Source organism: Pseudomonas sp. CFBP13509, assembly GCF_005233485.1.
Lineage (GTDB): Bacteria > Pseudomonadota > Gammaproteobacteria > Pseudomonadales > Pseudomonadaceae > Aquipseudomonas > Aquipseudomonas marginalis.
Genome location: NZ_QGAA01000002.1, coordinates 1 through 56338 on the forward strand (window position 1 = coordinate 1; position 56338 = coordinate 56338).

The 56338-nt window shown below is 62.4% G+C and carries 51 protein-coding genes and 1 pseudogene (1 of these 52 cut by a window edge); 29 read left to right on the forward strand and 23 right to left on the reverse strand.

The features are described from left to right. Positions 1-317: 317 nt before the first annotated feature. Positions 318-1811: a CoA-acylating methylmalonate-semialdehyde dehydrogenase gene (locus PspCFBP13509_RS03435; RefSeq protein ID WP_137211567.1), complete on the reverse strand. Its 1494-nt coding sequence runs from the start codon at positions 1809-1811 to the stop codon at positions 318-320. A gap of 40 nt (positions 1812-1851) precedes the next feature. Further along, positions 1852-3201: an aspartate aminotransferase family protein gene (locus tag PspCFBP13509_RS03440; RefSeq protein WP_065925520.1), complete on the reverse strand. Its 1350-nt coding sequence runs from the start codon at positions 3199-3201 to the stop codon at positions 1852-1854. Positions 3202-3327: 126 nt separating this feature from the next. Between PspCFBP13509_RS03440 and PspCFBP13509_RS03445 the strand changes: the two genes are divergently transcribed. The 6 genes from PspCFBP13509_RS03445 to PspCFBP13509_RS03470 all read left to right on the forward strand — a co-directional run bounded on the left by PspCFBP13509_RS03445 (position 3328) and on the right by PspCFBP13509_RS03470 (position 9320). Next, on the forward strand, positions 3328-4248 hold the full coding sequence (locus PspCFBP13509_RS03445) for a LysR family transcriptional regulator (protein WP_027607943.1): 921 nt from the start codon (positions 3328-3330) through the stop codon (positions 4246-4248). An 88-nt stretch (positions 4249-4336) separates the two neighbouring features. Next, entirely contained in the window at positions 4337-5731 is a 1395-nt protein-coding gene (locus PspCFBP13509_RS03450; RefSeq protein ID WP_065925521.1) for a uracil-xanthine permease family protein, read from the forward strand. 87 nt (positions 5732-5818) lie between these two features. Continuing rightward, positions 5819-6478 carry a TetR/AcrR family transcriptional regulator gene (locus PspCFBP13509_RS03455; RefSeq protein ID WP_027607945.1) on the forward strand — a complete coding sequence of 220 codons (660 nt, stop codon included), beginning with the start codon at positions 5819-5821 and terminating at the stop codon, positions 6476-6478. Between the two features lie 12 nt (positions 6479-6490). Next, positions 6491-7072, forward strand: a complete 582-nt coding sequence (locus PspCFBP13509_RS03460; RefSeq protein WP_065940975.1) for an IMPACT family protein — start codon at positions 6491-6493, stop codon at positions 7070-7072. Positions 7073-7128: 56 nt separating this feature from the next. Then, complete coding sequence (locus tag PspCFBP13509_RS03465) at positions 7129-7815, forward strand: SDR family oxidoreductase (protein WP_065947188.1); 687 nt, start codon at positions 7129-7131, stop codon at positions 7813-7815. Positions 7816-7961: 146 nt separating this feature from the next. Continuing rightward, entirely contained in the window at positions 7962-9320 is a 1359-nt protein-coding gene (locus PspCFBP13509_RS03470) for an 8-oxoguanine deaminase (protein WP_065925524.1), read from the forward strand. Between the two features lie 104 nt (positions 9321-9424). Here PspCFBP13509_RS03470 and PspCFBP13509_RS03475 read toward each other — a convergent pair whose 3' ends face one another. Next, positions 9425-10516, reverse strand: coding sequence for a calcium:proton antiporter (locus PspCFBP13509_RS03475; protein ID WP_065925525.1), 1092 nt, complete (start codon positions 10514-10516; stop codon positions 9425-9427). 194 nt (positions 10517-10710) lie between these two features. On the opposite strand from PspCFBP13509_RS03475, the gene PspCFBP13509_RS03480 reads away from it, so the two are divergent. Next, complete coding sequence (locus PspCFBP13509_RS03480) at positions 10711-11664, forward strand: adenosine deaminase (RefSeq protein WP_043051475.1); 954 nt, start codon at positions 10711-10713, stop codon at positions 11662-11664. Between the two features lie 72 nt (positions 11665-11736). On the opposite strand, the gene PspCFBP13509_RS03485 is transcribed toward PspCFBP13509_RS03480, so the two are convergent. Further along, the gene (locus PspCFBP13509_RS03485; RefSeq protein WP_065925527.1) at positions 11737-12432 is read right to left on the reverse strand and encodes an ArsR/SmtB family transcription factor; all 696 of its coding nucleotides are present in this window, start codon (positions 12430-12432) and stop codon (positions 11737-11739) included. 134 nt (positions 12433-12566) lie between these two features. Further along, on the reverse strand, positions 12567-13496 hold the full coding sequence (locus tag PspCFBP13509_RS03490; RefSeq protein WP_065925528.1) for a LysR family transcriptional regulator: 930 nt from the start codon (positions 13494-13496) through the stop codon (positions 12567-12569). Between the two features lie 115 nt (positions 13497-13611). On the opposite strand from PspCFBP13509_RS03490, the gene PspCFBP13509_RS03495 reads away from it, so the two are divergent. The 3 genes from PspCFBP13509_RS03495 to PspCFBP13509_RS03505 all read left to right on the forward strand — a co-directional run bounded on the left by PspCFBP13509_RS03495 (position 13612) and on the right by PspCFBP13509_RS03505 (position 15273). Further along, on the forward strand, positions 13612-13905 hold the full coding sequence (locus tag PspCFBP13509_RS03495) for a putative quinol monooxygenase (protein ID WP_065925529.1): 294 nt from the start codon (positions 13612-13614) through the stop codon (positions 13903-13905). A 24-nt stretch (positions 13906-13929) separates the two neighbouring features. Continuing rightward, positions 13930-14943 (forward strand): zinc-binding alcohol dehydrogenase family protein, encoded by a 1014-nt coding sequence (locus PspCFBP13509_RS03500; RefSeq protein WP_065947186.1) that lies wholly within the window; start codon positions 13930-13932, stop codon positions 14941-14943. Between the two features lie 147 nt (positions 14944-15090). Continuing rightward, positions 15091-15273 carry a hypothetical protein gene (locus PspCFBP13509_RS03505; RefSeq protein WP_027607955.1) on the forward strand — a complete coding sequence of 61 codons (183 nt, stop codon included), beginning with the start codon at positions 15091-15093 and terminating at the stop codon, positions 15271-15273. Positions 15274-15281: 8 nt separating this feature from the next. On the opposite strand, the gene PspCFBP13509_RS03510 is transcribed toward PspCFBP13509_RS03505, so the two are convergent. Together PspCFBP13509_RS03510 and PspCFBP13509_RS03515 are read right to left on the reverse strand one after the other, a co-directional pair. Further along, the gene (locus tag PspCFBP13509_RS03510) at positions 15282-16475 is read right to left on the reverse strand and encodes a multidrug effflux MFS transporter (RefSeq protein WP_137211568.1); all 1194 of its coding nucleotides are present in this window, start codon (positions 16473-16475) and stop codon (positions 15282-15284) included. An 85-nt stretch (positions 16476-16560) separates the two neighbouring features. Beyond that, positions 16561-16758, reverse strand: a complete 198-nt coding sequence (locus PspCFBP13509_RS03515; protein ID WP_027607957.1) for a heavy-metal-associated domain-containing protein — start codon at positions 16756-16758, stop codon at positions 16561-16563. Between the two features lie 147 nt (positions 16759-16905). On the opposite strand from PspCFBP13509_RS03515, the gene PspCFBP13509_RS03520 reads away from it, so the two are divergent. From PspCFBP13509_RS03520 to cueR, 3 genes are all read left to right on the forward strand, one after another. Beyond that, positions 16906-17286 carry a hypothetical protein gene (locus PspCFBP13509_RS03520; protein WP_027607958.1) on the forward strand — a complete coding sequence of 127 codons (381 nt, stop codon included), beginning with the start codon at positions 16906-16908 and terminating at the stop codon, positions 17284-17286. Between the two features lie 65 nt (positions 17287-17351). After that, entirely contained in the window at positions 17352-19568 is a 2217-nt protein-coding gene (locus tag PspCFBP13509_RS03525) for a heavy metal translocating P-type ATPase (protein WP_137211569.1), read from the forward strand. After that, complete coding sequence (cueR, locus tag PspCFBP13509_RS03530) at positions 19565-19966, forward strand: Cu(I)-responsive transcriptional regulator (protein ID WP_065925533.1); 402 nt, start codon at positions 19565-19567, stop codon at positions 19964-19966. Before PspCFBP13509_RS03525 ends, cueR begins: the two co-directional genes overlap by 4 nt. A 97-nt stretch (positions 19967-20063) precedes the next feature. Here cueR and PspCFBP13509_RS03535 read toward each other — a convergent pair whose 3' ends face one another. Together PspCFBP13509_RS03535 and PspCFBP13509_RS03540 are read right to left on the reverse strand one after the other, a co-directional pair. Then, positions 20064-20963: a PA4780 family RIO1-like protein kinase gene (locus PspCFBP13509_RS03535; RefSeq protein WP_027607961.1), complete on the reverse strand. Its 900-nt coding sequence runs from the start codon at positions 20961-20963 to the stop codon at positions 20064-20066. A gap of 133 nt (positions 20964-21096) precedes the next feature. Continuing rightward, positions 21097-22374 carry an acetyl-CoA C-acetyltransferase gene (locus PspCFBP13509_RS03540; protein WP_074848679.1) on the reverse strand — a complete coding sequence of 426 codons (1278 nt, stop codon included), beginning with the start codon at positions 22372-22374 and terminating at the stop codon, positions 21097-21099. Between the two features lie 103 nt (positions 22375-22477). Between PspCFBP13509_RS03540 and PspCFBP13509_RS03545 the strand changes: the two genes are divergently transcribed. After that, positions 22478-23821: a 3-oxoacyl-ACP reductase gene (locus PspCFBP13509_RS03545; RefSeq protein ID WP_137211570.1), complete on the forward strand. Its 1344-nt coding sequence runs from the start codon at positions 22478-22480 to the stop codon at positions 23819-23821. 2 nt (positions 23822-23823) lie between these two features. Further along, positions 23824-24672 carry a MaoC family dehydratase gene (locus tag PspCFBP13509_RS03550; RefSeq protein ID WP_065925536.1) on the forward strand — a complete coding sequence of 283 codons (849 nt, stop codon included), beginning with the start codon at positions 23824-23826 and terminating at the stop codon, positions 24670-24672. Between the two features lie 123 nt (positions 24673-24795). Here the strand turns inward: PspCFBP13509_RS03550 and PspCFBP13509_RS31340 are convergent, their stop codons facing one another. Beyond that, complete coding sequence (locus PspCFBP13509_RS31340; RefSeq protein ID WP_155954386.1) at positions 24796-24969, reverse strand: hypothetical protein; 174 nt, start codon at positions 24967-24969, stop codon at positions 24796-24798. Between PspCFBP13509_RS31340 and PspCFBP13509_RS03555 the strand changes: the two genes are divergently transcribed. Both PspCFBP13509_RS03555 and PspCFBP13509_RS03560 read left to right on the forward strand, forming a co-directional pair. Continuing rightward, the gene (locus PspCFBP13509_RS03555; RefSeq protein ID WP_137211571.1) at positions 24968-26437 is read left to right on the forward strand and encodes a collagen-like triple helix repeat-containing protein; all 1470 of its coding nucleotides are present in this window, start codon (positions 24968-24970) and stop codon (positions 26435-26437) included. The two genes, PspCFBP13509_RS31340 and PspCFBP13509_RS03555, sit on opposite strands and share 2 nt — an antisense overlap. A 185-nt stretch (positions 26438-26622) precedes the next feature. After that, the gene (locus PspCFBP13509_RS03560; protein WP_137211572.1) at positions 26623-28305 is read left to right on the forward strand and encodes a ShlB/FhaC/HecB family hemolysin secretion/activation protein; all 1683 of its coding nucleotides are present in this window, start codon (positions 26623-26625) and stop codon (positions 28303-28305) included. Positions 28306-28313: 8 nt separating this feature from the next. Here the strand turns inward: PspCFBP13509_RS03560 and PspCFBP13509_RS03565 are convergent, their stop codons facing one another. Continuing rightward, positions 28314-28718, reverse strand: coding sequence for a response regulator (locus PspCFBP13509_RS03565; protein ID WP_065947180.1), 405 nt, complete (start codon positions 28716-28718; stop codon positions 28314-28316). Positions 28719-28771: 53 nt separating this feature from the next. Continuing rightward, positions 28772-28969, reverse strand: a complete 198-nt coding sequence (locus PspCFBP13509_RS03570; RefSeq protein WP_065947179.1) for a Flp family type IVb pilin — start codon at positions 28967-28969, stop codon at positions 28772-28774. A gap of 319 nt (positions 28970-29288) precedes the next feature. Here PspCFBP13509_RS03570 and cpaB point away from each other — a divergent pair, with 319 nt between their 5' ends. The 8 genes from cpaB to PspCFBP13509_RS03610 are packed head-to-tail and all read left to right on the forward strand — an operon-like array spanning position 29289 to position 36687. After that, the gene (cpaB, locus tag PspCFBP13509_RS03575; RefSeq protein ID WP_065947178.1) at positions 29289-30221 is read left to right on the forward strand and encodes a Flp pilus assembly protein CpaB; all 933 of its coding nucleotides are present in this window, start codon (positions 29289-29291) and stop codon (positions 30219-30221) included. Positions 30222-30240: 19 nt separating this feature from the next. Further along, positions 30241-31458 (forward strand): type II and III secretion system protein family protein, encoded by a 1218-nt coding sequence (locus PspCFBP13509_RS03580; protein ID WP_065947177.1) that lies wholly within the window; start codon positions 30241-30243, stop codon positions 31456-31458. Then, a complete protein-coding gene (locus tag PspCFBP13509_RS03585) occupies positions 31455-32648 on the forward strand; it encodes a pilus assembly protein (RefSeq protein ID WP_065947176.1) in 1194 nt (397 codons plus the stop codon). Before PspCFBP13509_RS03580 ends, PspCFBP13509_RS03585 begins: the two co-directional genes overlap by 4 nt. Continuing rightward, positions 32645-33913 carry a CpaF family protein gene (locus PspCFBP13509_RS03590; RefSeq protein ID WP_065925542.1) on the forward strand — a complete coding sequence of 423 codons (1269 nt, stop codon included), beginning with the start codon at positions 32645-32647 and terminating at the stop codon, positions 33911-33913. Before PspCFBP13509_RS03585 ends, PspCFBP13509_RS03590 begins: the two co-directional genes overlap by 4 nt. 10 nt (positions 33914-33923) lie before the next feature. Continuing rightward, entirely contained in the window at positions 33924-34805 is an 882-nt protein-coding gene (locus tag PspCFBP13509_RS03595) for a type II secretion system F family protein (RefSeq protein WP_092489526.1), read from the forward strand. 1 nt (position 34806) lies between these two features. Further along, positions 34807-35694: a type II secretion system F family protein gene (locus tag PspCFBP13509_RS03600; protein ID WP_027607974.1), complete on the forward strand. Its 888-nt coding sequence runs from the start codon at positions 34807-34809 to the stop codon at positions 35692-35694. Positions 35695-35705: 11 nt separating this feature from the next. Further along, on the forward strand, positions 35706-36416 hold the full coding sequence (locus PspCFBP13509_RS03605; RefSeq protein ID WP_074848671.1) for a tetratricopeptide repeat protein: 711 nt from the start codon (positions 35706-35708) through the stop codon (positions 36414-36416). 10 nt (positions 36417-36426) lie between these two features. Beyond that, positions 36427-36687, forward strand: coding sequence for a DUF3613 domain-containing protein (locus PspCFBP13509_RS03610; RefSeq protein WP_027607976.1), 261 nt, complete (start codon positions 36427-36429; stop codon positions 36685-36687). Positions 36688-36697: 10 nt separating this feature from the next. On the opposite strand, the gene PspCFBP13509_RS03615 is transcribed toward PspCFBP13509_RS03610, so the two are convergent. Then, positions 36698-37477, reverse strand: coding sequence for a response regulator transcription factor (locus tag PspCFBP13509_RS03615; protein ID WP_065947172.1), 780 nt, complete (start codon positions 37475-37477; stop codon positions 36698-36700). A gap of 126 nt (positions 37478-37603) precedes the next feature. Next, positions 37604-38053 carry a prepilin peptidase gene (locus PspCFBP13509_RS03620; protein ID WP_027607978.1) on the reverse strand — a complete coding sequence of 150 codons (450 nt, stop codon included), beginning with the start codon at positions 38051-38053 and terminating at the stop codon, positions 37604-37606. Between the two features lie 72 nt (positions 38054-38125). Here PspCFBP13509_RS03620 and PspCFBP13509_RS03625 point away from each other — a divergent pair, with 72 nt between their 5' ends. Together PspCFBP13509_RS03625 and PspCFBP13509_RS03630 are read left to right on the forward strand one after the other, a co-directional pair. After that, positions 38126-38569 (forward strand): TadE/TadG family type IV pilus assembly protein, encoded by a 444-nt coding sequence (locus PspCFBP13509_RS03625; protein WP_065925547.1) that lies wholly within the window; start codon positions 38126-38128, stop codon positions 38567-38569. Further along, positions 38566-41304 (forward strand): PAS domain-containing sensor histidine kinase, encoded by a 2739-nt coding sequence (locus PspCFBP13509_RS03630; RefSeq protein WP_137211573.1) that lies wholly within the window; start codon positions 38566-38568, stop codon positions 41302-41304. The genes PspCFBP13509_RS03625 and PspCFBP13509_RS03630 overlap by 4 nt, the downstream gene beginning before the upstream one ends. Here the strand turns inward: PspCFBP13509_RS03630 and PspCFBP13509_RS03635 are convergent. The 6 genes from PspCFBP13509_RS03635 to pbpC form a co-directional block, all read right to left on the reverse strand. Next, positions 41289-43238: a pilus assembly protein TadG-related protein gene (locus tag PspCFBP13509_RS03635; RefSeq protein WP_137211574.1), complete on the reverse strand. Its 1950-nt coding sequence runs from the start codon at positions 43236-43238 to the stop codon at positions 41289-41291. The genes PspCFBP13509_RS03630 and PspCFBP13509_RS03635 overlap by 16 nt on opposite strands. Positions 43239-43323: 85 nt before the next feature. Further along, positions 43324-43881, reverse strand: coding sequence for a DUF4136 domain-containing protein (locus tag PspCFBP13509_RS03640; protein ID WP_065925550.1), 558 nt, complete (start codon positions 43879-43881; stop codon positions 43324-43326). Between the two features lie 44 nt (positions 43882-43925). Next, complete coding sequence (locus PspCFBP13509_RS03645) at positions 43926-44528, reverse strand: DUF4136 domain-containing protein (protein WP_027607983.1); 603 nt, start codon at positions 44526-44528, stop codon at positions 43926-43928. Between the two features lie 24 nt (positions 44529-44552). Further along, positions 44553-45302 (reverse strand): methyltransferase domain-containing protein, encoded by a 750-nt coding sequence (locus tag PspCFBP13509_RS03650; protein ID WP_137211575.1) that lies wholly within the window; start codon positions 45300-45302, stop codon positions 44553-44555. Further along, a complete protein-coding gene (locus tag PspCFBP13509_RS03655; protein ID WP_058423592.1) occupies positions 45295-45603 on the reverse strand; it encodes a MazG-like family protein in 309 nt (102 codons plus the stop codon). Before PspCFBP13509_RS03655 ends, PspCFBP13509_RS03650 begins: the two co-directional genes overlap by 8 nt. A 95-nt stretch (positions 45604-45698) precedes the next feature. Continuing rightward, positions 45699-48029 (reverse strand): peptidoglycan glycosyltransferase PbpC, encoded by a 2331-nt coding sequence (gene pbpC, locus PspCFBP13509_RS03660; protein WP_137211576.1) that lies wholly within the window; start codon positions 48027-48029, stop codon positions 45699-45701. A gap of 90 nt (positions 48030-48119) precedes the next feature. Here pbpC and PspCFBP13509_RS03665 point away from each other — a divergent pair, with 90 nt between their 5' ends. Then, positions 48120-48413: a hypothetical protein gene (locus PspCFBP13509_RS03665; RefSeq protein ID WP_027607987.1), complete on the forward strand. Its 294-nt coding sequence runs from the start codon at positions 48120-48122 to the stop codon at positions 48411-48413. Positions 48414-48551: 138 nt separating this feature from the next. Here PspCFBP13509_RS03665 and PspCFBP13509_RS03670 read toward each other — a convergent pair whose 3' ends face one another. Beyond that, positions 48552-53447, reverse strand: coding sequence for an alpha-2-macroglobulin (locus PspCFBP13509_RS03670; protein WP_137211577.1), 4896 nt, complete (start codon positions 53445-53447; stop codon positions 48552-48554). A 213-nt stretch (positions 53448-53660) separates the two neighbouring features. Between PspCFBP13509_RS03670 and PspCFBP13509_RS03675 the strand changes: the two genes are divergently transcribed. Beyond that, entirely contained in the window at positions 53661-54998 is a 1338-nt protein-coding gene (locus tag PspCFBP13509_RS03675; RefSeq protein ID WP_137211578.1) for an MATE family efflux transporter, read from the forward strand. Positions 54999-55430: 432 nt separating this feature from the next. On the opposite strand, the pseudogene PspCFBP13509_RS03680 reads toward PspCFBP13509_RS03675, so the two are convergent. Both PspCFBP13509_RS03680 and speA read right to left on the reverse strand, forming a co-directional pair. Next, positions 55431-55547 (reverse strand): annotated as a pseudogene (locus PspCFBP13509_RS03680) (alpha/beta hydrolase); the annotation flags it as partial. A gap of 416 nt (positions 55548-55963) precedes the next feature. Continuing rightward, a protein-coding gene (gene speA, locus PspCFBP13509_RS03685; RefSeq protein WP_065925556.1) for an arginine decarboxylase crosses the window boundary here: on the reverse strand, positions 55964-56338 show its end. Its footprint extends 1539 nt past the window's final position; the window shows 375 of its 1914 coding nt (coding positions 1540-1914); its start codon lies beyond the right edge, outside the window; it ends in the stop codon at positions 55964-55966.

Genomic DNA, 56338 nt, shown 5'->3' on the forward strand with positions numbered 1-56338 from the left:
TACAGCGTTACACGCTGCTGTCAACACCTCTTTTTCTCCGCTTTCGACCGAGAAGATCGAATCGTTAATAGCGTCAAACAACATGACTCTATCAACTCCTTCTGGGCTTCGATGAACTGAAGCAATCCGCTGCCTTATTCTGCATAACTCTTTGTTTACCAAGGAGTTTTACGTTTCGACTGCGCCGGAAGTGGGGCGAATTATAGACTTCCAGGATCTGCCGTCAACCTTCTTTTTCATCTTTCTGTCATATAAGTCAAAAACGCCCAAAAACGCAAAAGCCGGCCCCAAGGGGCCGGCTTTCTGCTTGCTGAGCCTTATAGGCTAGGGAACGCGAATTGCGACGCTTCATGGCTGGCCCGCTGCGGCCAACGCTGGGTGATCGCCTTGCGGCGGGTGTAGAAACGCACCCCATCCGGCCCATAGGCGTGCAAGTCGCCAAACAACGAACGCTTCCAGCCACCAAAGCTGTGATACGCCACCGGTACTGGCAATGGAACATTCACACCGACCATACCCACTTCAATTTCGTCACAGAACAGACGCGCCGCTTCCCCGTCACGGGTGAAGATACACGTACCGTTGCCATACTCGTGATCGTTGATCAGTTGCATCGCCGCTTCCAGGCTGCTCACCCGGACCACGCACAATACCGGCCCGAAGATCTCTTCCTTATAGATGCGCATCTCAGGCGTCACACGGTCAAACAGACTGCCCCCCAGGAAGAAGCCGTCTTCATTCCCGGCAATACTCAGTCCACGACCATCAACCACCAACTCCGCACCAGACGCAACACCGTCCTCTATATAGCCGCTGACCTTATCCCGCGCCTGGCCCGTCACCAGTGGCCCCATATCCAGCCCACAGGTAGTGCCCGCACCGATCTTCAGCGCCTTGATCTGCGGCACCAGCTTGGCGATCAACGCATCCGCCACCTGGTCACCGACACACACCGCCACCGAGATCGCCATGCAGCGTTCGCCGCAGGAACCATAGGCCGCGCCCATCAAAGCACTGACCGCGTTATCCAGGTCAGCATCCGGCATCAGCACCGCATGGTTCTTCGCCCCACCGAGCGCCTGTACGCGCTTACCGCGCTTGGTCGCTTCGGAATAGATGTACTCGGCAATCGGCGTCGACCCCACAAAACTCAACGCCTTGACTTCCGGCGCCTCGATCAACGCATCCACCGCGCCCTTGTCGCCGTGTAAAACACTGAGCACACCTTTGGGAAGACCGGCTTCCTGCAGCAGTTGCGCGATCAACAACGTCGAACTCGGATCACGCTCCGAAGGCTTGAGGATGAAGCAGTTACCGCAAACAATCGCCAGCGGATACATCCACAGCGGCACCATCGCCGGGAAGTTGAACGGGGTAATACCCGCCACCACACCCAACGGCTGGAAATCAGACCAGGCATCGATATTCGGCCCAACATTACGGCTGTACTCGCCCTTGAGAATCTCCGGCGCCGAACACGCGTACTCCACGTTCTCGATCCCGCGCTTGAGTTCGCCAGCGGCATCTTCCAGCGTCTTGCCATGCTCCTCACTGATCAGCTGCGAAATGCGCGCTTCGTTCTGCTCCAGCAATTGCTTGAACCGGAACATGACCTGGGCGCGCTTGGCCGCCGGTGTGTTACGCCAAGCCGGAAAGGCCGCCTTGGCCGAGTCAATAGCACGTTGAATGGTTTCGCGGCTGGCCAGTGGCACCTGGTGAATCACCAGGCCGGTGGACGGGTTATACACATCGGCAGTACGGCCGGATTCACTGACCAACTCACCGTTGATCAAATGCTGGATAAGGCTCATGCAGGGCTCCTGAAAAGTTGTTCTATATAGAAGGAGGAAATCAGTCGATCTTGCTCAGCACTTCGCCGACCGCATCGAACAGACGATCCAGGTCCTGCGGTTTGCTGTTGAAGGTTGGCCCGAACTGCAGAGTGTCACCACCAAAGCGCACATAGAAGCCGGCTTTCCACAGAGCCATGCCGGCCTCGAATGGACGCACGATGGCATCACCGTCACGCGGCGCAATCTGAATCGCACCGGCCAGGCCGTAGTTACGGATGTCGATCACGTTCTTGCTGCCCTTCAGGCCGTGCAGCGCATTCTCAAAGTGCGGGGCGACTTCAGCCACGCTCTGCACCAGGTTTTCCTTCTGCAGCAGGTCCAACGCCGCCAGGCCGGCCGCGCAGGCAACCGGGTGCGCCGAGTAGGTGTAGCCGTGGGGGAATTCCACAGCGTACTCAGGCGTCGCCTGGTTCATGAAGGTCTGATAGATCTCGCTGCTGGCAATCACCGCGCCCATGGGGATCGCGCCGTTGGTGACTTGCTTGGCGATGCACATCAGGTCCGGGGTCACGCCAAAGCTGTCAGCGCCAAACATCGAACCGGTACGACCAAAGCCCGTGATCACTTCGTCGAATACCAACAGAATGTTGTGCTGGTCGCAGATCTCACGCAGGCGCTTGAGGTAACCCTGTGGCGGCACCAGCACGCCAGCGGAGCCGGCCATTGGCTCGACAAACACCGCGGCAATGTTCGACGCGTCGTGCAGTTCGATCAGTTTGAGCAACTCATCGGCCAAGGCGATACCGCCCTGCTCCGGCATGCCCCGGGAGAACGCATTGCTCGCCAGCAGGGTATGCGGAAGATGATCAACATCCATCATCGCCTGACCAAACATCTTGCGGTTGCCGTTGACGCCGCCCAGGCTGGTACCGGCGATGTTCACACCGTGATAACCACGGGCGCGACCGATCATCTTGGTCTTGGTGGCCTGGCCCTTCAGACGCCAGTAGGCACGCACCATCTTCACCGCGGTATCGGCGCACTCGGAACCGGAGTCGGTGAAGAACACGTGATTCAGGTTGCCTGGGGTCAAATCGGTAATTTTTTCCGCCAGCTGGAAGGACAGTGGATGGCCGTACTGGAAGCCTGGGGAGTAGTCCAGCGTGCCCAGTTGCTTGGCGACCGCCTCCTGGATTTCCTTGCGCGTATGCCCGGCGCCACAGGTCCACAGGCCCGACAACGAGTCGTACACCTTGCGCCCCTTGTCATCGGTCAACCAGCTGCCTTCGGCGGCCACGATCAGGCGCGGGTCACGCTGAAAGTTACGGTTGGCGGTGTAAGGCATCCAGTGAGCGTCCAACTTCAATTGGCTGGCCAGGGACGATGGGGCGTTTTCGGGCATGTTCATCAGCAAAACCTCGCAGGGCAAAAGGCAGCGTCGGGATTGAAAAAGCGTTGTTGCAGCTAAATTGCCACGGGGATAAAGTCGGTGAAATCCAACTCTTCTAACCTTCAGTCAGGCCTTCACTAAACTATGAGCAGCCGTCGACCCGATCCCCTGGCCCAAGTCAGCGACTTCGATATTCGTCTGTTGCGCATCTTTCGCAGCGTCGTGGAGTGCGGCGGCTTCTCGGCAGCGGAAACCGTGCTCGGCATCGGCCGTTCCGCCATCAGCCAGCAAATGAGCGACCTTGAGCAGCGGCTCGGATTAAGACTTTGCCAACGCGGCCGTGCCGGTTTCTCGCTGACCGAAGAAGGCCGCGAGGTCTACCAATCGGCCCTGCAACTATTAAGCGCCCTGGAAAGTTTCCGCACCGAGGTCAACGGCCTGCACCAGCATTTGCGCGGCGAGTTGATCATCGGCCTCACCGACAACCTGGTGACCCTGCCCCACATGCGCATCACCCACGCCCTGGCACAGTTGAAGGAACGTGGACCGGACGTACAGATCCAGATCCGCATGATCGCCCCCAACGAAGTCGAACAAGGCGTACTCGACGGCCGCCTGCATGTCGGTGTGGTGCCCCAGGCCAGCGCCCTGTCCGGCCTGGAGTACCAGGCGCTGTACAGCGAACGCTCACTGCTTTACTGCGCGGTTGGCCACCCCCTGTTTTATGCCGACGACAAGCAACTGGGCGACGAGCGCATCGACGCCCAGGACGCCATCGCCCCCACCTTCCGCCTGCCCGCCGAGATCCAGGCCCACTACCAGGCGCTCAACTGCACCGCCAGCGCCTCGGACCGCGAAGGCATGGCATTCCTGATTCTCACCGGTCGCTACATCGGTTACCTGCCCGACCACTACGCCAGCCTATGGGTACAACAAGGCCGACTGCGCGCGCTGAAACCGGCTACGCGCTTTTACGATTTAAGCCTCGCATCGGTCACGCGCAAAGGCCGTCGCCCTCATTTGGTGCTGGAAAGCTTCCTGGAAAGCCTGGCAGCAACGCGCTAACTCGGGCTTCGCGCAAAAAGCTGAGCACCTGGACAGCTTTTTGCAAGGACACAGGGACCTAGAACCGTCCGCCTCGAGTTTGCTTGCCATGCCACCAGAATCCTCCAGCCCCAGCGACCTGATCTACGGTCTCAATGACCGCCCCAAACCCGCCCCTGCATTGCTGGCCGCACTGCAACATGTGCTGGCCGCCTTTGTCGGCATCATCACGCCACCGCTGATCATCGGCTCCACACTGGGCCTGACCGCACACTTGCCCTACCTGATCAGCATGGCGTTGATGGTGTCCGGTGTCGGCACATTTATTCAAGCGCGCAGGCCATTCGGGATCGGCGCCGGAATGATCTGCCTGCAAGGCACCAGCTTTGCGTTTCTCGGCGCGGTGCTGTCGGCCGGGTTTCTGGTCAAGCAACGCGGCGGCAGCCCGGAAGACATCATGGCAATGATCTTCGGCGTGTGCTTTTTCGGCGCTGCCGTGCAGATCATTCTCAGCCGCTTTATTGGTCAACTGCGCCGAGTGATCACCCCGCTGGTGACCGGGATTGTCATTACCCTGATCGGCATCAGCCTGATCAAGGTCGGTATCACCGACCTGGGCGGCGGTTTCAACGCACCGGACTTCGGCGCACCGGCCAATCTTGCGTTGGGCCTGTTCGTGGTGCTGACCATCATCTTGCTCAACCGCTCCAACACACCCTGGGTGCGCCTCTCGGCGATCATCATCGGCCTGGCCCTCGGCAGCCTCGCCGCCTGGTTCAGCGGCAAGCTGGTCCCCCAGGCCCTGGGCGACTTGCCTTTGGTCAGCCTGCCGATCCCGTTTCGATTCGGCTTCAACTTCGACTGGAGCGCCTTCCTGCCGATCGCGCTGATTTATCTGATCAGCAGCATCGAAACCGTCGGCGACCTCACCGCCAACTGCATGATCGCGCGCCAGCCCATCAGCGGCCCTTCCTATATAAGCCGGCTCAAAGGCGGCGTCCTCGGCGATGGCGTCAGTTGCATGATCGCCGCCACGTTCAGCGCCTTCCCCAACACCACCTTTGCCCAGAACAACGGCGTGATCCAACTGACCGGCGTGGCCAGCCGTTACGTCGGCCTGTACATCGGCGTGGTGCTGTTCTGCCTGGGTTTGTTCCCGCTGATCGGTGCCGTGCTGCAACAAATCCCCAAGCCCGTATTGGGCGGCGCAACCCTGGTGATGTTCGGCAGTGTGGCCGCCGCCGGCGTACGCATCCTCGCCCAGGCACCACTGGACCGTCGCAGCATGCTGATCATCGCCACCTCGTTCGGCGTCGGCCTGGGCATCGCCGCCCAACCGAACCTGCTGCACCTGATGCCAACCCTGGTGCAGAACCTGTTCGACTCAGCCATCACCAGCGGCGGCCTGACCGCCATCGTGTTGTGCCTGTTACTGCCGGAATCCAAGGTGCCCGCTCCTGACGCAAACCACGCGCAGGAAAGCGACACCCTGGAACCGCTTTGACGGTTTTATTGCATCGGGACTTGTCTGAGGCTTGAGGGTGGGTTATCTGTGCACACGTCGTCTCTATCGATCAGCACGGAAACCTCCATGAGCCTCGAAGTTCCTGCCCACAGCAACCACGCCGGTAAGCCCGCCAGCCGCATTCGGCAAAAGAACGAACAAGCGATTCTCCAGGCTGCTGAAGATGAGTTCGCGCGCCATGGCTACAAGGGCACCAGCATGAACACCATTGCTGCCAGCGCCGGGCTGCCCAAGGCCAACTTGCACTACTACTTCACTAACAAGCTGGGCCTGTATATCGCAGTGCTCAGCAATATCCTCGAACTGTGGGACAGCACCTTCAACACGCTGACCGCCGAGGACGACCCGGCCGTAGCCCTCTCCCGCTACATCCGCACCAAGATGGAGTTTTCGCGGCGCCAGCCCCAGGCCTCGCGGATCTTCGCCATGGAGATCATCAGCGGCGGCGAATGCCTGACCGAATACTTCAGCCAGGACTATCGCGCCTGGTTCAGTGGTCGGGCGGCGGTGTTCCAGGCCTGGATCGACGCCGGCAAGATGGACCCCATCGACCCCGTGCACCTGATCTTCCTGTTGTGGGGCAGCACTCAGCACTATGCCGACTTCGCCACCCAGATCTGCCGCGTCACCGGTCGCACCAAGCTGACCAAGCAGGATATGGAAGACGCCGGCACCAACCTGATCCACATCATTCTCAAGGGCTGCGGCATCAAGCCGGCCCTCTAGACGAAGCCACTTATGTCTTTCACGCTCACCGGCCTTTGCGAGTTCCGCGAAGAAATTCGCAAAAGCCGCTTCATCACCCTGGCCGCACCGATCACCAGCCCGCAAGAAGCCCAGGCATTTTTCGAGCAGCACAGCGACCTTAACGCCACGCACAACTGCTGGGCCTGGAAGCTGGCCGATCAATACCGCAGCAGTGACGACGGCGAACCCGGCGGCACCGCAGGACGGCCCATCCTGGCGGCCATCGAGGCCCAAGGCTTCGATCAGGTCGCGGTGCTGGTGATTCGCTGGTATGGCGGCATACAACTCGGTACCGGCGGCCTGGCCCGCGCCTATGGCGGCGGTGCGAACAAGTGCCTGCAAAATGCCGAGCGCATCGAACTGATCAGCCGCGTGCCGCTGAGTTGCGCCTGCGGATTCTCCGAGCTGAACCTGGTCAAATTGCGCGTCGCCGAGTTGGGCGGGCTGGTGCTGGAGGAAACCTTCACCGCCAATGGCGTGGAGTTACAACTGGCCCTGGGCGATGCCCACATCGACACCCTGCAAACCCAGCTCGCCGACCTGAGCCGTGGGCGCATCCTGCTGCAACGCTGAAACTGCTAATGTTGTTCGCTGAACACCCTGAACCGCGACTTTTAAAGGAAGCCTTCATGTCTACGCCAAAAACCGCACTGATCATCGGCGCCTCACGCGGGCTGGGCCTCGGCCTGGTCAAGCAATTGCTCCAGGAAGGCTGGGACGTGACCGCCACCGTGCGTGACCCGAACAAGGCCGATGCCCTGAAAGCCGTGGGCCCGGTGCAGATCGAGAAACTCGACATGGACGATCAGCAAGCCGTGATCGCCCTGAACCAACGCCTCAAGGACCGCACCTTCGACCTGTTGTTCGTCAACGCAGGCGTCAAGGGCCCCGCCAATCAAGAACCTGGCCATGCCACCCTGGCGGAAGTCGGCCAGCTGTTCTTCACCAACGCCGTGGCGCCGATCAACCTGGCCCAGCGCTTCGTCGGGCAGATCCGCAAGGACAGCGGCGTGCTGGCGTTCATGAGTTCAGTACTGGGCAGCGTGACCATCCCCGACGGCTCGGACCTGGCGCTGTACAAGGCCAGCAAGGCCGCACTCAACTCCATGACCAACAGCTTCATTACCCAACTGGGCGATCACAAACTTACCGTGCTGTCGCTGCACCCGGGCTGGGTGAAGACCGACATGGGCGGCGAAAATGCGCACATCGATGTCGACACCAGCGTGCGCGGCCTGGTAGACCAAGTGAACGCCTACACCGGCAAGGGCGGCCATCACTTCGTGGACTACAAAGGCGACACCATCGCCTGGTAAGCCGCACAGGGTCGTTATCGAGCGATTGCCGTCGATAACGATCCGCGCGTAGACTGCCCACCTCGCCCTCACCGGCGACCCTGGATCAGCAGACAGGGCATCACTGAGCTGGCAAACCTGAACCCATCATTCAGAGGAGCCGGCCAATGCCTGCGACCCGTATCTGGTTAAAAACCCCCCTCGCGATTTTCACCGCCAACGGCCTCGACGCCCGTGGCGGCCTGGTGCTGCAAGACGGTGTGATCGCCGAAGTGCTGGCACAGGGTCAGGAACCCGCACAGCCCTGCGCCCAAGTGTTCGATGCGCGTGAGCATGTGGTCCTGCCCGGGCTGATCAACACCCACCATCACTTCTATCAAACCCTGACCCGCGCCTGGGCGCCGGTGGTCAATCAGCCCTTGTTTCCCTGGTTGAAAACCCTGTACCCGGTCTGGGCACGACTGACTCCGGAAAAACTCGCCCTGGCATCGAAGGTGGCGCTCGCGGAGTTGCTGCTCTCGGGCTGCACCACGGCGGCAGACCACCACTATCTGTTCCCCGACGGCCTGGAAAACGCCATCGATGTACAAGTCGACAGCGTGCGCGAACTGGGTATGCGCGCCATGCTCACCCGCGGCTCCATGAGCCTGGGCGAAGCCGACGGCGGCCTGCCACCGCAACAGACCGTGCAACAGGGCCAGGTCATCCTTGACGACAGCCAGCGCCTGATCCGCGAATATCATCAGCGCGGCGACGGCGCGTACATCCAGATTGCCCTGGCGCCCTGCTCACCGTTTTCCGTCACCCCGCAAATCATGCAAGCCAGCGCCGAACTGGCCAACAGCCTGGATGTGCGCCTGCACACCCACCTGGCCGAAACCCTCGACGAAGAAGATTTCTGCCTGCAGCGCTTCGGACTGCGCACGGTGGATTACCTGGACAGCGTCGGCTGGCTCGGCCCGCGTACCTGGCTGGCCCATGGCATTCACTTCAACCCGGATGAAATTGCGCGCCTGGGCGCCGCCGGTACGGGCATCTGTCATTGCCCAAGCTCAAATATGCGCCTGGCCTCCGGCATCTGCCCGACCCTGGACCTGATGGCTGCCGGCGCGCCCATCGGCCTGGGTGTTGACGGCTCTGCCTCCAACGATGCGTCGAACATGATCCTCGAAACCCGTCAGGCCCTGTACATCCAGCGCCTGCGTTACGGTGCCGAAAAGATCACCCCTGAAGGCGTGCTGGGTTGGGCGACCAAGGGGTCGGCGCAGCTACTGGGGCGTACGGACATTGGTGAATTGGCCGTAGGCAAACAGGCCGACCTGGCGCTGTTCAAACTGGATGAGCTGCGTTTCTCCGGCAGCCATGATCCGATCTCCGCACTGCTGCTGTGCGGCGCGGATCGGGCGGACCGGGTGATGATCGGCGGCAAATGGCGGGTTATCGACGGACAGGTGGAAGGCCTGGACCTGAAAGGCTTGATCGCCGATCACAGCCAGGCGGCGCGTAACCTGATCCATCCCCTGTAGGAGCGAGGGGGACGCCTAGTTCTTGCTCGTGAAAAACGTCAACGATAACGCGGGTTTTCTGGTTTAACGCGGCGCTCTCAGGTTCTTCGCGAGCAAGCTCGCTCCTACAGGCCCAACAGCGACAACATGATAAAGGTCGCAAACAACACAAAATGGGTCATCCCTTCGATGGCATTGGTTTCGCCATCGTTGAGGTTGATCGCACTGACGATCAGCGTGATCAACACCATCACCGTTTGCACCGGCGTCATCGCCATCTGGAACGGCTGGCCGGTATAGAGCGCCATGGCTTCCATCACCGGCACCGTCAGGATCACCGTCGACAACGACGCACCCAGCGCGATGTTCACCACCGACTGCATGCGGTTGGCCAGCGCAGCGCGCAAGGCCGTCAGAATCTCCGGTGCCGCCGAAATAGCCGCCACCACAATCGCCGTGATCACCGGCGGTGCACCCGTACCTTCCAGGCCCAGGTCGAGGGTCTTGGACATCACCTCGGCCAGCGCGCCAATCACAATTACGCCAAACACCAGGGTACCGATGGAGAACGCCAGGTTCACCGGCGGCGACTCTTGTTCCTCCGGCAGCTTCTTGCGACGCTTTTCCGGGTAGCTGTAGCTGAAGAAATAACTGTGGGGCCCTACCTGCATGCGCAGGAACAAGGTGTAGAGCACCACCATCGCGCCGATGGTGAAGGCCGAGTAAATTTTCCAGTCGGCTTCTGGGATAAATTCCGGCACCACCATCGACACGCCCATGGCGGTCAGGATCATTACGCTGTAGGTCCGCGCCGAATCATCATTGTAGGACTGTTCGCCATGCTTGATGCCGCCCATCAACGCTGCCAAACCGAGGATGCCGTTGATATCGAGCATCACCGCCGAATAGATGGTGTCGCGCACCAGAGTGGGTGACGGCTCATTGCTCATCATGATCGCCAGGATCACCACCTCCACCAGCACTGCGGCAAGGGTCAGGATCATGGTGCCGTAGGGATCGCCGACTTTTTCTGCCAGTTGCTCGGCGTGGTGGGCCACGCGCATCGACGCCACGACGATAAAACCGATCAACACCACGCCGGCCAACAGTGCCACCATTTGCCCGCTGTGCAGCATCCAGTGCTCCAGCGGGTAGGCGGCGATGGCGGCAATCAGCGCCAGCAGCATGAATTTTTCTTGCTTGAGGGATGTGAGCATTCCGGGCCTTTTAGTACGGCAAATCAGTCATTGATGGGGTACAGACTGCGCCAAGCCGCTAACGTTTCGTTACACCTTAGTTCACACAGCCCTTGCGTGAATAAATCGAATACTCTCCTGCTGGTCAGGTTTTGCCGATTATTTAAGCCACGGCCTGTAGAATGCCGCCATTGCACCTGATGAGAATTTAGAAAATGTACGATTGGCTCAACGCCCTGCCCAAGGCTGAATTGCACCTGCACCTGGAGGGCTCGCTGGAGCCTGAGCTGCTGTTCGCCCTGGCCGAGCGCAACAAGATCGCGCTGCCGTGGAACGACGTCGAAACCCTGCGCAAGGCCTATGCCTTCAACAACCTGCAAGAGTTTCTCGACCTGTATTACAAGGGCGCCGATGTGCTGCGCACCTCCCAGGATTTCTACGACCTGACCTGGGCTTACCTGCTGCGCTGCAAAGCCCAGAACGTGATCCACACCGAGCCCTTCTTCGACCCCCAAACCCACACCGACCGTGGCGTACCGTTCGAAGTGGTGCTCAACGGCATCGCCGCTGCGCTCAAAGATGGCGAACAGCAACTGGGCATCACCAGCGGTTTGATCCTCAGTTTCCTGCGCCACCTGAGCGAAGCCGAAGCCGAGAAAACCCTCGACCAGGCACTGCCGTTCCGTGACGCGTTCGTGGCCGTGGGCCTGGACAGTTCAGAAATGGGTCACCCGCCGAGCAAGTTCCAGCGTGTGTTCGACCGTGCCCGTCACGAAGGCTTCCTCACCGTCGCCCACGCCGGCGAAGAAGGCCCGCCCGAGTACATCTGGGAAGCTATCGACCTGCTGAAAATCCAGCGTATCGACCATGGCGTACGTGCCATCGAAGACGAGCGCCTGATGCAGCGCATCATCGATGAGCAGATCCCGTTGACCGTCTGCCCGCTGTCCAACACCAAGCTCTGTGTGTTCGACGACATGGCCCAGCACAACATCCTCGACATGCTCGAGCGTGGCGTGAAGGTCACGGTGAACTCCGATGACCCGGCGTACTTCGGCGGCTATGTCACCGAGAACTTCCACGCGCTGTACACCTCGCTGGGCATGACCCAGGACCAGGCCAAACGCCTGGCGCAGAACAGCCTGGATGCGCGCCTGGTAAAACCCTGACCGGACGCAAAGCCATCATCGCCAGGTCCATGGAATCAAAAAGGCCAGGGCGATGATGGCAAACCCTCAAGGCTAAGATTGTTCGGACATGGCCAATCGGGCGATTTCTGCCAGCCCGTTGTCGTTGAGCTGCACCGCCTGGGACTCATTGACCAGGCTGATCCAGTTCGATTGCAGGAACAACTGCAACAGCCCCGCACCCAGCGCGCCGCCCAGGTGCGGTTGCCGCTGGCTCCAATCGAAGCAGTCGCACACCAGTGGCGACGCCAGCGCCTGGGTGTAAATACCCAGGCCCGCCAGGTGCTGTGCGCCCTTGATCGTCACCTCAATGCGTTGCTCATGACGCTCGATCCACCCCGCCACCAACATCCGCTCACGCAGCTGCGCCGCCACTTCGCCGCCGAGGTGGCCCTGGCACAGCCGTGCATGTCGCAACAATGGCGGCGCCACCAACACCGGCGGTGAAGCATGCGGCGCACTACGTGCGGCGCTGGCCAGGGTCGTACTGGCCAAGGCATCGATGGCGACGCTGACATCGGCCGCCGCCACGCGGAACAGTCGCTTGCCACGCCGGCCCTCGGTACGCAGCAAGCCACTCCCCGTCAGCCGTGCCAGATGCGCATTCGCCGAGGCCGGTGACAGCCCGGCAAGCAGCGCCAATTCCTCCGAGGACTTGGCCGAGCCGTCCATCAGGGACCAGAGCATGGCGGTGCGTTTGGGTTCGGCGAGCAAGCTGGCGATCTGACTGATGCATGGTGCCTGTTCCATCGATTCACTCCCTGTCGAATTATTTTTCTGCTGTGGTGGGCGCCAAAGTATAGGTGCGTAAACCAGCGGTTCCGCGGCGTCTGACAGCATGAATAGGGACATGAGCTGAGTGAAATTTCCTTGTGTGATGGAGGCTAATACGTCGTACCCAATCGCTCCGGCAATTGAGCGGTCAATGTCGCACAGCGCGACACGAGCATTTCCCGCAGCAGGTTGATGGGTTTGCTCAACTGGGCCCGATGGGCGCACAACAAATTGAGCGGTGTGCGCTCGCCACGCAATTCAGGCAAGACCAGGCGCAAGCGCCCGGCCAGTACATCGGTGCTCACATCCAGCCAGGATTTGTAGGCAATGCCCACGCCCGCCACCGCCCAGCGGCGCACCACATCGGCATCGTCGCTGAAGCGATCACCACCGACCGTGAGGCTGACTTCGCGTTTGCCATCGTGGAAGCTCCAGTGGTCATGCACTCGGCTGCCAAGCATGTAAAGCAAGCAATTGTGCTGGGCCAATTGCTCCAGCTGTCGCGGCTCGCCATAACGCGCGAGATAGCTGGGGGCTGCGCACAACACGCGAACGTTGTGCGGCGCGACGGGCAGGGCGACCAGGCTGGAGTCTTCGGGCTCGCCATAGCGCAGGGCAATGTCCACCGGCTGGCGGAACAGGTCGGCAATCCGATCGCCCAGCAGCAGGCGCACGGTGAGTTGCGGGTACTCGTGCTGAAATTCGTCCAGCCAGGGCAGTAGTTGGTTGCGGCCGAAATCCGAGGGGGCCGAGAGTTGCAACACCCCACTGACATGGTCCTGGCCACTGGCCAACAATCGCCGTCCTTCGTCCAGGGCGCTCAACGCAGTCCGGGCATATTCCAGGAAGCCTTCACCTTCGGCGGTCAGGCGCAGGCTGCGGGTGGAGCGCGCCAGCAAACGCGTGCCCAGTTGCTGTTCGATACGCTTGAGCGCCGCGCTGGCCACGGCGGGCGAAAGGTCCATCACCCGCGCCGCCGCCGACAAACTGCCCAGGTCCGCGGCGCGTACAAACAACTGCAAATCATCAAAACGCAGCATTCAACCACCCATTATCAAAATATTATTGAAACAGAGTGCTGTTTTAGCCGCTTTTATCTTGCAGGGAAATGGCCAATCATCTGCCCATCCCGTTATCACGTGTCTGGAGTTGAATATGTCCACAGCCTTTAACGTCATCGCCACGCTGATCGCCAAACCTGGCCAACAGGCCACCCTGGAGCCGCTGCTGCGCGACCTGCTGGAACCCACCCGCCTTGAAGCCGGCTGCGAGCAATACGACCTGCACCAGGACCTGCAACACCCTGAGACCTTCTACATGCTCGAACGCTGGAGCGATGACGCCGCACTGGCCGACCACGACCAGAGTGCGCATATCCAACATTTTCGCGCCAAAGCCGCTGATGTCATCGAACACTTCGAACTCAAGCGCCTGAAGTTTCTCGCCTGATCACCGCCTTTTTCCGGAGCCCCCATGAAAGCCATTGCTTACTACGCATCATTGCCGATCAACGATGAAAAATCCCTGCAAGACATCCAGCTGCCGGAGCCCGTCGCCGGCCCCCGTGACCTGCTGGTAGAAGTCAAAGCCATCTCGGTCAACCCGGTGGACACCAAGGTGCGCCAGAACGTCGCCCCTGAGAACGGCGCGGCCAAAGTGCTGGGCTGGGACGTGGCCGGTGTGGTCAAGGCCGTCGGCAGTGAAGTGAGCCTGTTCAAAGTCGGCGACAAGGTGTTCTACGCCGGTTCCCTGGTCCGCCCGGGCGCTAACAGCGAACTGCACACCGTCGATGAGCGCATCGTCGGCCATATGCCCAAGAGCCTGGGCTTTGCCGAAGCCGCCGCGCTGCCGCTGACCGCCATCACCGCCTGGGAGCTGCTATTCGAACGCCTGCAAGTGCGTGAAGGTAAAGAGGCGCAAGGCCAGAGCCTGCTCATCGTCGGTGCCGCCGGTGGTGTGGGTTCGATCCTGACCCAACTGGCCAGCCAGCTCACCGCCTTGACGGTGATCGGCACCGCGTCGCGCCCGGAAACCCAGGAATGGACCAAGGCACTCGGCGCCGACCTGGTGATCGACCACAGCCAACCGCTGAGCGAAGCGCTGAAACAAGCCGGCCACCCGCAGGTGACCCACGTCGCCAGCCTGACCCAGACCGAGCATCACCTGGACCAACTGGTCGAAGCGCTGCAACCCCAAGGCAAGCTGGCGCTGATCGACGACCCCAAGGCGCTGGACGTGAGCAAACTCAAGCGCAAGAGCCTGTCGCTGCATTGGGAGTTCATGTACACGCGCTCGATGTTCGAGACCCCGGACATGATCGAGCAGCACAACCTGCTTAATCGCGTGGCCGAACTGATCGACGCCGGCACCTTGAAAACGACGGTGGGCGAGCACTTCGGCGTGATCAATGCGGCGAACCTGCGCCGTGCCCATGCCCTGCTGGAAAGCGGCAAAGCCAAGGGCAAGATCGTGCTGGAAGGGTTCTGAAGATAACGTCTATCAGTGTCGTCCGTTATTCGTGTAAGTGAGGGACGACACCGCTAGTCAGAGAGTTGATCTTTGTCATATTTGTGAGCGTATTCGGGTTTATATTGGCCGCCTTTGCCACGATTCTTTTACGTGAGGAAGTCAGCAATGAAAATCCTGATAAAAGCGTTAGCAAAATCCCCAGGCAATAAATGGCAGGTTCGTCTCGACGGCGACGCGTTCACCTTCCGCAGCGAGGCCGAGGCCCGCGCCTTCGCCGATACCCTGCAAGCCCGCATCCAGGCTCCCCACCGCTTCCCGCTCAGCCAGCAACGCTCCGCCGCTGGCTGACCTGCATTTCAGCCCTGCGCCTGCGCGGCCCTTGCCCGTTGCAGGCGCTGGGTCGACATCGCAATCGTCACCGCCAACACACCGCACAAGCTGATGACCATCGCCATCGGCATCGCCGTGCCGTCGTGCAGCACGCCCACCAACGAAGCCGCCCCTGCCGCCACGCCAAACTGAATGCAACCGAGCAAGGCCGACGCGCTGCCGGCCCGGGCGCCCTGCCCGCTCATGGCACAGGCCGAGGTGTTGGGCAAGATGCAGCCCAGGCTGGCGATACAGATGAACAGCGGTACCAGCAACGGCCATAACGCTTCGGTGCGCAAGGCCGCGATGCCCAACAGTGACAGCGCCGCCAGCAGATAGACCCACACCGTGCGCGACAGCAGAAACGCCGGGCCACGCTTGGCCAGCAGCCGCGCGTTAACCTGTGCAACCAGGATGAACCCCGCGGCGTTGGAACCGAACAGCCAGCCGTAATGCTCGGCGGGCACGCCATAGAGTTTGATAAATACGAACGGGGAGCCGGCGATGTAGGCAAACATCCCGGCAATCGAAATGCCCCCGGTCAGGGCGTAACCGAGGTAGACCCGGTCTGACAACAGCGCGCCATAGCGGCGCAGCGATCCGGACAAGGGTTGACGCGGCTGATGGGCCGGAAAGGTTTCCGGCAAACCGACCGCCACGGCGATCGCCGCCATCACGCTGAAGATCGACAGTGCGAGGACAATCGACTGCCAGCCCCACAACCCGACCATCACACCACCCGCCAATGGCGCAAGGATCGGCGCCAGGCCGGTCACCAGCATCAGTTGCGAATACACCTTGGCCGAGCCCACCGCATCACATTTGTCACTGACCACGGCGCGGGAAATCACCATGCCCGCGCAACCGCCGAGGGCCTGCACGAAACGTGCGCCAATCAGCCATTCCAGGGACGGCGCGTACGCGCAGGCAAAGGACGCCAGGGTAAACAGGGTTACGCCGCTGAGCAGCGGGCCGCGTCGACCAAAGCGGTCTGCCAGTGGGCCATAGATCAGTTGGCCGATGGCCAGGCCGGCGAAATACACCGCCAGGGTCAACTGGATATGTTTTTCGTCGGTCCCGAAGGCCGTCGCCATGGCAGGAAAGCCAGGCAGGTAGAAATCGATCGCCAGCGGCGCGAAGGCGCTCAAGGCGCCCAGAATCAGGATTATGCGGAGGTTCATCAGGCACCCAAGTGTGTCGGCAGCCCGACAGTTTAGCCGCGCTTGGGTGCATTGAATACGATAGCTCGCTAACTATTTGAATGGGTCAGGCGAGCTTGGCGCTGTAGCCCTCTTCGCTGATCAGGCTGATCACTTCCTCGGCAGACAGGCGGCTTTCGACGCCCACCTCTTTCGCCGCCAGGTCGACCTTCACGCTGGCCGCCGGATCCTGGCTCTGCACCGCCTGGGTCACGGCCCGAACGCAGTGGCCGCAGGTCATTCCTTCAACGCTGAATATTTGCATGACATGACTCCTTTGATGAGGTTGAACCCAGTCTTGACCTTGCCACGATGGCAAGGTCAAGTTCTGAAACTTTCGGCCGGGCTGGTATTACACCGCGGCGTCGGCCAAGCTTCACCCATCTTCGATTCAAACCACGGAGCATTCGCTATGCGCTGGTCGTTTTTTGGCCTTGTCGGCCTGATGAGCTTGTCTGCCGCTGCGCCCCAGGCCCTCGCCGCAGAAGACTATGCGGTGCTGATCATTTCCCGCGAACGCCTGGAAGTACCGACCAATTGCGAGATCGGCCTGTACATCCAGGACCAGTTGGCCGGGCGCCTGTTCCAGGAACAGTCCACCTCGTTCAACCTGCCCGCCGGCAATGTGTCGCTGCGCCTGAAACTGCTGCCGGGCCAGTCACCGGGTTGCTTGCCGGGCCTGCTCGCGCCGCCGGCGCAGAACATCACGCTCAAGGCCGGTGACGTACGCAAGTTGCGCATTGCCCAGGGCCCGGAAGGCATGTACCTCAAGCCTGCCGCACTGGAATACTGAAGACGCTTGACCTTCCCCACAGGTCAAGGTTGATCCTAGGGGCAACTTCTCTGGAGGACTGCCCCATGAATGGATCCACCACCTTTGACCTGCCCATCGGCGGCATGACCTGCGCCAGTTGCGCCGGGCGTGTCGAGCGCGCGCTGGGCAAAGTCCCGGGGGTGCAAAGCGTCAGCGTCAACCTGGCCAACGAGCGCGCCCACGTCGAAGTGCTGGGCCAGATCGACCCGGCCGTGCTGATCGCCGCCGTCGACAAAGCCGGCTACACCGCCAGCCTGCCGCAAAGCGAAACCAGGACCGAGGCCGATCAGGCCCAACGCCTGCACCGCGAGCGCTGGTCGCTGCTGCTGGCGATTGTGCTGGCATTGCCCCTGGTGCTGCCGATGCTGGTGCAACCCTTCGGCCTGCACTGGATGCTGCCGGCCTGGGTGCAGTTCCTCCTGGCGACCCCGGTGCAATTCATCTTCGGTGCACGCTTCTATATCGCCGCCTGGAAGGCCGTGCGGGCCGGCGCCGGCAATATGGACCTGCTGGTGGCCATCGGCACCAGCGCCGGTTACGGCCTGAGCCTCTATGAATGGCTGACCGCCCCCTCGGGCACCATGCCCCATCTGTACTTCGAAGCGTCGGCCGTGGTGATCGCCCTGGTGCTGCTCGGTAAATACCTGGAGAGCCGCGCCAAACGCCAGACCGCCAGCGCCATCCGCGCCCTGGAAGCCCTGCGCCCTGAACGCGCCATGCGTATACAGGCTGGCCGCGAGGAGGATGTGGCCATCAGCGCGCTCAAGCTTAATGACCTGGTGCTGGTCAAACCCGGCGAGCGCTTCCCGGTGGACGGTGAAGTGGTAAAAGGCCAGAGCCATGCCGATGAGGCACTGATCAGCGGCGAAAGCCTGCCGGTGCCGAAACAGCCCGGCGACGCAGTGACCGGCGGTGCCATCAATGGCGAAGGTCGCCTGCTGGTTCGCACCACCGCGCTCGGTGCCGAAAGCGTACTGGCGCGCATCATCCGCCTGGTGGAAGACGCCCAGGCCGCCAAGGCACCGATCCAGAAGCTGGTGGATAAGGTCAGCCAGGTATTCGTGCCGACCGTGCTGGTGCTGGCGTTGATCACACTGGTGGGGTGGTGGCTGTACGGTGCGCCGCTGGAGACCGCGATCATCAACGCCGTGGCGGTGCTGGTGATCGCCTGCCCGTGCGCACTCGGGCTGGCTACACCGACCGCCATCATGGCCGGCACCGGCGTCGCCGCACGCTATGGCATCCTGATCAAGGACGCCGAAGCGCTGGAGCGCGCCCATGAAGTGAGCACCGTGGTGTTCGACAAAACCGGCACTCTAACTTCCGGCACCCCAAAAATTGCCCATTTGGCGGCAGTGGATGGCGATGAAGCCACATTGCTGCAACAGGCCGGTGCGCTGCAACGCGGCAGCGAACACCCGTTGGCCAAGGCCGTGCTGGATGCGTGCAGCGAGCAAGGCCTGACGGTGGCGGACGTAAGCACCAGCCAATCCCTGACCGGACGTGGCATTGCCGGCACCCTCGGCGGGCGCCAACTGGCCCTGGGAAATCGGCGCCTGCTGGAAGAAAGCGGCCTGGACGCGGGTGGGCTGGCCGACTCTGCCACGGCCTGGGAGGCAGAGGGCCGTACCTTGTCCTGGCTGATCGAGCAAGGCGCACAACCCCGTGTACTCGGGCTGTTTGCCTTTGGTGACACGCTCAAGCCTGGCGCGCTGGAAGCGGTGGCACAACTCAAGGCCCGGCACATCAGCAGCCACTTGCTCACCGGCGACAATCGCGGCAGCGCCCGCGTCGTTGCCCAAGCGCTGGGCATCGATGACGTACACGCCGAAGTCCTGCCCGCCGATAAAGCCGCCACCGTCGCCGAACTGAAAAAAACCGGCGTAGTGGCCATGGTCGGCGACGGCATCAACGACGCCCCGGCCCTGGCCGCCGCCGACATCGGCATCGCCATGGGCGGCGGCACCGACGTGGCCATGCATGCCGCCGGCATCACCTTGATGCGCGGCGACCCACGCCTGGTCCCGGCCGCCCTGGAGATCAGCCGCAAGACCTACGCCAAGATCCGCCAGAACCTGTTCTGGGCCTTTGTGTATAACTTGATCGGCATTCCCCTGGCCGCATTCGGCCTGCTCAACCCGGTGCTCGCGGGCGCGGCCATGGCCTTGTCCAGCGTCAGTGTCGTGAGCAATGCCTTGCTGTTGAAAACTTGGAAACCAAGCACTTGGAAACAGTCGCACTTGGAGGATCAACGCCCATGAACATCGGCCAAGCCGCCCGGCAAAGCGGGCTGAGCGCGAAGATGATTCGCTACTACGAATCCATCGGCCTGCTCAAGGCGGCCCATCGCACCGACAGCGGCTACCGCATCTACGGCACCGACGACCTGCACACCCTGGCGTTTATCAAACGCTCGCGGGACCTGGGGTTTTCATTGGAAGAGGTGGGCAAACTGCTGACCCTTTGGCAGGACCGGCAACGGGCCAGCGCCGATGTGAAAGCCCTGGCGCGCCAACATATCGATGAGTTGAACCAGAAGATCCTGGAGTTGGGGCAATTGCGCGATACGTTGCAGGACCTGGTGGAGCACTGCCAGGGCGATCACCGGCCGGATTGTCCGATTCTCAAGGAACTGGCATCGGGAAGCTGCTGCGCGTGACGGAATCTATCTGAATGCATGCAAAACCAAATGTGGGAGGGGCGGTGCGACGATTCGACTTGCCCCTCCCACATTTTGATCCTCATCCAGCCAGGGATCACTGCATCCAGGGCGGCGGCGGTGGCTCTTCCGACGCTTTGCTCGGCGGCGCATCATCCGCCGCCCGAATGGCCTGGCGCCGTTCTTCGTCCAGCCTTGCCGCTTCGATCTCGCGGATCACACCGCCTACGTCTGCCAGTTCTTCCGGCTCGTCGAACTCGCCGGTCAAGACACTGGCCGGGTGCAAGGTGCCGGCTTCGTAGAGTGCCCACATTTCCTTGGCGTACTTGGTCTTCTTCAACTCCGGGGCAAAACGCCCGAAATAGGAAGCCATGTTGCCCACATCCCGCTCCAGCATGTTGAACGCGTGGTTGTTGCCCGCCGCATCCACCGCCTGGGGCAGGTCGATGATGACCGGACCGGTCGGCGTGAGCAGTACGTTGAACTCGGACAGGTCACCGTGCACCAGGCCGGTACACAGCATCAGCACGATCTGGGAAATCAGGAAGGCGTGGTATTCACGCGCCTGATCCGGCTCCAACGTCACGTCATTCAGACGTGGCGCGGCATCACCGTACTCGTCGGCCACCAGCTCCATCAACAACACGCCTTCGAGGAAGTCGTACGGCTTGGGCACGCGAACGCCCGCACCGGCCAGACGGAACAACGCCGCTACTTCGGCGTTCTGCCAGGCATCTTCGGTTTCTTTCTTGCCGAATTTCGAGCCCTTGGCCATGGCCCGGGCCTGCCGGCTGTTACGGACCTTACGGCCTTCCTGGTATTCAGACGCTTGACGAAAACTTCGTTTATTCGCCTCCTTGTAAACCTTGGCGCAACGCAATTCATTGCCGCAGCGCACCACATAAACAGCTGCTTCTTTACCACTCATGAGTGGGCGCAGCACTTCGTCGACCAGACCGTCTTCGATCAGGGGTTCAATGCGTTTAGGAGTCTTCATCAGCTTTTATTGTGGGTCCTTTATTACCAAATACGCGTATGGCACTCGTTATACGGCAATCGGCTCGCCGGTGGGAGGGGCTACCGACCTCTGACCACTCAAGAATGCATCCAATATGCCAATTTCGACGAATTCAACGTTCGATGATCGCCGTCACGCCCTGGCCGCCGGCGGCGCAGATCGAAATCAGCCCGCGCCCCTTGCCCGCCGCGTCGAGCAACTTCGCCAGGTTGGCGACGATGCGCCCACCGGTGGCGGCAAACGGGTGCCCGGCCGCCAGGGAACTGCCCTTGACGTTCAGGCGGCTGCGATCAATGGCCCCTAACGGTGCGTCCAGCCCGAGGCGCGTCTTGCAGTAATCCGCATCCTCCCAGGCCTTGAGCGTGCACAACACCTGGGCCGCGAAGGCTTCGTGAATCTCGTAGTAATCAAAGTCCTGCAGCGTCAGGCCGTTGCGCGCCAGCAAGCGCGGCACCGCATACACCGGCGCCATCAGCAGGCCTTCGGCGCCGTTGACGAAATCCACCGCCGCCGCTTCGCCATCGCGCAGGTAGGCCAGGATCGGCAAACCACGCGCCTGGGCCCACGCCTCGCTGCCCAACAACACCAGGGATGCGCCATCGGTGAGCGGTGTGGAATTGCCGGCCGTCAGCGTGCCTTTTTCGCTGCGCTCAAACGCAGGCTTGAGCGCGGCAAGTTTCTCCAGGCTCAGGTCGGGGCGCAGGTTGTTGTCGCGAGTCAGACCCAGAAACGGCGTGAGCAGATCGTTATGCCAGCCTTCGGCATAGGCAGCGGCCATTTTCTGATGGCTCTCGAGGGCGAGTTGATCCTGCTCGGCACGGGGAATCTGCCAGGTCTGTGCCATCAATTCGCAATGCTGGCCCATGGACAAACCGGTGCGCGGCTCGCCGTTACGCGGCAGCTCAGGCTTGAGGTGCTGGGGACGAAGTTGTAACAGGACTTTTAATTTATCCGCCATGGACTTGCTGCGATTGGCTTGCAGCAGGATCTTGCGCAGCCCTTCATTCACGCCGATAGGTGCGTCGGAGGTGGTATCCACCCCACCGGCAATCCCGCATTCAATCTGGCCCAGGGCGATCTTGTTGGCCACCAGCAACGCCGCCTCGAGCCCCGTGCCGCACGCCTGCTGAATGTCATAGGCCGGGGTTTGCGGCGACAGGCGTGAACCCAGCACGCATTCACGGGTGAGGTTGAAGTCGCGGGAATGCTTGAGCACCGCGCCGGCGGCCACCTCGCCCATGCGCAGGCCGTGCAGGTTGTAGCGTTCGATCAGGCCCTCCAGGGCCGCGGTCAGCATCGCCTGGTTGCTCGCCGTGGCGTAGGGGCCATTGGAGCGGGCGAAAGGAATGCGGTTACCGCCAATGATCGCTACACGGCGCAATTGAGTCATGGAAAGCTCCCTGTCGGTTGTGGTCTGGATAACTGAGCCTAGTCGAACGACTGCTACCCTGGGATGGTCAACCCTTTGAACCCCAGCCTTCGGAGAGCGTTCCATGTCTGACCGTTATATCGACTTCGCCAACTCAAGCCTCGGCCATCGCCTGGTCGCCGCCCTTGGCCTGCCGTCACCGGTACGCCTGGAACGCTGGCAAGCCGGGCGCCTGCGCCCGGTGGAAGGTGCGCTGTTACTGGGTGGTGGCGCGCTGGCAACGAACGTGAAAGCGTTTGCCAACCGGCTCACCGACGCCATTTACACCTACGGCGCCGACACTTCGACCTGGATTCCCGGCCACGGCCCCAAGCTCAAGGCCGTGGTATTCGATGCCAGCGACCTGCTACACACCGACCAGCTCAAGCAACTGCGTGAGTTTTTCCAACCGTTGCTAAAAAACCTGGATCACAGTGCACACCTGGTGATCCTCGGCCGCGCGCCGGAAAGCCTCAGCGACCCGTTCGCCGCCAGCGCCCAGCGCGCCCTCGAAGGTTTCAGCCGGTCACTGGCCAAGGAACTGCGCAACGGCGGCGTGCTGCAATTGCTCTACGTCGGCGACGGTGCCGAAGACCAACTGGAAGGCGCGCTGCGCTTCTTCCTCTCACCGAAAAGCGCCTATATCTCCGGCCAGGTGATTCGCCTCAAGGCCTGTGCCACGCCCGTCGAAGACTGGACTAGCCCCCTCGCCGGGCGCAAGGCATTGGTCACCGGCGCAGCCCGTGGCATTGGCGCGTCCATCGCTGAAACCCTGGCCCGCGACGGCGCCGAAGTGATCCTGCTCGACGTGCCCCAGGCCAAGGCCGACCTCGAGGCCCTGGCCGCACGCCTGGGTGCGCGCACCGTGGTGCTGGATATCTGCGCCGAAGACGCCGCCGGCCAGTTGATCGAACACCTGCCCGACGGCCTCGACATCCTGGTGCACAACGCCGGGATCACCCGTGACAAGACCCTGGCCAACATGACCCCGGAATACTGGGACGCGGTGCTGGCGGTCAACCTCAATGCCCCGCAAGTGCTGACCAAGGCACTGCTGGACAGCGGCACCCTGCACGACAACGCCCGCGTGGTGGTGCTGGCCTCCATCAGCGGCATCGCCGGCAACCGTGGGCAGACCAACTATGCCGCGAGCAAGGCCGGCTTGATCGGCCTGGTACAGGCATGGGCGCCGTTATTGGAAGAACGCGGGATCAGTATCAACGCCGTAGCCCCAGGCTTTATCGAAACCCAGATGACCGCGCATATTCCCTTTGCCCTGCGTGAAGCCGGGCGGCGCATGAGCTCGCTGGGCCAGGGCGGTTTGCCGCAGGACGTCGCCGAAGCAGTGGCCTGGCTGGGCCAGCCGGGTTCCGGTGCGGTCAGCGGGCAAGCGCTGCGGGTGTGTGGGCAAAGTCTATTGGGAGCGTAAGCATGGATTGGCAAACCTTAGGCAGTACGCCGTTTCTGCCACCGTTGTATTGGCGGGCAGCGCTCAAGCGCAAGATCACCGGCAACACGCTGCCCGAGCAAGGCTTGCGCTGTCGGGTAAGCGTCGACCCCAAGCAGGTGGCGGCGTACCGCCAGGTCTGCGGGTTTACCGAGAGCCCCATGCTGCCGGCGACCTATCCGCACATCCTGGCATTCGGTCTTCAGATGCAGTTGCTCACCGATAAGAAGTTTCCCTTCCCTCTGCTGGGATTGATTCACCTGAGTAACCGTATCCGCATCCATCGCCCACTGGGCGGAGTCAGCGAATTGTCCATCGGCGTGCACACGCAGAACCTCAGGCCCCACCCCAAGGGCGCGACCTTTGAAGTGGTCACCACAGTTGAAGACTCTCTCGGCCTGCTGTGGGAAGCCGAGAGCCGAATGCTGTGCCGGGGTGTAAAGCTCGAAGGCGAAGCGACCGATGATGCCCGTCCCAGCCCTGCCGAGATCAGCGAATTGACTCGCTGGAAGGCCCCAGCCGATATCGGCCGCCGCTACGCACGGGTGTCAGGAGACTACAACCCGATCCACCTCAGTGCGCCGACCGCCAGACTGTTCGGCTTCCCCCAAGCCATCGCCCACGGGCTGTGGAACAAGGCGCACACCCTCGCCGCCCTGGGTGAACACCTGCCTGCGGCCAATATCGAGATAGACGTGGAGTTCAGGAAGCCCGTGCGCCTGCCCAGTGAAGTCAGGTTACTGGCCAGCGCCGCCGGTTCCAGCGGCGAATTCTTATTGAAAGGCGCGGGTGACATCGAGCATATGCTGGGTAAATGGCAGCCCATTGCATAAAAGCGACTGATAAATTGTATATATACACCCTAAGTGATAGCGGGCCTTTTCAGGCTCGCTTTTTATATGCAGGTTTTTGATTTTAAACATAATCCAGAAACATCATGCCCTATACCTTTGGCATTAGTCGCTTAAACGGTACAACCCAGCCGTATATAAATCATTAATACCAAGTTGAGCATTGAGAGAAAGAGCGCCCGGGCCTGTTATAGCCACACGGACAAACGCATCGCTATCCGCAGAAATAGCCAGCGTTTGAGACAACTCAGGTTGTACAGGTGCAAGGAACTCAATCATGAAGACTCAAGTCATGTTCTGGAAAGCAAGTACCACGCTGGCACTGGCAATCGCACTCACACTCGGCGGTTGCAGCAGCGGTGGCGGCGGACATCACAGTGGGGGCTCTACTTCCTCGGATACTGCTGCTGGCGGTGGCGGCAGCGGTGGTGGCGGTACAGACGGTGGCGGTACCGGCACAACCAGCACCCTGGTAACGGCCAGCGTGGCCGACACCCTCGGCGATACCGTGACCGACCTCGGCGGCACCGTCAGCAGCCTGGGCACTACCCTCGGCAGCCTGCCTATCGTGGGTGCAACTACGCGCAGCCTGGTGCGTGCTACCGGCAACGCCGTCAGCAGCATCGGCGAAGGCCTGTCGGATGGCCTCGGTTCACTTGGTACCGACAGCAATGCACTGGGCAACACCGTCGCGGGCGTGGCCGACGGTGTCTCCGACCTCGGTGCAGGCGTGACCGCCACCGGCCAGAACGTCGCCACCTTGCTGGGGCACGTGCCGGTGGTCAGCGGCGCGGCACCGGTGGCAGGCAACGTCGTCGGCAAGCTCGGCAATGCCGTGACCATGCTCGGCGACACCCTCAGCACCGCCAGTACCACCGGCCCGCTGGGCTCGGCCACCCATACGCTTGGCGCAAAGGTATTGGTCCCGGTGGTGTCGCTGGTGGAAAGCACCACCGCTAAAGTCGGCAGCACGACCGGCCTGGACAGCCCCGTGGGCGGCCTGCTGCAAAAGCTCGGCGATACCGTCGATAGCCTGGGCAATCAAGTCGCCGACACCGGTGGCAGCGGCAACCCGGCGACCGGCGCCGTGGGCGGCGTGCTCAATGGCGTGGGTACCGTGGTCGGCAAGGCCAGCGGCTATGTCGACGCCACGGGTAACAGTGGCGGCAGCAACCGCAGACCGGGCCTGGCGGAACTCATCGGCGGCGTGATAGCGGGCGCCGGCAGCGGCCTCAATGCCGGCAGTAGCAACGGTCTGGTCAGCGCCACCGGCGTCACCGGTGTGAAGGCGGGCACTACCGTGGCATCCCTGGGCACCCTTCTGGGCGGCAGTGGCGTCCCCAACACCGCCGCAGGCACCCCCATTGCCACGTTGACCAGCCAGGTCGGCGGCGCGTTGAACCCCGTCACCAGTGGCGTCACCCGCCTCACTCAAACCGTCGGCAATGCCACCGGCCTGGGCACTCCAATCAACGGCCTGGCCACCAACGCCGGCGGCGCCGTCAGCAGGCTGGGCAGCCAAATCACCAGCACCAACGCCAACCCGGTCATCAACGCCTTGGGGGGTACCGTCAACGCAGTGGGTGGCACCGTGGCCTCGGTCGGAGGATTGGTCAGCGGCGGCCCCAACACCGGTGGTGGTTTGCTCGGCGGCGGCCTGGCCGTGACGACCTCCGCGGGTGCCAGCACCAGCACGAATGGCGGTGCCCTGGGCGGGCTGCTGGGTGGCCTGACCGGCAGGAAATGATTGCACCTGGCCGATTAGACGGCCTCACCTACAGCGCCTACGCTTGGTTGAGACGAGAGACCAGCTAAGTCTCTCGTCTTTTTTTCATGGGTCAATGATCGACCCCTGAAAACACCCAGACCGCGCTCCCCGAGCCCGACGGGAACCTGCAAAACGCTGCAGCAGTTTTGACCATGGAGTGTCCTATGCGCGCTTTGACACCGTTGTTACTGCTCACCCTCAGTGCTTCCGTCCACGCCGACCCCCTGCCCAGTTTCCTGAATAGCAACGACACCGTCCGCAACCTGCCCGTGCCTAACCTGCCCGCCGACGCGTATCGACCGGCGCCCCAGCAGACCCGACTGCCCGCCCCTGCTGCCAGCGCGGAGCAGCCGTTGCTGATGGACACCAAGGTGACCATTCGAAAGCTGCAGATCGACGGCGGCACGGTCTACCCGCTCAAGGACGTCGCCCAGGCATTCGAACCGCTGATCGGCCATGAAACCAACCTGGCGCAATTGATCGAAGCCACCCGCAGCATCACCCGCCGCTACCAGGAAGATGGCTACCTGCTGTCCTACGCCTTCCTGCCGGAACAGCGCTTCGACGGCGGCCTGGTGCATGTGGTGCTGGTCGAAGGCTATATCCGCGATTACCAGCTGCAAGGCGACATCGGCCCGGTTTCGTCATACGTCGACAAACTCGCCGAAAAACTCAAGGCCGAACGTCCACTCACCCGTAAGACGTTCGAGCGTTACACGACACTGATGAGCGCCATCCCGGGCGTAACCTTGCAGGCCCAGGTACCGCCGCCCGCCACCACCGACGGCGGCACGCCGATGCACATCACCGCCAGCCGCAAACCCTTCACCACCAGCATGAGCCTCAACGAGGCCAGCCGAGGCGGCACGCAGGCGCTGCTCACCGGCACCGGCAACTCCTGGACCTCCATGGGCGAACAACTGAGCCTCAGCGGCCTGTTCCCGCCCGGCGACGACAAAGAACATTACTACCGCGCAGCCTACAGCCAATTCATCAATGCCGAGGGCACCCAGCTCACGCTGTCGGGTGAACGCTACCGCGCCGATCCACGCACCAGCCTGCAACTGGGCGAAGGCCTGGAGCTCAAGCCACACCAGGAAATCGACCGCTACGCCATCGGCTTCAGCCACCCGCTGATCGCGTCGCCCAACGAGTCATTGAACCTCGGCGCCCGCTACTATGCCGTCGACCAGACTACGCGCTACAAGCTCGAAGGTTTCCCGCAACGCCTGGCGCTGCAAACAGACCTGCGCGCACTGGCGTTCGAAGGCGATTGGCGCAAGGCCGACACGACCCAGTTGCGCATCCTCAGCGCCGGTGTGTACCAAGGCATCAACGGCATGGGCGCCAAGACCCGCACAGACTTCGGCGGGCTCAAGCCGGACCTCGACTTCTTCCGCCTGCGTCTCTCCGGCGTGCAGAGCAACAGGCTCTTCGATAACTGGCAAGGTGTGCTCTCCGGCGCACTCTACTGGAGCCACGACGACCTGCCCGACAGCGAGCGCGCCACCTTCGGCGGGCAGAGTTTCGGCCGTGGCTACCCCGATGACCAGGGCTCCGGCGACAAAGGCTGGGGCGTGGCGTATGAGATCAACTACAGCTACAACCGTACCAGCGAGTGGGTGCGCATCCTGCAGCCCTATATGGTGTTCGACCGCGCCAGGGCCTGGTTCAACGACCTGCCGGTCAAGGGCAGCGATATGTCATCGGCGGCCCTGGGCCTGCGTTTTGGCGACGCCAGGTACTACAACATTTCCGTGGAGGCGGCCAAGCCGATGGCGGATGTGGCGCGGGATAACTTCGACCGGCGGCCGCGGTATACGCTGAGCTTCACTTATCAGCTGTGAATGAGCGCTTAATACCTGGAGTGAGAGAGAGGAAACAGGTTGTTGAGCGTATCGATCAAGCGCACCAGATAGATCGGCTTGCGGAACAGGTCCAGCACCTGCAGGCGCAGCATGTCGCTGACGTCATCCATCTCGGCATGGCCGGACATCACGATCACCGGCAGGTGCGAGCGCGAGGTGTGTTCGCGCAGGCGCTTGATCAAGGAAATACCGCTTTCCTCAGGCATGCGCAGGTCGGTAATGACCAGGGCGATATCCGGATGCAGTGTCAATTCTTGCAAGGCGAAGGTCACGGAGGTGGCGGTAAAACAGACAAAGCCCTCGTGTTCGAGGGATTCGGCCAGCTCAACCAGAGCATCCTCTTCGTCGTCCACCAATAATATTTGTTGGCGAGACAAAGAAGATGCGCTCATGGCCGTACCTGGAAGAATGGGGTAATTGGAGAATAGCCGCTGCAACTTGGCAGTCAGGTCGCCGTTGGCAGCTTGGTAGCGATCGAAGTGAAAATTCCACTTATCTTGGTGCCCAGGCCTGTTCCGGCACCCACAATGACGAGGGCCACCAGCGCCACGATAATGGCGTATTCAATACCTGAAGCAGCCTCTTTGCGTTTGAAGAACAGTTGTATCTGAACATATAACTTCAACATCAGGTCAAGGAACATACGACTTCTCCCTAATACGCCACTAAAAGCCAGTACGGCTCTAGCACGATGTTTGCGACGTGCAATTAGAGCATTGCCAACAAACCTCAGCCTCACAACTGTAAGAACTCATTAATCACAAAGTATTAGTCGTCGGTGCATGCCTGACTACCCGGCTGCAAATAGCGTTCAAATAAAATTTTATCCGTGACAAATGGCGTTTCGTCCTGGCTGAGCTACCTTCAAATAGCCAAATCGTTAGATGTTCATCACAGCCAGGTTGCGAATTAGTTCGTTTGGATTAACGAACAGGTAGTGCAACGGGAAAGGGAGAGCCGTCATGAACAGTCGCATCAGCATGGCCCTGGCCGCTGTGCTGCTAATCGGGGCATTGATTGCAGGGTACTGGGGGCTGGTGTTGAGCCGCCAAACGGAGCCCGTCGCAACACCTGTCATTTCTGCCGAAAAGCCCACTGCTGTCGTCGAAGACCAGACCCGCCAACCAGTGGTCGTACTGGCGCATGACGTCCCTGCCTTCGTTGCACTTACCGCTGCCGACCTGGTCGTGGAAAAACTCCGCACGGTGCCCGCCGGCAGCCTGACGCGGCTGGACCAGGCCATCGGCCGCCAACCACTGCGCGCACTGGGAGCAGGTACCTGGCTCAGCGAAGAAAGCTTCAGCGCCGGCGGCCCGCTTGCCCGCATGATTCATCCCGATGAGCGCGCATTGGCCGTGGCCGTCGACGAGGTGATCGGCGCGGCAGGCCAACTGAGCCCCGGCGACTATGTGGATGTGCTGCTGTTCCTGCGCCAGGATGCTGGCAACGCGGAGCAGTCGGCACAAATCGTCCTTCCAGCCCTGCGCCTGCTCAGCGTCGGTGACCAATTGGGCCTGGCCAACGATGGCTTGCCGGCCGTGCCGCCCGCCGCCACGCCCGAGGAGCGCGCCCAGGCTGCCCAGCGTCGCGCTGCTGCACGCACCGTGGTGTTGGCCGTGCCGGAGCCTCTATTGAGCCGCCTGATGCTGGCGTCGCAAGCCGGTACCTTGCGCCTGGCCGTGCGCAGTGCCGAGGAGCAACTGCTCAGCCAGTACTGGGCCGGGGAAAACGACGCTTCGGACAAACTGGCCAATGCCAATCGTGACCTCTACCAATTCACCCAGCTTGCCCTTGTGGGACCGCCCAAAAGCGTCGCGCAAATCAGCGGCGCACCCGCTGTACGCCGGGGCGTCGAGGTGATTCGCGGCGCGCAGGCCACTGAACAAACCCCGTGATTGAGCAAGGATGCCTTGAATGAGCCATCGCTACGCCCTCATGTTCACGCCAATTGCCTGGGCCTTGATGCTGACAAGCCTGCCAGCCGCCATGACCCTGGCGGCACCCGGCAATTGCAGCGCCCTGGGCCAGTTGCCTGCCGTGGTCGAGGTGGGCGAAGGCTTGCAACAGGAGCTGCAATCGCCGGTGCCAATCACCCGCCTGGCGATTGGCGACCCGAAGATCGCGGATGTGCGCGTCAATGGTGACCGTCATTTCCTGCTGACCGGCGTCGCCAGCGGCGCTACCAGCCTGATGGTGTGGACTGCCTGTACCAAGGCGCCGCGCCAGAGCATGGTGTTCGTCAAGGGCAAGGCCACGTCGGCACTGACCAGTTTGTCGCGGCCACCCTCCGAAGACCCATTGCTGCCCAGCCAGGTGCAGACGGATATACGCTTTGTAGAAGTCAGCCGCACCAAGCTCAAGGAAGCCAGCACCCAGTTCCTGGGGCTGGGCAACAATTTTTTCCTCGGTAGCCCCAACCTTCTCTCCCCGGCAGAAGGTGTGTTCAAACTGCCGGTGAGTGCCGAGTCTTTCAATGTCGGTTTTGGCGGCGGTCGTGTCAAAGCGATGATCAACGCCCTCGAGAGCAGCGGTTTTGCCTACACCCTGGCGCGTCCCAGCCTGGTAGCGCTGAGCGGCCAGAGCGCAACCTTCCTGGCCGGCGGTGAAGTACCTATACCCGTACCCAGCGCCGGCAGTGACACCATCTCCATCGAATACAAGGAATTCGGCATTCGCCTGACCCTCACGCCGACGGTGATTGATCGCAACCGCATCACCCTCAAGGTAGCGCCGGAGGTCAGCGAGCTGGACTACAGCAACGCCGTACAGATCCAGGGCATCCAGGTGCCGGCCCTGACCGTACGCCGCACCGACACCAGCGTGTCCCTGGCCGATGGCGAAAGCTTTGTGATCAGCGGCCTGATCAGCACCAACAACCGCTCCAGCATCAGCAAGTTTCCGGGGTTGGGCGATATCCCGGTCCTGGGTGCGTTTTTCCGCGACACCAATATCCGCCGCGAAGAAAAGGAGCTGCTGATGATCGTCACGCCGCACCTGGTGCAACCGCTGGCGGCCAACGCTCAGTTGCCTTCCTTGCCCGGCGAAAAACTGCGCAACTATGACCCCAACTGGTACCGCCTGTTTTTCCTCGAAAACGGTAATTTCGACCGCCGCAGTGGACTTTCCCAATGAGCGATAGCTTGAGCCAGACGTTCCTCGCCATCACTCGCAACACCATCGACCTGGAGTGGCTGCAGGGTGCCCTGGCGCCCCTTGGCCAAGTCGTGAGCGCTGGCACCGGCAGCCTGGACGAGCTGCTGGCGCTGGTCGACGTGACCTTTGCCAACCTGGTCTTCATCGGCCTGGACCGTGAAAACCTGGTGGCCCAGAGTGCGCTGATCGAAGGCGCCCTGGAGGCCAAGCCGATGCTCGCCGTGGTCGCCCTGGGCGACGGCATGGACAACCAGTTGGTACTCAACGCCATGCGGGCGGGCGCCCGGGATTTCGTCGCCTACGGCTCACGCTCCAGCGAAGTGGCCGGCCTGGTGCGCCGCTTGAGCAAGCGCCTGCCGACCATCACCCCCAGTGCACACTTGGGCGGCCTGACCGTTCTGTTTGGCACCCAAAGCAACGCGGACGGCGCGATGCTGGCGACTCACCTGGCCCTGGTGGTGCAAAAAAGCGGCCAGCAGACCCTGCTGCTGGATCTGGGCCTGCCACGCAGCGACAGCCTGGCGCTGCTGGGGCTGGAGAGCACCTTCAACTTCGGTGACGCGTTGCGGCATTTGCGCCGCCTCGATACCACGCTGATCAACAGCGCCTTTACCACAACCGTGGATGGCCTGCGCATCCTGGCGTATGCCACCGGCGACGAACCGCTGAAACTGACCAGCGCCGCCGAGCTGTACATGCTGCTCAGCGCACTGCGCCAGCACTTCCAGCACATCGTCGTGAACCTTACCGGGCAACCGGACAGCGACGCACTGCGCACCTTTGTCGGCCACTGCGACAAACTGCTGTGGTGCACCGACCAGAACGTACTGGACTGTCGCCGCAACCTCGCGGTGCTCAATCGCTGGCGCGACAAAGGCATGAAACTCGACCACGCCAGGCTGGTGGTCGACCGTTATATCAAGTCCTGCGTACCAGACACCGACACCCTGGAAAAAAGCTACGGCCTTGAGTGCATCGCCGTGCTGCCGCTGAGCGCCGAACTGCGCCTGAACGTAAAGAACCAGGGCCAGACCCTGTTTGCCCTGGCCCCACGTGAAGCGTTGAGCCAGGCCGTGCGCACCTTGGGCGAACGCCTGGCGAAACGCTCCGAAGGCTTGGAAAAACCATCAATGCGTTGGTTCGAACGCATCCTGGGGACAGTGCGATGAACGGCGAGAAACTCTTCGGCGGCCCGGCCCGCAGCGGCGGCAACACGGATCACGATGGCTTGAAGCTGGTGCTGCATCGTTACATCATCGACGCTATCGAGGAGTCGGGTAAGAACCTGCTTGAAGACACGCGCCAATCCCTGGCGCAATTTGTCGTCGACAAGGTGTCCGAGTACATCACGCGCATGCGCCTGGCGATCTCGCGCTATGAGATGGAACGCCTGGCCGAAGAGATCGTCGACGAACTTACCGGTTTCGGCCCGCTGGAGGTGCTGCTGCGCGACCCTTCGGTCACCGAAATCCTGGTCAATGGGCCCCACCGGGTGTTTATCGAACGTGAGGGCCTGCTGCATCAGAGTGACCTGCGTTTTATCGACGACCATCACGTGGAGCGCGTGATGCAGCGCATCCTCGCGCCGTTGGGCCGGCGCCTGGACGAATCCTCGCCGATGGTCGATGCACGCCTGCCTGACGGTAGCCGGGTCAACGCGATCATCCCGCCGATTGCCCTGGATGGGCCATGCCTGTCAATCCGCAAGTTCCGCAAGGACATGCTCAAGAGCAGCGACCTGGTTGCCATGCAGACCATCGACCAGAGCATCTTCGAGTTTTTCCAGGAAGCCGTCGGCAGGCGCTGCAATATCCTCATCAGCGGCGGCACCGGCACCGGCAAGACTACGTTGCTCAATATTCTCAGCCAGTTGATCAATCCCCACGAGCGTCTGGTGACCATCGAAGACGTTGCCGAATTGCAACTGGGGCATCCCCATGTGGTGCGCCTGGAAACCCGCCCGCCCAATGCCGAGGGCCACGGTGAGGTCAGGTCCAGCGACCTGATTCGCAACGCCCTGCGGATGCGCCCGGACCGCATCATCCTGGGGGAAATCCGTGGCGTGGAAGTGCTCGACGTAATGACGGCCATGAACACCGGCCACGACGGTTCCATGAGCACCGTGCACGCCAACAATGCCCAGGATGCGTTGCTGCGCCTGGAAACCCTGGTGGGCCTGACCGGCCGCGTGATCGCGGAAAAAACCCTGCGCCAGATGATCTGCGCCGCGCTGGATGTGGTGATCCAGCTGACGCGCATGCCCGATGGCCGTCGTTGCGTGAGCGAGGTGGTGGAAGTGGTCGGTGTGCGCGATGACGTGTATGTCACCAATACCCTGTTCCGGCTGGACCGGCGCACCGGCGTCGGTTTCCTGCGCGAAGCCATCAACCCGGCCGGCGATAAGTTGCGCCGCGCCACAGCCATGCCGCTGTAGGGAGCGCCTGATGACCGGACCTGTATTGCTGCTGGTTTGCCTATTGCTGATCGGTCTGTCGTTCTGGCTGTTTCAGCATGGCCTGCGCAAGGCCCGGACCAGTCGCGTGCTGGAGCGCCTCGGCGACGGCCAACCCGAGGCACAGGAGCAGCCCGGCACCTGGACCGGCCTTGAGCGCATGTTTCTGCGCGCCGGGCTGGGCAAACCCAAGGAACGCCTCGGCCTGTGGCTGAGCGCGTGGGTGGTCGGCGCCCTGCTGGGCTACTTGGTCGCCGACGGGCTGGGCCTGGTGTTGATGGCCCTGGGCCCGCCCCTGGCATTGCGTGCCTATATCGCCTGGCGTTACCAGCAGCGGGTGCAACGTATGGTCGAGCAACTGCCGCAGTTGTTGGACCATAGCGTACGCAGCCTCAAATCCGGCCGCACCCTGGCCGACGCGGTATTGGGCGGTATCGAGAGCGTGGAAAACCCGCTCAAGCACGCCATGGGCCGCATGCAGCGCAACGTGCGCCTGGGGGTGAGCCTGCCGGATTCGGCCAGCGACTTCGCCGAATTCTACGAACAGGACGAGTTCCGCCTGTTCGCCCTTGGCCTGAAGGTCAACCACCGCTACGGCGGCAACGCCAGCGAACTGCTGGAAAACCTGATCAAGATGATCCGCGAGCGGGACCAGGGCGCCCGGCAACTCAAGGCGATGACGGGCGAGACCCGCATGACGGCCTACGTGCTGGGCGGTTTGCCGATCCTGATCGTGGGCTACTTCATCATGGTCAACCCTGGCTACTTGATGACCATGTGGAACGACGACACGGGGCGCTCCCTGCTGTTCGGCGCACTGGCGATGGACCTGACGGGCACCTTTGCCATGTGGCGCATGCTGAGGAGTGTGTGAGATGGCCCTGATGGTCAGCCTGTTGCTGGCACTCGCCGCCATGGTACTGGTGGGCGGGCAATGGCTCGAACATCGCCGTCGTGATCGCCGGGTCGTTGAGCGCTTGCAAGGGCGCAGCGCCAGCGATGACAAACTTGGCACGTTCATGCGCCAACTGGGCGCAAGCACGCTGGCCCAGCGCTCAGTCAGCCTGGATAACGAGACCCAGGTCCTGCTCAACCGGGTCGGTTGGCGCAAGGCCAGCCAGCGCTCGCTGTTTGCCGCCTTCCAGATCGGCGTGCCTGTCGCGGCGATGGGCCTGACCCTGCTCGGCCAGCAACTACTTTTCCCTCACGCCAGTCCCGCCTGGATTGCCCCGGCGGTCGCCCTGGGCATCGGCTACCTGTTGCCAAAACGCGTGCTCGCCGCTGCCGCCAAATTCCGCCAGCAGCGCATCGCCAAGGAAATCTCAACCTTCATTCCGCTGCTGCGCATCCTGTTCGAGTCGGGCATGGCGATTGAACAATCCCTGCGCGTGATGGCCAACGAAGCCCAGCGCTTGCTTCCAGACCTGACCCACGAATTGCGCCTGATCCTGGCACGCGTCGACTCCGGCCTGGAACTGAGCGAAGAACTGGGCAAGACCGCGCGCATATTGGAGGTGGATGAGTTCACCGACACCTGCATCATCCTCCAGCAATTGATCCAGCAGGGGGGTGGCGCGATGAAATCCCTGCTGACGCTCAAGCAATTGCTCGACGACCGGCGCCTGACCCGCATGCAGGAATACATCTCGAAAATGTCGGCCAAAATGTCGGTGGTGATGATGGTGTTCCTGTTTCCCGCCTTGCTGATCGTGCTCGGCGGCCCCGCCTTTATCGGCATCGCCCGCGCCTTGAGCCAATTCTGAGGACCACCTTGATGAAACCACTGATTGCCGGCCTGACCCTGCTGATGCTCGGCGGATGCGCCACCAACGGCCACACCCCATGGGCCGCGTTGACCGCGCCGGGCAGTTGCGCCAAACCCAGTGCGGAGCAGGAACTGACGCTGAACCTGTCCGATGACCTGGCCAACGAGGGCAAGCTGCACGCCAGCCTGGCCAACCTGCAGAACCTGCCCGACAGCTTGCCCCAGGTGCGCCAGCGCCAGGCCCGTAACTTTCGCTTGCTGGGCCGCAGTGAGGCCGAACCCTTGTATCGCAGCCTGCTGGGTACTTGCATGACCGCCGAAGGCGAACATGGGCTGGGGCAACTGGCAGCGGCCAAGGGCGACCACCCACAGGCGATGGCTCACCTGCAAAGGGCCGCGCGCCTGGCGCCCACCGATGAAAAAATCCGCAATGACCTGGGCGTGGTGTACCTCAACCAATTGCGCCTGGAAGACGCGCGCTTTGAGTTCATGACGGCTATCGAGCTCAAACAGGGCGACACGCTGGCTGCGGTCAACCTGGTGACCTTGCTGATTTATCAGGATGACTGGGGGCAAGCGGCCAGAGTGGTCAGCCAGCTGGGCTTGAACCCCGGCCAGGTCACCGAGGCACAGGCCCGCGCGGCCCGGCTCAAGCACTCAGCCAGGACCGCGCGCAACGTCGCAACGGCCGCCGATGCCCTGCCGGTGAGTATCAAGTAAGGAGTCGATGATGAAAGCCCATTACGTTGTGTGTCTGGCGCTGTTGCCATTGAGCGCCTCGGCTATTCCACCGGGGCCTTCGTCCCCGCAGCAGGCCGAAACGGAAAACTGGATGGCGTTGCAGGTCGATGGACGGGCAGCCTCGCCGACACCGCAGAGCACCACTCCGGCAGAAAAGGAGCAGGCCTTGCAGCGTTGGCTGGACAGTCACAAGCACCCGATTCCGGAGTTCTTTGAAACCAAGTCGGAGGCGGGCGGCAAGAGCCAGTGAACCCCGTGCGTCAGTGCGCACTCACCTGCTGGCGCATCGGCGAGTGGCTTGGCGACAACGCGAGCGCCAGCTGGGTGCGGTTGTGCATATGGGTCAGGCGCAACACCTGGGACACATACAGCTTGACGGTGTTTTCGGTGATGCCCAATTCGCAGGCGATCTGGTAATTGGTCTGGCCCTTGCCTACCAGCCACGCCACCTCCATCTGACGGGGTGACAGCTGGTTGAAGATGGATGGAACCTGCGCCGCTCCGGCGTCTTGCCGCCCCTCGCCGTCAGCCTCCTGCAGCGGGCCGCGCCGTACCTTGTCGAGGTCCTGGTACAAGTCATTGATGGATTCGGAAAGGTACTGCAGTTTCTGGTTCAAGTGCCCCAGTTGCAGCTCCTTTTGCCGCTCTTCCAGCGCCGCTTCCTGGCGCTGCAGGCCCTCGAGCAACTCATCGAGGTTGATCGGCTTCTGGTAGTAATCCGAGATGCCCGCGCGCAGGGCCTTGATCACGTCCTGTTTGTCGGCACGCCCGGTGAGCATGATGGCCTCGAACGCACGCTGCTTGCCGGCGATCTTCTGCATCGACTGCACCAGCTCGATCCCATCCATGTCCGGCATGTGCAGGTCACACAGCACCAGGCCGACCTCGGCGTCCTCGCTGAAACGCTGCAAGGCCTGGCGGCTGGATTCGCACGGGACGCAGTGGTAGCCACTGCTTTCGAGGAACTCGCAAAGCTCCTCAACGATCAGCGGTTGGTCATCGACCACCAGCACTTTTACAGCCGATTTCAGCTTGTTCACACGCGACTCCATGCCTGGCAAGCCAAAAGACTGACCTATCCGTTTGGACGAAGAATCCTATACATCCGTTCCATAAACGTAGACCTACTTTCCGACTCTGTACATAGCAATAGAGGCATTGTGCGACTAAAGGGTCCATACCCCATACAGCACAAAACCCGCGAATAAAAACGCGGCGAAAGGCTGCTTGGCAGGCGGGCCTTGCACCCGATCAGCGGCGCGCGGACCGAGCTGTTGACGAACGACCAACCAGCCGACCAGGGTGATGGCGGCACCGATCAGGGACCACAACACATGATCCACCGTGGTGGCCAGGCCCAGCGCCGCGAGCAGCTTCACGTCGCCCGCACCGAAGCGGTCCAGCGCATAGCCCGGCAGGGTCAACAGCAGCGCCAGGGCAAACGCCAAGAGACCGGCGCTCGCCGGCGCGCCCAGCCAGGTGGCACCTGTGCACAACAGGTATAACAACGCCAGCAACGCCACGCCCAGGGTCAAGCCATTGGCGATCTGTCGCCGGCGAATATCCTGCACCGCACAGACTCCCAGCCAGATCACTATCACTACGCCATGAATCACGTAAAAAACGTTCCTTTTCGCTGAATGATTCTATGCTGATATCGAGTCGTAGACGTCAGGGTAGACGCAGTCATGAAAACAGGCCTGCCGGCAAAGCAAAAAGGGGCTGCGGCGATCGAGTTCGCCTTGGTCTTCGGGATCTTTTTTGCGGTGTTCTATGGCTTGATCAGCTTCAGCCTGCCGCTGCTGTTGATGCAGTCGTTCAACCAGGCGGCGGCCGAGGCCGTGCGCCAGGCCATGGCGGTAGACCCGGTAGCGGCAGGATCGGCCTACCCCACCCTTGTCACCCAGCGGGCGAAAGATGCGGTAGCGGCGCAATTGAGCTGGATCCCCGCCAACTTCCAGTTCCAGCCGTCCTTCATCAGCGCCACCTACACCGGCACCACGCTGACTGTCACGATCAAATACCCCTCCTCCAACCTCTACTCCGTATTCCCGGCGCTGGTGGTGCCAGGCATTGGCACTGTACCGAACCTGCCGACCAACCTTTCGGCCAGCTCGAGTCTTCAGTTTTGACTGCGGGGAATAATTTCTTCGAGCGCCTGCGGGGCCGTGTCGGCACCCAGGCCTTCGAGGCGCCCACTGTCCCTGCGGCAGGGCTGCGCGTGTTATTGGATCATCAAGGCCATGTGGTGGACATCAGCGGCACACTGCGTTCGCAACTCGCCATGCCCGTCGCGGGTGAAGCACGGCCGCTGCTGCGGGAGTTGCTGTGCGCCAGCAGCGCCTTGAGTATCGAAGGCAGCCCTGCCGACTGGCAACGCCATACCCTGGACCTGGACTTCCAGGGCTCTGCCGGCCAGGTCCTGCCCACCCGCGGCTGGGTCGAGCCGGAGGGCGACCGCTGGGTGCTGCACCTGCTGGACATCGGCGACTTGCTCGCCGGCCGCCACCTGGCTGAACAGCGCGAGCAGAACCACCAACTCGCCTGCAGGATGAGCGAACAGTTGCGAGTGTGCAGCCTGAGTCGCCTGCCCGAGACGTTCAACGAGCAACTGCGCAGCCTGGCCCAACGCTGGCGTATCCCCTGTGTGGCCCTGGCATTGCTCGATGAAGCCAACCAGGGTTGGCGGATCTACAGCCAATACACTGCTCACGACGCCCCGGGCTTGTGGCAAACCGGCCAACATCTGGGGGCCAGCCTGGACAGTGTCAACGGCAACGCGCTCCTGAGCCTGGCCCACGGGCGCATTGACAACCCCCGCCTGCAGAGCATTTTCGGCGATATCGACGGTTTGCTGGTGCCCTACCGTGACAGCCAGGGCGTGGCAGCCTGGTTGCTCTGCGGTTTCTACGGCGGCGAACCGCACACCCGCGAACGTGACTGGCTGGACCTCACCGCCGCACTCGCCGCCCCGCTGCTGAACCGCCTGCGCGAACAACGCAGCCATCAGCAACTGGAGCGCATGGAGGCCCTGCAAAAACTGCTCGGCACCGGCTGGTGGGAACTGCTGCCCGCCACCCAGGAGATCCAGCTCGCTCCCCAGTTGTTGCATAGCCTGGGCCAGGAACACGGCGCCACGCGCCAGGCACTGGCCCTCTGGCTGGAGCTGATCCACCCCGCTGATCGCCAGGAACTGCTCAGCCACCTGCAAGACCTGCAGGCACTGGACAAACCCCTGCTGACCAGCGTGCGCCTGCCAGGCAGTGACGCGGACCACACGCCCATCTGGTATCGCGTGCAGGGCCAGGTACTGGGCGTGGGCGACAACCGGCGCTGGGTCGGTTTCATGCTCAACATCAGCGACATCAAGAACCAGCAACTGCAAGCCGCCGCCGCCCATGCACGCCTGGATAACCTGATCGCCAGTTCACCGGCGGTGATCTACGTGCAGCGCTATGTCGGCGGCGCGCTGCACCCGGCGTTTTTCAGCGACAGCCTGTTGCCGCTGCTGGGCTGGAGCCTGGCCGATTGCAGCCATGACGGCCTGGCCTCGTTGATCCATCCCGAAGACCGTGAGTTGTACTTCCAACGCACCCGTCAATTACTACGCGAAGGGAATGTACGCAGCCGCTACCGGGTGCGCGACACCCGCGGCGACTACCATTGGCTGCTCGACGAGGCCAAGCTGCTGCGCGATGACTTGGGCCTGCCGGTGGAGGCCGTGGGGCTATGGCTCGATGTGACCGACGCGACCCTGGCCGCCGAACAGGTCAGGCAGAGCGAAGAGCGCTACCGCATCCTGGTGGAAGACTCGCCGGCAATGATCTGCCGTTATCGCCCGGACCTGACCCTGACGTTTGGCAACACGCCGCTGGCCAACTACCTGGAGTGCTTGCCCGCGCAACTGCCGGGGCGGCAATTGGACGCGTGGCTGTCGGATGAACAGCGCCAGGCATTTATCCAACGCATCCGCCGACTGACCCCCGAGTTTCCGGTGAGCACCGCCGAAATCAGCCTGCAGCTGCCCGGGCGCGAACATGCCTGGTGGGTATGGTCCGACCGTGGTGTGTTTGATGAACAAGGTCAACTGGTGGAGGTGCAGGCCGTGGGCCGCGACAACACCGAAGTGCGTCGCTCCCAGCAGCAACTGACCCAGAGCGCCAAGATGGCGACCCTCGGCGAAATGGCCACGGGCCTGGCCCATGAGATCAACCAGCCGCTGAACGTGATGCGCATGGCGATCGTCAATGTGCTCAAGCGCCTGGCCAACGGCGACGCGCAGATCGACTACCTCACCGAAAAACTCAAGCGCATCGACACCCAAGTGCAACGCGCGGCGAGGGTGGTGGACCATATGCGCGTGTTTGGCCGCCGTTCGGAAATCGAACAGCAACCGTTCGACCCAGCGCAAGCCGTGGAAGGGACCATATCGCTGCTGAGTGAGGGCCTGCGCGGCAAAGGCGTGGACCTGCGCATCACACCTGCAGACTTCAGGGTGCAGGTCAAAGGTCATGTCGACCAGCTTGAGCAGGTGTTGATCAACCTGATGGTCAACGCCCGCGATGCGCTATTGAGCCAGCGCGAAACAGCCGCGCAATTGCGCCCCTGGATTGCACTGCACTGCGAGCACGACAGCCGGCATGTGCGCATCTGGGTCGAGGACAACGGTGGCGGCATCGACCCACGATTATTGGAGAGGATTTTCGAGCCGTTTTTTACCACCAAGCCGATTGGGGTGGGGACCGGCCTGGGGCTGTCGGTAAGCTACGGGATCGTGGAAAACATGGGTGGGCGCTTGAGCGTGATCAATGGCGAGGAAGGCGCACGGTTTTGTGTGGAACTGCCGGTGGTTCAGATCACCAGGTAGGCGCGGCCCATCTGACACGTCAGGTTGGCGCCGACTTCAGCGTTGCCCAGGTTGATGCCCAGGGCCGGGAGCAGCGTGTTGACAATGGGGTCGAGCAGCGGTGACAGGACGTCCTGGACAAGGGTGACCACCGCGCTGGTGATGGTAGCCAGGGCCGTCGTAACAGTGCCGTTCGCCGCACCGGGTGTGCTGCCGCTGGGCGGTACGTAGGTAACCTGCAGGCCGCTCAGGGTTGCTCCCAGGCTATTGACGATATTGGCGGTGCCGGTTGGACTTTTGTAGGTCGGCGCGGCATTCATATCGGCGACCGGTAAAAACAGCAACGAGCTGGTCTGCGCTGCCACGGTAGACAACGCCTTCACATTCAAACCACCGCCTACACCCGCTGTACGCGTGCCGCATATCAGCGACAGCACAATGCAGTAGCGCTGGCCAAAATCGATCAGCCTGACCGGCTGCACGGTGACTGGCGCCGATGATGAAAACGCGGTGGCAGGGTCGACATAGCCCACGCCCAAGGTAGCCATGGCGGTGGTGGCCTGCACCGTTAGCGACTTTGTGGCCGGCGTGGCACAGCTGTAGTCCGTGACTTGGCTCTGCGCACTGGCCGCTTCGATGTAGATGGACAGTGATTGCGTGATATCCACGTCGGTGACGTTACACGCCACCAGGCACAACACGCCGCCCACCACTGCCGGGATGTTCAGGTTCAACAGGCCGCCGACCACCTTCGACACCGGTGTCGCCAACCCGGTCAGGATTGATGAAACCCCCGACACCAGCTTGATGATCGGCGCATCCACCGTAACCAATGTGCGCAGTTGCGCGGTTCGGACAACAATCTGATCCGTCTGCGGGTTATTCAGAAGCCCCGCCTTGGCCTTCGCCGGATTACCGATCGCCGACAATTGCGGCGGCTCGATGACTTTGGTCTGGATCGAGACATTGCCCACCAGGGGAATATTCACCTGAGCGGCCGCACTCACCGCACTCTTGCTATTGGACAGCTGCGCAACGGCCTCCAGCAATTGAAACAACTGCACATTGGTATTCAACGCCGCGGCCGGTGTTCCGCTGGCAACCTTCAGCAGGTCTGCGACTTTCAGCAGCTGGGTATTGGGCGCGATGGCTTTCAATGAAATCACATCGTTGATGACCGCCGTCGCCACCGCGCCGTTTTTTTGCAGCACCTTTACCGCGGCATCGATCAACTGGTTGGCGGATACGGCGGCGTTGAGCAGCGCATCGTAGTCACCCGCCGTCACGTTCAGCTCAATCGCCAACTGATCCAGGTAGCCGAGCAGGTTGACGTTCGTCGCCAGCAAGCCATTCCAGCCCGCCGCCGTCAGCGACAGGCTGCCGCCCAACAGGTTGCCAATGACCATGTTCAATAGCGGGGACTTCGCCGAATCCACCGTCGCCAGGTTGCTGCGAATCGTCAGTTGCGCCACTGGCGGCGCGTACGCGGCCACGGCGGTGGCACCCAGGGTCATCTGGGTGGACGCCGGCGTACCGCTGAACATATTCCAGATACCGGTGGCGACGCTGGTTACTACGCTGCGCGTCGCCACTACCCGAATGGCCTCGTTTTTGCTGGCGTCGGCGCTGAATACGCGGATGTTGCCGGCATTGGTCGTCAATGTGCCGCAGGTCACGGCCAGGCCACGACTGCTGTCGCCGGCAACCACGGTGAAGCCATTGCGCGCAGCGTTCTGCACGGCATAGTCGTTGGCGCTGGTGGTCGGGCTGCACAGGCCACCACGCCCGGCGGCCTCCAGGGCGGCGGTGTCGGCAATGGACTGCAGCTTGCGCTTTTCCAGGTAGAGGCGGCCGCTGTCCACCGCCAGCAGCAGGAACACCAGCGCTAACGCCAGGGTGCCCGCTGCCATCAAGCCAATCGCACCACGCTGCCTGCAACCGAGTCGGGGAGACATCAGGCACTCCTTAGCGCTTACTCTCCGTGTTGCCGTGGAGTGTAGACAAGGCTTGGCAGGTGCGCCGGCCGGTCGTTACAAACGGTCAGTGCGGTGGGTAGCTGGAGAGGATGCGGGTCACCGTCGTGCGAATCGCGTTATTACGATCCTGGGGGTTGGGCGTGCTGCTCATCATCTGTTCATCACTGCCGCGCCACACCAGCTTGCCGTCCTTGCCGTCGAGCAGGTCGATCTGGATGGTCGCCACCTTGTAGGTGATGTTGCGTGTTTCGTTGTACATCGGCGCGCCCCAATAGCCGTTCCACGGGCCACCCCAGGCGCCGCCATAGTTGGTGGTGACTTGTTGCTGGCGGTCTTCGACGATCAGGTAGGCCTGCACGTTCAGGTCAGCCCGGGTGCCTGCGGCTGCCGGGCGCAGGCCGCGCTGGTCAAGCTGTTCACCCACGGCCTGGCGGATGCGTTGTTCGGTGAGGTCGCTCTTGATCCGCGGATCATCGGGGCGGTATTGCAGCGCCGGGTCTTTCCAGGCCCAGTTGCGGTAGGCGCCGAAGTCGCGGCTGGCATCAAAATCGTGGTTGACCTGGCTGGTCTGGCAACCGCCCAGCAGCACAACAAAAGCTAGCGTAGCGATACGACGAAACATGGTTGATCTCCAACAAGGGACCGGGCTTTAGATGAGAATAGCTGTTAACTCGGAGGATAGGCGGTCATCGCCTTCTGCACGGCCTGGCGCAACGCATCCGCACGCTCGCTGAGGCTGCCCTGGCTGCCGGTTTCCGCGCTGGCACTCCACACCGGCTGGCCGCTGCGGGCGTCGAACAGATTAACCCGCACCACCACCACTTGAACTTCATAGGTGCGCACGATCGGCACCGAGTTGTACATGCCGTAGCCCGGGCCGTAGCGGTTATAGCCGCCGTATCCGTAGCCGTAATCGTCCTGGACCTGCTTGAGACGCTTCTCCAGGCGCACATCGGCGCTCACCAGCAGGTCCGCCGGGCGGTTGTCGTGCAAGGGCCGCAGGCCGCGCTGGTCGAGGGCACCGCTGACCGCTTCGGCGACCTGCGCCGAGTCCGCCCAGGCCGTGCCGGCCGGGAGCTGGCCGTTGCGCCAGGCCCAATTGCGGTAGGCGCCATAGTCGCGCACCGGTGCCGGGTAGGCGCTGGCGTCGAAGGTCGTGGCCGCCTGCGCGGGCGCCGGTGGCATGGGCGCAGAAGCCGCCACATAAGGGTTAGGGCTGGAGCAGGCGCCCAGCCCGAGGGATAACAGGATCAAACAGAGACGACGCATTTCGACCTCCGCAGACTGGGCCGCTTATACCGGACGGCAGATCCAGTGCAAATAACGCCCAAGTCCGGCAAAGCTTGGGTGACGACGGTGAGCGAGCTCCATCTCTACAAGGTCCTTCAAGTCGGCGCGGGCCTGGAATTCCACCGGCATATAGTCGTGGAATACCCGCACGCCACTTTGGCTTTCGACCTGCCAAAGCCCTTCGAGTTGCGCCGCCAATTCCCGCGGGTCGAGGGGCTGTTGTGGGGTCAGGCTCTGCTTTTCGCCGGCCATGTCGTTCTTGCGCATCTTGCGGAAATGGGCTTTGAGCAGGTTGCGATAAATCAGTGCATCGCGGTTGTAGAAAGCCAGCGACAACCAGCCGCCGGGCAGCGTCAGCTGGTGCAGCACCGGCAGGATACCGTGGGGTTCGGCCAGCCATTCCAGCACGGCATGGCACAGCACCAGGTCGTAGGGCTCGGTGAGCTGGCCGAGCAGATCTTGCCAGGGCGCATGAATGAAGGTGGCGCTCTGTCCGGCTTCGGCGAAGCGCTGGCGCGCGCCTTCGAGCATCGGCTCGGCGGGTTCCGCCAGAGTCACCTGATGGCCGCGCTCGGCCAGCCACAGCGACATATGCCCCAGGCCCGCGCCGATATCCAGCACGCGCAACGGACGCTCCGGCAGGGCCTCAGCCAGGTCGGCCTGGAGCACAGCCAGGCGAATCGCGCCTTTTGCGCCACCGTAGATTTTCTCGGCGAAGCGCGTGGCCAATTGGTCGAAATGCCGGTCACTCATGGGCAAACCGCCGCTCGCTGTCGGCCAGTTTGGCGCGCACCACCTCGTTCATGTCCAGGCCCAGCTCGCTGCACAGCAACAGCAGGTACAGCACGATATCGCCCACTTCCTGGCCGGCGTGGGCAAGTTTGTCGGCGGGTAACTGGCGGGACTGGTCTTCGGTGAGCCACTGGAAGATTTCCACCAGTTCGGCCATTTCCACGCTGGCGGCCATGGCCAGGTTCTTCGGGCTGTGGAATGGCTTCCAGTCGTTGGTATCGCGGATGCGGTGCAGACGTTCGGTGAGGTGTTCGAGGTTCATGGGGGGCTCCTGAATGGGTATAGCTTCAGGGGGATGGAGAGTGAAGGCAAGTGAATAGCGGCGGTGCGACGATTCGACTTGCCCCCGATGAGGCCCTAATCCACCACGCTGAATTCGAGCCGGGCGGTCTGGCCGGCTTCGTCGAGGACGCTGAGTTGGTAGCGGCCCAAGCGCTCGAAACTGGCATTGATGCTGTCCTGGTTGGCGCTGTCGCCCAGGGGGGCGCCGTTGAGGAACCACCAGCGCCGGCCGCTGCCGCCCAGGGCGGAAAGCTTGAGGCGCAGGGTTTGCTGACTGGCGGCGGGCAGGCGCAGTTGGTCGCCTTCGCGCACGCCGACAATCGACAGCGGCGAAGACGCCGCCAGCGCCGGTGGCGGGCAGTCGGGGTCGGCGGCGGGAATCCGCGCGTCACGGCGCTCGATCCTGGGCAACCATGGCTCCAGCGGTGCGGGCCACAAGGCGATATTTTTAGACACAGCGCCAGGGCAATGGGCATCCACCCTCAAGCCCTTGGCGTTGACCCAGACGCTTTCCATCAAGCCGACGCTCAATGGCTGATCCAGCGCCTGCAAGGTCGGCGGCGTGGTGTTGTCCAGGGTCCAGGCAAAGCGCTGGCGGCGGCAATTCGGGTCGCTGCGGTTCATGGGCTGGCCCAGCGGCCAACAGATCGCCGCCACGCCGACATTGGTCGGCACCGCCACCACCTGCGCGCTGATGCCGCGCTGGCTGTCGCGATTGGTCAGCACGTCATGCACCTGCAACATCAGCGGCGCCGCCGAGGCCAAACCGAACTGCCCCGGCACCGGCGTGCCGTCCGGGCGACCGATCCACACACCGATCAAATAGCGCGGCCCCACGCCAATCGCCCAGGCATCGCGAAAACCGTAGCTGGTCCCGGTTTTCCAGGCCAGGACCGGGCGCTGCACCAGCTCGGCACGCGGGTCGCGATCAGGCCGCGCCTGGCCACTGAGGATGCGCCGAATAATCCAGGCGGACCCTGGCGACAGCAAGGGCCGCTCTCTCAGCGTATCGTCCGGCTGTAATCGAAGGGTGGCGCTCCTGCCGTCGCGGGCAAAGGCGCTGTAGCCGCTGACCAGATCCTCCAGGCGGCTGCCCGCGCCGCCGAGGATCAGCGCCAGGTTGGGCTCGGCCAACGCCGGCAGGGCCAATGGCACGCCGCCCATGCGCATCTGCGCGGCAAACCGCTTGGGCCCGTAGGCTTCCAGCAACTGCACCGCCGGCAGGTTCAGCGAACTGGACAGCGCCGTGCTCGCCGGCACTGCGCCGGTAAAGCCCATGGAAAAGTTGCCCGGCCGATAATCGCCATAACGCCGGGGCACGTCCTGCAACAGCGATTCGGAGTGAATCAGGCCCTCGTCCAGGGCCATGCCATACAGGAACGGCTTCAAGGTAGAGCCCGGCGAACGTAGCGCGCTGATCATGTCCACATGGCCAAAGCGCTTGGCGTCGTTGATGTCCACTGACCCCAGGTAAGCGCGCACGGCCATGTTTTCTTCTTCCACCACCAGGATCGCGGCCGAGGTGTATTCCGGCAACCGCGCACGCCAGCCCAACAACAGGTCTTCAAGACGGCGTTGCAGGGTGGCATCCAGCGTGGTGCGAATCAGCGGCGGGCTGTCCGGACGGTTAAGGCGGCGGGCAAGCAGCGGCGCCAGGCTCGGCTCCAGGCGCGGGGCGAGCAGCAACGGCTCCTCCAGCGCTTCGTCGACGGCCGCTTGTGGCCACACCTGGAACTCGGCGAGGCGGCGCAGTACTTTGTCGCGGGCCTCCTGGGCGCGCTGCGGGTGGCGATCCGGGCGCAGGCGGCTCGGCGCCTGGGGCAATACCGCGAGCAAAGCGGCTTCGGCGTGGGTCAGTTGCGCCGGGGACTTGCCCAGGTACGCCCAGCTGGCGGCCGCCACGCCCTGCAACGTGCCGCCGAACGGTGCGCGGTTCAGGTACAGGTTGAGAATCTGTTCCTTGGACAGGTGCCACTCCAACTGCGCCGTGCGCCACAGTTGGCGCAACTTGCCGTGGAAGGTCCGCGAGTGAGGATCCAGCAGGCGCGCCACCTGCATCGACAACGTACTGCCACCCGACACCACCCGCGCGCCCGTCAGGTTCTGCCACGTCGCCCGCACCAGCGCCAACGGGTTAACACCGGGATGCTGATAGAACCAGCGGTCTTCGTAGGTGAGCAGTGCATCGAGGTAATACGGCGACACTTCGCTGGTTTGCACCGGGTAACGCCACACACCGTTGGCATCGGCAAACCGCCACAACGGCGTGCCATCCTCGGCCAGCACTACCCGCGCCAGGTCGTCCCTGGGCAACGGCAACGGCCAGATACGATCGGCCAGCCACAGCAGGGCAATCATCAAGACCAGGCTCGCCAGGGTCCAGCGGACAAGTAAACGCAAATTCAAGCGGGCAAACCTCTATGCTTGTAGGGAACTAGCCTGTTGCAATAACAACCAAAGGCACAGATACGCCCACCTTCTTATCAGGACACACATATGCAGGTAGAAAGCTTTTTCGAATGGTTGGGCCAGGCGCTCGGTTCCGTCATCCGCTTTATCGTCGACGGGCTCAGCGGATTGTTCGGAGCCTTGACCCACGCCGGCGGCAACTTTGTCGAAGGCCTGTCACGCACATTGGGCATGGACACCTCGATCATCAGCATCCTCACCCTGATCGTCGGCCTGCTGTTTCTGTACTCAGCCGTACGCGCCTTCATGCGCGCTTCGATCATCTTCGGGGTGATCTGGCTGATACTTGGCCTGTGGCTGCTCAGCTGGGTCGTCCACTGAACCCAAAAACACCCAGCCACTGTAGGAGCGAGCTTGCTCGCGAAGGACGTCAACGATAACGCTGACATCCGGAATAAACGCGGTGCCCTTGCGTTCTTCGCGGGCAAGCCCGCTCCTACAGTGATCAACCGTCAAATTTCAGCGTCCCTTGATCACCAGATCCGCCGGCGTCTCCCCCACCGCCTGCCAGTTCGGCCGATACATCGACTCCACCTGCGGCGGTGGCACGCGGTAAGTGCCCGGTGTCACGGCACGGGCCAGGTACAGCAAGTGCGTGGTGCCATCGCCGTCAAGGTTGATGGCCGCCACGTAACGGTCATCACGAAACTCCTGATGCTTGAGCGCCGCGTTCTGCATCGACTCACGCCACTCCTTCACCTGGCTGCTGGCGTTTTCCAGGCTGGCGGCACTTTGTGCCAGGTTCTGGTTTTCCAGCTCCAAGCCCGCAGGCAACAGATCGACCACCAAGGCATCCGGCACGCGCTGCCTGGCGCTCACGGCCAGGTGCACCAGCACCAGGTCGCCGCTATTGAGGTTGCGCAGGTTCAGCGGTTGGCCATTCATGCCCAGGTATTCCCGGCGGATGCTCAGGTTGTCGCCACCCGGTGCCGGTGGCACCTGGGGATAACCCGAGATCGTCAATTGCTGGTAGACCGGCACATCGCCCTGATTGGTCAGGTTCAGATCGCCAGAAAGCAGCTTGCCTTCCAGGTCCAGCGTCGACTGTTGATTGTTCAGCTCATGTTCCCCACCGCTGCCATTGAGCAGGACCTTCCAGGCCGACTCGGGCTGGGCGAACCCCAGGCGCCCGGCCAGGAACAGCGAATTGCGCTCCTGGGTCGACAGGTACGGGCTGGCCGCCAACTGATCGGACAGGCTAAACAAGCGCTCCTCACGCTTGCCCTTGGCCAAGTCGTTTTCTTCCAGCAATGCCAGGATCATCGCCTGATCGCGCAGCGGGCTGCCGTAGTCGGCCAGCCATTCCTTGGCGCTGCGTTGCGCCGCCAGGCCGGCCAGCAAGGCTTGATCCGCACGGGGCTGGTCACCCATCTTCTGTAATGCGATGGACAACTGCACCAACGGCAACCCGGAACGCGCGTCGCTGCGTCGCTCGAAAATACTGCGCAGCGCCCCCAACGGCGCCTGCTGACTGCGCGCCAGTACCATGCCGGCGTAGGCCTGCACGGCAAAGCGCGTGTGGTCAGCGTTGTCGCTGTAGTCGACTTCGATCAGGTTGCGCTCCTGCACATAGCGCAGCAGGCGCTCGCTGGCTTTTTTCAGCGCTTCGGGTGGTACAGCGAAGCCCTGGTCACGGGCACGCAACAGGAAGTCGGTGACATAAGCCGTCAGCCAATATTCCTCTTCGCCATCGGCGCCCCACAAACCGAAGCTGCCGTTGTAGCGCTGCATGCCCAGCAGGCGTTCGATGCCCAGCTCGATCTTGCGTTTGCGCTCGGCATCCGGCTCGCCCTTGATGCTCAAACGCTTGAGCAGCGCGTCGTCGGCGTACAGCGACGGGTACAGACCACTGGCGGTCTGCTCCAGGCACCCATACGGGTAGGCCTTGAGCGCCGAGATCTGCGCACCCAGGTTCAGCGGCGGCCGGCTCGACAGGCTCAGCAGCGCCTCACGCCCAGAGGCATCGAATTGATCCAATGCGCCGGCGGGCAAGCTCCACGGCTCGCCCTTGAGCACCGCGCGGTAATGCTTGAGCAACGCCGGGTAGGCCGGGCGCACGCCCAGGGTCCATTCGCGGCTGAACGGCGGCAGGTTCTCACCGGGCAGGTCCAGGCCATTGACCGTGACCTTCACCTTGCCTTGACCCAAGCCACCCCAGGCTTTCACCGGGATACGCAGGGTGGTGCGCTGGCCTTGCTTGAGCTCGACGCTTTGCGCGCCGCTGTTGACCAGCTCCAATTGCCCTTCGGCACTCAGTTGCAGATCGAGTTTCTGCGCCTTGCCCGACAGGTTGGACAGGTCCAGGGCCAACGTCGTCTGGTCACCGCCGGCGAGGAAGCGCGGTGCCGACAGCTCGGCCACCAGCGGCGCGGCGATCAAGGTCTTGCCTTCGGCCATGCCGTAGCGGTCATCGCTCCAGGCCTGGGCCATCAGGCGCAATTCGCCGTTGAAGTCGGGGATGTTGACGCTGACTTCACCCTCGCCCTGCTCATTCAAGGTCACCGGTGCGCTTTGCAGGGCGACGATGGTCACACTGGTGTCCGGACGCTTGCCGCCCTTGGCCAGCGCGGCGTCGCCCCCAAAGGCCAGGCTGGCCAGGCGGCCCTGCCCGGCTTCGATCAACTGGCCGTAGATATCGAACTGGTCCACGCCATAGGCCTTGCGGCCGAACAGGCTGGAGTACGGGTCCGGCGTCGGGTATTCGGTGATATTGAGGATGCCCACGTCCACCGCCGCCACCAGCACGTGCACCTGTTTCGGCACGCTGCCATCGGCGTTTTTGGCGGCGATCTTCACCGTCAGCGGTTGTTTGGGGCGCATTTTTTCCGGCGCGGCCAGGGTCACGCCAAGCTTGCGCTGGGTGCGATCCAGCGGCAGATGCAGCAGGCCTACCGCGCGCTTGGGGGTGATATTGGCTTTGCGCTCGCCGGGACGAACCACCAGGGCGCTGACGTACAGGTCATGGCGCGACCATTTCGGATCAAGCTTCACGGCAAAGCTTTTACCTTCGGCCGGCACGTCGATTTCCTGCCACCACAGCGGCCCTTCGGCGGATTCCACCAGCAGGTAGCCTTTACCGGCAGCCGGCGGCGTGACCGTGACGTTGGCGGTGTCGCCGTCGCCATAGGCGGGTTTATCCAGCGCCAGCTTGACCTGATCGGGCCGCACGGCGCCGCCTTCGGTGTTGTCCTGGGCCTGGTAGCCGGCCCAGAAGCGCAGGCTGCTGACCAGGCCGGTCTGCGGGTCTTCGACCTCGACGCGGTACGGGCCCCACTCCACCTGGAAGCTGACCTTGGCAGTATCGCCGGCCTTGATGCTCAGGGTCTGTTCATCGAGGTTTAGGAATTTCTCGTTGTAGTGATAGCTCCAGCCATCGCTGTCGGAGTAGTTCCAGTAGTAGTCACGGCGCTCGCGTACCAGGCGGACCTTGAGGTTTTGCGCGGCGAGTTTCTGCCCGTCCTGGTTGGCCAGCAGCACTTCGAATTCCGCCGGGCCGTCGCCATTGGTTTCCTTGCCGTCAAACAGGCCACGCAGGCCCGGCAGTTGCTCGGCCGGCCAGATCGGCTGTACCAGGCGCCGGGTGATCGGCCGTCCGCCCGACTCGTGCAGGCTGGCTTGCACGATCAGTTGCAGGGGAGATTTGGCCTCCGCCCATTTGCTTTCCAGGGTCAGTTCTTCCTGGCCCTTGGCGTCGAGCACGCTTTCGTCGAGCTCGAAGTCCTGGCTCAGTTCTTCTTCGGTGACGGAGCCGAATTGATAGCCCGGCAGCGACTTGACCGCTTCGCGCAGGGGGCGCACATAGACTTGCCCGCTGACGCGGTTGCCCGACGCCGGCGCACCGTAGAGGTAGCGACCGTTGACCTTGATCACCGGGTTATCCGCCGGGCTCAATGCCGTGTCGCTGCCCTTGAGTTCCAGCGCCAGGCGCTCGGGCAGGAAGTCTTCGACGAGGAACTCATACAGCTGCGGCTTGCCATCGCCCAGGTCGAACACCAACTGCCAGCGGCCGGTCGGTGCTTCGCCGGCCAGTTGCAGTTGATATTGGTAGAGGCCCGAGGCATCGGCATCCCAGACAAACTTGCGGCTCACCTGTTCGTCCGGGCGACGCACTTCGACGCTCACCGGTTGCGGCTTGACCGCGTTGCCGTCCTTGTCCCGCAGCAGGGCGTTGAGCAGCACGGTTTCGCCGGGGCGATACAGGTCGCGCGGGCCGAACACAAAGAATTGCAACGGATGGGAAGGTTGGCCGCCGATATCGAACTCGGCCAGATCCAGCGCGGCACTGTCCAGGCGCAGCAGACTGGTCTGCTCACCCTGTTTGGCCAGCAGCACCTGGGCCTTTTTCGGCAACGGCAACTCAGCGTGGCCGCCCTTCTCGGTCTTGCCCTGGCCCAGCACACGGCCGTCGGCATCGAGCACTTCAAGGTCGACGCCATCCAACGCCTTGCCACCTTCCAGCGCCTGGGTAAACACATCCAGGCGATTGGCGTAGCGGTGCACCGACAGGCCGATATCGCTCAAGGTAAACAGCGTGGCCGGTTGCGAATAGTTGTAGGTGCCCGAAGCGCGCATCACCGCCAGGTACACGCCCGGTTGCTGCAATTGCTTGAGGCCGGCGATCGGCAGCAGCAGGGTTTCACGGGTATTGCGCGCCGGGTTCAGGTCGAAACGGCCGCCGTAGACCAGGTCGGCCAGCGGCAGCAGTTCGCGGGATTCATAACTTTGCAGGCTGGTATTGCGCCCCCACTGTGCCAGGAACGACGGCAGGGATTCGGGCTTGATCCGGAAGAATTCAACGTCGATCTTGTCGACGTTCAGCGCGATCACTGGCAGGCCTTCGGCCAGGCGCGTCGGCAACAATGTGCCACGGCTGGCGAAGCCGACGGTGGCTTGCAGGTCACGGGTTTCCAGGCGCGCGATGTACTCGGCGGCGAGCGTGTTGGCGTTGACCGCCTTCACCCCGGCATCCACCGTCAGCACCAGTTTGCGCTGGGGCTCCAGGTGGCGCAGGCGCAGTTCCATCAGGTTATCGGACAGCTCCCAGGCGCCATCGACCTTGCCGGACTTGCTGTCGACCAGATGGAGTTTGTCGGCAAACTTCTGCTCCGGATCCAACGGAATGGAAAAACTCACCGACAAGGTGCTGGCCCCGTCCAACTGCACCTCGGACACGTCCACCACACTCAACTCACGCCCGGCATAGCGCTGCTTCAGCGCCGCCACATCCACCGCCGCCTTGGCCGGTTTCGGCGCCGTCGCCACGGTGGGCGCAGGCGGTGCTGCCGGTTTATCGGAAGAATCGCAGGCGCTCAGCAGGGCCAGCGCGCAGGCCAGGAACAATCCTTTGTTAAGCATGGGGCACTCGTAGTCAGAGGGAACCGAGGGGTGAACTATATATCAGCGCCGGCCAAGCCGATGTGGCGCTGGTCACATTGACCGACGGAGGGTGAGTTGGTTCTCAACGGTCTCAAGTCCCAGCCAAATCCCACGGACATTGGGCCCCATGCCACATTGACCCTGTTGCGTTGCCAATGGCCGGTTACAATGCCGCTCCCCCAAGGAGCCTGCATGTCCACCTTACTCACCGACTGGCGCGACCGCCCTACCCATCGCCGCGTATGGGCTTTGGCTGCGCCGATGATCCTGTCGAACATTTCGGTGCCGCTGGTGGCGTTGGTCGACAGCATGGTCATCGGCCACCTGCCCCACGCCCACCAACTGGGCGCCGTGGCCGTCGGTGCCAGCTTGTATACCTTCCTCGCCTGGGCCATGGTTTTTCTGCGCATGGGTTCCACCGGTTTCGCCGCCCAGGCCGCCGGGCGCAAGGACGGTGCGGCACTGCGGCAAATCCTGCTGCAAGGCTTGCTGCTGGCGCTGGGGTTGGCGATGGTGCTGGGGACCGTCGGCATTCCGCTGAGCCATCTGGCCCTGGAATGGATGCAGCCTTCCCCCGAACTCAATCAACTGACCCGCGAGTTCTTCCATACCCGTCTGTTCGGCCTCCCCGCCGCCCTGGCCAGCTACGCGCTGGTGGGCTGGTTCCTCGGCACGCAAAACGCCCGGGCGCCATTGGCAATCCTGTTGACCACCAACCTGGTCAACATCGCCCTGAACCTGTGGTTTGTACTGGGCCTGGACTGGGGCGTGGTCGGCTCGGCCCGCGCATCGGTGATCGCCGAATGGACCGGCGCCCTCCTCGGCCTTGCCCTCACGCAAAAAGCCCTGCGCGCCTACCCCGGGCATATCGCCTGGGCCGCGTTGAAACGGTGGCAAAGCTGGCGCCCATTGCTGGCGGTGAACCGCGATATCTTTATCCGCAGCCTGGCGCTGCAATCGGTGTTTTTCATGATCACCGTGCAAGGCGCGCGATTGGGGGATGCGACCGTGGCCGCCAACGCCCTGCTGCTCAACGGCCTGCTGCTGACGGCCCATGCACTGGACGGTCTGGCCCACGCAGTCGAGGCCCTGTGCGGCCACGCCATCGGCGCCCGCGACCGCCACTCACTGCGCCGTTCATTGGTAGTTGCAGGTGGGTGGTCGCTGATCGCAAGCGTCGGTTTCGCGCTGTTATTCACGGTTGCCGGGCACCTGTTTATCGCCATGCAGACCGACATCCCCAGCGTGCGCGACACCGCCGATATCTACCTGCCGTATCTGGCGCTGCTGCCGTTGATTGCGGTGGGGAGTTACCTGCTGGACGGCCTGTTTATCGGTGCCACCCGTGCGCGTGAAATGCGCAATGGGATGCTGCTGACGTTATTGCTAACACTGCCGTTTGCCTGGGCGTTGCAAGGCTTGGGCAATCACGGACTGTGGATCACTTTCCTGCTGTTCATGACGTTGCGCAGCCTGACCTTGGGCGTCATCGCCTGGCGGCTTAAACGCCAGGACCAATGGTTCAACTGACCCCACCTGTTAGTTCTGACAGGTTACAAACCGACATTCCAAGCGTTGAATGGTCAGGGGTACTTCCCCCTTTCATACAGTCATGGAGAGTCAGATATGAATATCAGGAAAACAGTCTGGATTGCTGCCGCCTGCGCCCTGGCCACACTAACCGGATGCACCAGTGGCCAAGGCCCGAGCACCATTGAAGGTGTACAGCGAATCTCAAACAAGACCGCGTTCGCTCTAATCGTTATGCAAGGCACTCAGCCGCACCCGCTTGCCTCAGGAGAGTCGCTTGATCTGCAGATAAACAGTCGGGATATCACCATAGCGCGACCCAACAGCGTAGGAAACATTGGACAACTGACACTGAAATACAACCCGGGAAACTGTTCGGCTCCTCACTGCGTTGAAATTTACTGACCCAGCCAATGCCGGCCCAGACTATGCACCGTATTCAGCGCTGTGGTTGACCGCCCACGCAACGGCCTGGGCGCCATCCTGGAGAAACGCGGGGTAACGCACCTGCGGGTACAGCCGGTAATCGGCGATCACCGCCACAAAACCTCAGCAATAGCAGTGTTCCAAATGTGGGGTGGGCTTGCCCCCGATGGCCATAGGTATCTACACAACTCTTAAAGGCTGACACATAACTCTGTGGTGAGCGGGCTTGTCGAATCGTCGCACCGCCCGCGCGGGGCTGCGAAGCGGCCCCAATAAGGTCACCGCAGAGAGCCAGAATCAATCGAGGTGAAGGTTTTGGGGCTGCTTCGCAACCCAGCGCGGGCGGTGCGACGATTCGACAAGCCCGCTCACCACAGAAGCCTAATTGCCATAGATTCCGTATTCACTGGAAGTTGTGTAGATATCCATGCCCCGATGGCAGTGTGTCAGGCAACTTACCTGCTGCTGATGTACCGCTATCGGGGGCACGTCGAATCGTCGCACCGCCCCTTCCACAGTTGGATGTGTGTCAGCTCAGCTTACGAGGACAAGTACGACGACCGCGTCAACCCAAGGCGCAAGGCATCAAGGAACTGGGTACGTTCCGACGCGGAGATCTTCGCGCTCGCACACTTGTCACGGTAGTGGGTCATCAACTCCTCCGGCGACAAGTGCACATAGCGCAGCATGTCTTCGATGGTGTCGTGGGTCTCGATCCCGGCGCTGTACACCGAACCGTCTTCGCGCTGGTAGATGTTCACCGAGTCGGTGTCACCGAACAGGTTGTGCATGTCGCCAAGGATTTCCTGGTAGGCGCCGACCAGGAAGATGCCCAGCAGGTAGTCTTCGCCTTCGTTCAAGGCGTGCACCGGCAGGCTGGTCTCGATGCTCTGCTCGTCGACGTATTGCTTGAT

Excerpts from the sequence above, each read along its gene's own strand:
- PspCFBP13509_RS03435 (WP_137211567.1), bottom strand. The coding sequence starts at position 1,811 with ATGAGCCTTATCCAGCATTTGATCAACGGTGAGTTGGTCAGTGAATCC.
- PspCFBP13509_RS03440 (WP_065925520.1), bottom strand. The coding sequence starts at position 3,201 with ATGAACATGCCCGAAAACGCCCCATCGTCCCTGGCCAGCCAATTGAAG.
- PspCFBP13509_RS03445 (WP_027607943.1), top strand. The coding sequence starts at position 3,328 with ATGAGCAGCCGTCGACCCGATCCCCTGGCCCAAGTCAGCGACTTCGAT.
- PspCFBP13509_RS03450 (WP_065925521.1), top strand. The coding sequence starts at position 4,337 with ATGCCACCAGAATCCTCCAGCCCCAGCGACCTGATCTACGGTCTCAAT.
- PspCFBP13509_RS03455 (WP_027607945.1), top strand. The coding sequence starts at position 5,819 with ATGAGCCTCGAAGTTCCTGCCCACAGCAACCACGCCGGTAAGCCCGCC.
- PspCFBP13509_RS03460 (WP_065940975.1), top strand. The coding sequence starts at position 6,491 with ATGTCTTTCACGCTCACCGGCCTTTGCGAGTTCCGCGAAGAAATTCGC.
- PspCFBP13509_RS03465 (WP_065947188.1), top strand. The coding sequence starts at position 7,129 with ATGTCTACGCCAAAAACCGCACTGATCATCGGCGCCTCACGCGGGCTG.
- PspCFBP13509_RS03470 (WP_065925524.1), top strand. The coding sequence starts at position 7,962 with ATGCCTGCGACCCGTATCTGGTTAAAAACCCCCCTCGCGATTTTCACC.
- PspCFBP13509_RS03475 (WP_065925525.1), bottom strand. The coding sequence starts at position 10,516 with ATGCTCACATCCCTCAAGCAAGAAAAATTCATGCTGCTGGCGCTGATT.
- PspCFBP13509_RS03480 (WP_043051475.1), top strand. The coding sequence starts at position 10,711 with ATGTACGATTGGCTCAACGCCCTGCCCAAGGCTGAATTGCACCTGCAC.
- PspCFBP13509_RS03485 (WP_065925527.1), bottom strand. The coding sequence starts at position 12,432 with ATGGAACAGGCACCATGCATCAGTCAGATCGCCAGCTTGCTCGCCGAA.
- PspCFBP13509_RS03490 (WP_065925528.1), bottom strand. The coding sequence starts at position 13,496 with ATGCTGCGTTTTGATGATTTGCAGTTGTTTGTACGCGCCGCGGACCTG.
- PspCFBP13509_RS03495 (WP_065925529.1), top strand. The coding sequence starts at position 13,612 with ATGTCCACAGCCTTTAACGTCATCGCCACGCTGATCGCCAAACCTGGC.
- PspCFBP13509_RS03500 (WP_065947186.1), top strand. The coding sequence starts at position 13,930 with ATGAAAGCCATTGCTTACTACGCATCATTGCCGATCAACGATGAAAAA.
- PspCFBP13509_RS03505 (WP_027607955.1), top strand. The coding sequence starts at position 15,091 with ATGAAAATCCTGATAAAAGCGTTAGCAAAATCCCCAGGCAATAAATGG.
- PspCFBP13509_RS03510 (WP_137211568.1), bottom strand. The coding sequence starts at position 16,475 with ATGAACCTCCGCATAATCCTGATTCTGGGCGCCTTGAGCGCCTTCGCG.
- PspCFBP13509_RS03515 (WP_027607957.1), bottom strand. The coding sequence starts at position 16,758 with ATGCAAATATTCAGCGTTGAAGGAATGACCTGCGGCCACTGCGTTCGG.
- PspCFBP13509_RS03520 (WP_027607958.1), top strand. The coding sequence starts at position 16,906 with ATGCGCTGGTCGTTTTTTGGCCTTGTCGGCCTGATGAGCTTGTCTGCC.
- PspCFBP13509_RS03525 (WP_137211569.1), top strand. The coding sequence starts at position 17,352 with ATGAATGGATCCACCACCTTTGACCTGCCCATCGGCGGCATGACCTGC.
- cueR (WP_065925533.1), top strand. The coding sequence starts at position 19,565 with ATGAACATCGGCCAAGCCGCCCGGCAAAGCGGGCTGAGCGCGAAGATG.
- PspCFBP13509_RS03535 (WP_027607961.1), bottom strand. The coding sequence starts at position 20,963 with ATGAAGACTCCTAAACGCATTGAACCCCTGATCGAAGACGGTCTGGTC.
- PspCFBP13509_RS03540 (WP_074848679.1), bottom strand. The coding sequence starts at position 22,374 with ATGACTCAATTGCGCCGTGTAGCGATCATTGGCGGTAACCGCATTCCT.
- PspCFBP13509_RS03545 (WP_137211570.1), top strand. The coding sequence starts at position 22,478 with ATGTCTGACCGTTATATCGACTTCGCCAACTCAAGCCTCGGCCATCGC.
- PspCFBP13509_RS03550 (WP_065925536.1), top strand. The coding sequence starts at position 23,824 with ATGGATTGGCAAACCTTAGGCAGTACGCCGTTTCTGCCACCGTTGTAT.
- PspCFBP13509_RS03555 (WP_137211571.1), top strand. The coding sequence starts at position 24,968 with ATGAAGACTCAAGTCATGTTCTGGAAAGCAAGTACCACGCTGGCACTG.
- PspCFBP13509_RS31340 (WP_155954386.1), bottom strand. The coding sequence starts at position 24,969 with ATGATTGAGTTCCTTGCACCTGTACAACCTGAGTTGTCTCAAACGCTG.
- PspCFBP13509_RS03560 (WP_137211572.1), top strand. The coding sequence starts at position 26,623 with ATGCGCGCTTTGACACCGTTGTTACTGCTCACCCTCAGTGCTTCCGTC.
- PspCFBP13509_RS03565 (WP_065947180.1), bottom strand. The coding sequence starts at position 28,718 with ATGAGCGCATCTTCTTTGTCTCGCCAACAAATATTATTGGTGGACGAC.
- PspCFBP13509_RS03570 (WP_065947179.1), bottom strand. The coding sequence starts at position 28,969 with ATGTTCCTTGACCTGATGTTGAAGTTATATGTTCAGATACAACTGTTC.
- cpaB (WP_065947178.1), top strand. The coding sequence starts at position 29,289 with ATGAACAGTCGCATCAGCATGGCCCTGGCCGCTGTGCTGCTAATCGGG.
- PspCFBP13509_RS03580 (WP_065947177.1), top strand. The coding sequence starts at position 30,241 with ATGAGCCATCGCTACGCCCTCATGTTCACGCCAATTGCCTGGGCCTTG.
- PspCFBP13509_RS03585 (WP_065947176.1), top strand. The coding sequence starts at position 31,455 with ATGAGCGATAGCTTGAGCCAGACGTTCCTCGCCATCACTCGCAACACC.
- PspCFBP13509_RS03590 (WP_065925542.1), top strand. The coding sequence starts at position 32,645 with ATGAACGGCGAGAAACTCTTCGGCGGCCCGGCCCGCAGCGGCGGCAAC.
- PspCFBP13509_RS03595 (WP_092489526.1), top strand. The coding sequence starts at position 33,924 with ATGACCGGACCTGTATTGCTGCTGGTTTGCCTATTGCTGATCGGTCTG.
- PspCFBP13509_RS03600 (WP_027607974.1), top strand. The coding sequence starts at position 34,807 with ATGGCCCTGATGGTCAGCCTGTTGCTGGCACTCGCCGCCATGGTACTG.
- PspCFBP13509_RS03605 (WP_074848671.1), top strand. The coding sequence starts at position 35,706 with ATGAAACCACTGATTGCCGGCCTGACCCTGCTGATGCTCGGCGGATGC.
- PspCFBP13509_RS03610 (WP_027607976.1), top strand. The coding sequence starts at position 36,427 with ATGAAAGCCCATTACGTTGTGTGTCTGGCGCTGTTGCCATTGAGCGCC.
- PspCFBP13509_RS03625 (WP_065925547.1), top strand. The coding sequence starts at position 38,126 with ATGAAAACAGGCCTGCCGGCAAAGCAAAAAGGGGCTGCGGCGATCGAG.
- PspCFBP13509_RS03635 (WP_137211574.1), bottom strand. The coding sequence starts at position 43,238 with ATGTCTCCCCGACTCGGTTGCAGGCAGCGTGGTGCGATTGGCTTGATG.
- PspCFBP13509_RS03640 (WP_065925550.1), bottom strand. The coding sequence starts at position 43,881 with ATGTTTCGTCGTATCGCTACGCTAGCTTTTGTTGTGCTGCTGGGCGGT.
- PspCFBP13509_RS03645 (WP_027607983.1), bottom strand. The coding sequence starts at position 44,528 with ATGCGTCGTCTCTGTTTGATCCTGTTATCCCTCGGGCTGGGCGCCTGC.
- PspCFBP13509_RS03650 (WP_137211575.1), bottom strand. The coding sequence starts at position 45,302 with ATGAGTGACCGGCATTTCGACCAATTGGCCACGCGCTTCGCCGAGAAA.
- PspCFBP13509_RS03655 (WP_058423592.1), bottom strand. The coding sequence starts at position 45,603 with ATGAACCTCGAACACCTCACCGAACGTCTGCACCGCATCCGCGATACC.
- PspCFBP13509_RS03665 (WP_027607987.1), top strand. The coding sequence starts at position 48,120 with ATGCAGGTAGAAAGCTTTTTCGAATGGTTGGGCCAGGCGCTCGGTTCC.
- PspCFBP13509_RS03670 (WP_137211577.1), bottom strand. The coding sequence starts at position 53,447 with ATGCTTAACAAAGGATTGTTCCTGGCCTGCGCGCTGGCCCTGCTGAGC.
- PspCFBP13509_RS03675 (WP_137211578.1), top strand. The coding sequence starts at position 53,661 with ATGTCCACCTTACTCACCGACTGGCGCGACCGCCCTACCCATCGCCGC.